The organism is Pseudomonas sp. JL23 (assembly GCF_056933585.1).
Genome location: NZ_CM167795.1, coordinates 281610 through 337775, shown reverse-complemented (window position 1 = coordinate 337775; position 56166 = coordinate 281610). Strand labels below are relative to the sequence as shown.

Sequence of the window (56166 nt, the reverse complement as noted above, 5' to 3'; positions counted from 1 at the left end):
AGCCGCATCATGGACGGCTCGTTCGCCAACCAGGTTCTGGCCCAGATCTTCCTGTTCGGCCAGAAGTACGCCGACCTGGCACCGGCTCAACAAGCCGAGCGCCTGACCGTTGAAGTTCTGCCGAAGAAGCTCGACGAAGAAGTGGCCCTGGAAATGGTGCGCGGCTTCGGCGGCGTGGTGACCAAGCTGACCAAGACCCAGGCCGATTACATCGGCGTGACCGTCGAAGGTCCGTTCAAGCCGCACGCATACCGCTACTGATGGTTTGACGCCGCTCCTGTGGGATCGAATTTATTCGCGAAAGCTTTGGTACAACCGGCACAAACTGTCGGATGTAATATCGCATTCGCGGATAAATCCGCTCCCACAAGGAATTGGTGTCAGTCGCTTGCGCTTCCAAGGATTTCATCATGTCCCAAGACCGTCGCTACAGCTTCGAGTTCTTCCCGACGAAGACCGATGCCGGCCATGAAAAACTGCTGACCGTCGCTCGTCAGCTGGCCAGCCTGAAACCCGATTTCTTCTCCTGCACCTATGGCGCCGGTGGTTCCACTCGCGATCGCACGATCAACACCGTGCTGCAGCTGGAAAAAGAAGTCAGCATTCCCTCCGCCCCGCATTTGTCATGCGTTGGCGACAGCAAGGCCGATCTGCGTGGCCTGCTCAAGCAATACAAGGATGCGGGCATCAAACGCATCGTCGCCCTGCGCGGTGACCTGCCTTCGGGCATGGGCATGAGCGGTGGCGAACTGCGCTATGCCAGTGACCTGGTGTCGTTCATCCGTGAAGAAAGCGGCGATCACTTCCATATCGAAGTGGCTGCTTATCCGGAGATGCACCCACAGGCTCGTAATTTCGAAGACGATATCGCCAACTTCGTGCGCAAGGCCAAGGCCGGTGCCGACAGCGCGATCACCCAGTACTTCTTCAACGCCGACAGCTACTTCTACTTCGTCGAGCGTGTGCGGAAAATGGGCGTCACCATCCCGATCGTGCCGGGCATCATGCCGATCACCAACTACAGCAAGCTGGCACGGTTCTCCGATGCCTGCGGCGCGGAAATCCCTCGCTGGATCCGCAAACAGCTGGAGTCCTACGGTGATGACGTGAAAAGCATTCAGGCTTTCGGTGAACAAGTGATCACACAAATGTGTGAACAACTGTTGCAGGGCGGAGCCCCTGGCCTGCACTTCTACACGTTGAATCAGGCTGAACCTAGCCTGACGATCTGGAACAATCTGCAACTGCCGCGCTAAACACTGATTTATTTGTTGCGGCATGTCTGGCACATTCAGGTCATGTTTATTCGGTGACCCTGGCGCAAGCACAGGGTCTCCATGCCTTGGATAACGGACTAAGCAGTTGACTCCACCCAATAAGATCCAACCTCGCCCGCAACTTATCTATCTGGTTTTCGGTGCCGAGACATACCATCAGGAAGCCGTATTCAGCATCGCCAGTGCTCTGGCCTGCCTGCGCGATACGCCTGATCAGGCTCTGGATATCCAGGTATTCAGCGACAATCCCGAGCCTTATCGCTTGCTGCCGGTACATGTGCGCCCGCTGGATGAGGCGACACGCAAGGCCTGGAGCCAACCCCATGGCTATCATTTCCGCACCAAGCACGTCGCCCTGCGCGCCGTTCTTGAAGAGTCGCAGCAAGCCCTGCTGATCGACACCGATACCTTTTTCCACTGCTCGCCGTTCAAGCTGTTCGAGCGGGTCAAGCCCGGCACGGTGTTGTGCAATGCATTCAACCAGCGCTATGGCGCCTATGCCGACTCTGAGCTGCATAAGTCACTGGCCCATATCCTCGCCGAACGCGGCCTGGCCGACGACGAGATGCCGTTGCTCAACTCCGGTGTGATCGGCCTGATGCACGAAGACCGCGAACTGCTGGACCGCTCCATTGCCCTGATGGATGAGTTTTACCCCCTGGCCCGCGGCGCTTACACCCTGGAAGAGTTCTGCCTGGGCGTGGCGGCTTACCGGAACATGGAAGTCGCCGAGTGCACCGACCTGGTTCACCATTACTGGAGCCGCAAGCAACTGTTCCGCGCCAAGATCCGCGCCTGGCTGCGCAAGCACAGCGACGCGCCGCTCACCGCAGAGGCGCTCGACGACACCCGCCGTGTGACCACCCGCCTGCCGCGCCCGCCCCGCTGGCAGCGCCTGTTCTACCGCAGCATGACCCTGAGCGTGCCGTTGCAGCAACGCCAGTTCATTCGTGAAATCCTCTATGGCTGCTACCAGCACAGCAACGAGTTCGACCGCGCCTGCTGCGAAGTCTGGTGGGACAAGGCCCGGGAGAATGCCGAGCAGCGTCTCAAGCAGCCACTGCAGCAGCAACAACTGGCGTCGTGGCTCGACCACTGGATGGTCAAGCAACTGCTGGGCTGCCGCCGCGAGGCGATTTATCAGCACCTTTCACAGCAAAAAAGCGGCGCCTGAAGCGCCGCCGCAATAACGCCACAAAACCGTTGAGCAGCAGGAACGCGGCGCAGAGCGATTGCTCTGTTATACTCCGGCCTTCCCGCCAGGCTTACGCCCGGACGCTCGGTCTTGCAACAGGCATCTCGACACGCCAAAAGCGCATCTTATTCTCCGCGCTGATGTCCCGAGATGACCTTGAGGCCCCGCAGGACCGGACGGGATCGCGACTTCGTCGCCATTCGCGCCGGGCAAGATCTCCCATTGGGCCAAGCCCTCACTTAGAACAGGATTACTCATGTCCTTTGCTTCCCTCGGTCTCTCCGAGGCTTTAGTCCGCGCCATCGAGGCAGCGGGCTATACCCAGCCTACCCCGGTGCAACAGCGGGCAATTCCCGCCGTGTTGCAAGGTCGCGACCTGATGGTTGCGGCTCAGACAGGTACTGGTAAAACCGGCGGCTTCGCCCTCCCGATCCTGGAGCGGCTGTTCCCCAATGGTCATCCGGACAAATCCCAGCGTCACGGCCCGCGCCAACCGCGCGTACTGGTCCTGACCCCGACTCGCGAGCTCGCCGCCCAGGTGCATGACAGCTTCAAGCTGTATGCCCGCGACCTGAAGTTCGTCAGCGCCTGCATTTTCGGCGGTGTCGGCATGAACCCGCAGGTCCAGGCCATGGCCCGTGGCGTCGACGTACTGGTTGCCTGCCCGGGTCGCTTGCTCGATCTGGCCGGCCAGGGCAGCGTCGATCTGTCCCACGTTGAGATTCTTGTTCTCGACGAAGCCGACCGCATGCTCGACATGGGCTTTGTCCATGACGTGAAGAAAGTCCTCGCACGCCTGCCAGCCAAGCGCCAGAACCTGCTGTTCTCGGCAACGTTCTCCAGCGACATCACCGCCCTGGCCGGCAAGCTGCTGCACAACCCCGAGCGCATCGAAGTCACGCCGCCGAACACCACGGTCGAGCGTATCGAGCAACGGGTGTTCCGCCTGCCTGCCAACCACAAGCGTTCGCTGCTGGCCCACCTGATCACTCAGGGTGCCTGGGAACAGGTGCTGGTCTTCACCCGCACCAAGCACGGCGCCAACCGCCTGGCCGAATACCTGGACAAACACGGCCTCAGCGCCGTGGCGATCCACGGTAACAAGAGCCAGAACGCTCGCACCAAAGCCTTGGCCGACTTCAAGGCCGGTGAAGTGCGGATCATGGTCGCCACCGATATTGCCGCCCGCGGCCTGGATATCGACCAGTTGCCCCATGTGGTCAACTTCGAACTGCCTAACGTCGACGAAGACTATGTGCACCGCATCGGCCGGACTGGCCGTGCCGGTCGTAACGGCGAGGCGATCTCTCTGGTCGCGCCGGACGAAGAAAAACTGCTGAAAAGCATCGAGCGCATGACCAAGCAAAAAATCGCCGATGGCGACCTGATGGGCTTCGATATCACGGCCGTTGAAGCCGAGAAACCCGAAGTGCGCGAGCGTCCGGATGTGCGCAACCCACGTGCCGCCCGTGCGCCACGTGGCGAAGGCACCGCCAGCAACAGCGGCGGCCGCAAGGACAAGGGTAAGGATAAAGGCAAGGAAAAGCCGGCAGCCGCGGCAGCAGGCGAGCGCCCGGCACGTCAGCCACGTGAGCAGAAGCCACGCGAAGGTACGCCACGCGGCGAACAACGCGCAGCAGCTCCACGCCCGGCCCCTGATCGTGCCCCAGATGAGTTCCTGGATGACGAAGTGGATAACTTCGGCAACCGCGCTGACTACGTCAGCCCGTACCAGAACAAGAATCAGAGCCGTGGTCGTCGCCCAGGTGCTCCGGCAGCTCCCGGCGCCGCTGCTAACGCCGGTGCAGGCGCACCACGCGGTGGCGCGGCCCCTGGTCGCGGTCCGCGTAGCAATACCGGTGGCGGTGCCAGTACGGGTGCAGGCGCACCGGCTGCCAAGCGCAACGGTCCACGCAATGGTTCGGGCGGCGGTGCAGGCCGTGATGGCCAGGCTCGTCGCGAAGACCAGCCACGCAACCGTCGCCCGGCCCGTACTGATGACCAGCCACGTCAGGAGCCCGCCGTACGCGGCGCCCGTGACGGCCAGCCGCAACCGAAGATCGTGCACAAGGAGTCGAAAAGCGACCGTTTCCCGTCGCCCGAACAGCTCGATCAGTTGCCAAGCCGCCCACGCGGTGAAAAGCCGGCACTGCTGACGCGTAATCGCGATAGCTGAACAACGGATACTGTGGGACCGGCTTTAGCCGGAAAGCGTATTCCCGGCTAAAGCCGGTCCCACAGAATGCACAGTTCCACGCATAAAAAAGCCGACCCTGGGGGTCGGCTTTTTTTATACGTGCGCCAGGCATGGCGCGTTGCGCGTAGCGCAACCAGTTTGGCTGTGGTGGCCATGCTGGTGACTGGGAGGTGAAAGTCCTCTACACACCCGGCAAGGGGAAGTGTTAGCCAGAGGCAAGGGTGTCGCGGGTGACTGCGAATCTGAAGGAAGCCCGAGGCAAAATGCTGGCCTGACGAACAGGAAGCGGATGAGGCGGCACAGCGGGGTAAGGGGGCGTATTTTCCCAAAGCCCGATACTTGCACGGAACGCTGTGACGTAGATCCGACAGGCATAAGCAGGAAGGTCGCGCGAATTACCCTGGGAGATCTGCGCGTTTGCCACTGTGCTACCGAGCGTCGAGAGGCGACGGGATGAGCGTGCAGAAGTCAGCCGAGGCCGTAGTAAGTGGCGAATAACCCCGTCACCAAGGGCCGAACAAGGTATGCCGCCAGTAGGCGTCAAAGTCTCGTTGAATACCGAAATGCAGAAATTTCTCCCAGAGAAGACTGTTACTCCGAGTCCCGGACAGTATCCGAGGATGACGGCTGACAGCGCACAGGTATCGGCGGCGTCTGTGACGTGGACGAACGCGGAGCCGGACACGCTGATGGAACGGGTGCTTGCACCCGCTAACCTTAGGCGTGCTTATCAACGCGTGGTCAGCAACAAGGGCTCGCCGGGTACCGATGGCATGACGGTCGAGCAATTGGCGGGCTACGTGAAACAGTATTGGCCGATCCTCAAGGCTCGGTTGCTGGTCGGCGAGTATCACCCGCAGGGTGTACGCGCCGTTGACATCCCCAAACCCAAAGGCGGAACACGACAACTGGGTATTCCCAGCGTCGTGGATCGCCTGATCCAGCAGGCACTGCTGCAACAGCTCACGCCGATCTTCGATCCTCTGTTCTCGGACTATAGCTACGGCTTTCGTCCGGGTAGAAGCGCTCATCAAGCCATCGAAAAGGCCCGTGACCACGTAGGAGCGGGCAACCGCTGGTGTGTGGAACTTGATCTTGAAAAGTTCTTTGATCGAGTAAACCACGACGTATTGATGGACAAGATAGAGCGTCACGTCGAAGACAAGCGCGTGCTTAGACTGATCCGTCGTTACCTCGAAGCCGGAGCGATGTCGAGCGGGATCGTCAGCCGACGACAGGAGGGGACGCCGCAAGGCGGCCCGCTCTCGCCGTTGCTGTCGAACATCCTGCTTAACGAACTCGACCGCGAGCTGGAACGACGGGGACATCGTTTCGTGAGGTATGCCGACGATACGAATATTTATGTGCGCACTCGTCGTGCGGGCGAGCGAGTGTTGGCCGGTGTTGAGCGCTTCCTGAATCAGCGCCTAAAACTGACGCTGAATCGGGAAAAGAGCCGTGTGGCACGTCCGTGGTTCTGTGATTACTTGGGCTATGGGATGAGCTGGCATCAGCAGCCGAGATTGAGAGTGGCAACGATGAGTTTGGCTCGCTTGCGCGACCGGCTCATGGAGCTGCTGCGCGGGGCACGGGGCCACAAGATGGCGAATGTCATCGGACGTATAAACCCTGTGCTGCGCGGGTGGTCAGGCTACTTCAAGCTCAGTCAGAGCAAACGGCCACTTGAGGAAATTGACGGCTGGGTGCGGCGCAAGCTCCGCTGCGTCCTTTGGCGTCAATGGAAGCGGCCCTCAACGAGGGCGCGTAACTTGATGCGCCTGGGGCTTAGCGAAGCTCGTGCCTGCAAATCAGCCTTCAATGGCCGAGGCCCATGGTGGAGCTCGGGAGCATCTCATATGAATCAGGCGTTGCCGAAGAGGCTATGGGATCAACTTGGGTTAGTCTCGGTACTGGATACGATAAACCGGTTTAGCCGCATAACTTGAACCGCCGTATACGGAACCGTACGTACGGTGGTGTGAGAGGACGGCGGCTGTAAAGCCGCCTCCTACTCGATTCAAACCAAGCGCAATTACTTGGCCTTGACGCCTTCGAACGAGATGTTCAGTTCCATGGTGTCGGACTGTGGACCCAGGTCCATCATCTTGCCGAAATCAGAACGCTTGATCGAAGTAGTACCGTTGAAGCCGGCACGGTAGCCGCCCCATGGATCCTTGCCTTCGCCGTTGAAAGTGGCCTTGACCACAACTGGCTTGGTCACACCGTGCAAAGTCAGGTCACCGGTTACGTCAGCGGTGACTTTGCCGTCAGCATTCTTGCCGGTAGGCGCGACTTTGGTGGAGACGAACTTGGCGTCCGGGTAGGTAGCGACGTCCAGGAAGTCTTTGCTGCTGATGTGCTTGTCACGTTCGGCATGGTTGGTGAAAACGCTGGCGGTTTTCACGTCGATGCTGATTTTGCTGTCTTCAGGCTTGGCAGCATCAAAGCTGAATGTACCGGTCCAGTCCTTGAAAGTACCGTGGATGAAGCTGTAGCCAAGGTGGCTGATAGTGAAATCGATGAAGGCGTGCTGGCCTTCTTTATCGATGGTGTAGTCAGCAGCCATGGCCTGGCCAGCGGTGAACAGTGCGGTACCCAGTGCCAGAGCGGCGAGAGACTTCTTCAACATGCTTTTCTTCCTATTAGGGTTGAACAACTAGCTGCGACCCAGCATGCGCTTGAGGGTCACATCACGATCGATAAAGTGGTGTTTCAGTGCTGCAAGACCATGAAGCCCCGCGAAGATCACGAGAACCCAAGCCAGATAAAGGTGTACGACACCCGCGTTGTCCGCCTGATCCGGCAGGCCGCTGATCAGCGCCGGCACATCGAACAGGCCAAACACCGAGATCCCCACACCGTCGGCGGTGGAAATGAGGTACCCGGCGAACATCACGGCAAACAAGCCGACATACAGAAACAAATGGCCAAACGCCGCGCCGATACGTGTCCACTTGCCATAACTGGCCAATGGCGGTGGCGGCGGGCTAAGCAGACGCCAGACCACGCGGATCAACATCACCGCGAACAGGGTCAGGCCGATGCTCTTGTGCAGATCAGGGCCGGCCTTGCGCCATGTGTCGTAATAACCCAGACCGACCATCCACAAACCCAACGCAAACAGACCAAATACTGCAATGGCCACGCCCCAGTGCAGCAGCATGCTGACCAGACCGTATCGAGAGGAGGAGTTCTTCAGTTGCATCGCCGATACCTTGTATAAGTTGGTCACAGACTAGCTTTTTATCTATCGAATGAAAGCGCAAATTCTTGCTCTGAACCATCGAACATTTCGATTATTACAAAACCGCCGTGCTTTCCGATGGCGCCGTCCTGACGCATGCAACCCCACCCTGGACGGACATAAGCGAATTTGCCCGCCGAGCATCCGGATTATCCGGCGCCAACAAAACAACGCCATGACCACCGGTTTCAGGATGCGGATGAACGGCTGTAAGTGACCTACACATATAGACGATTTTTCCTGCACAAAAAAAAGCGCGACCTGTAGGAGGTCGCGCTTTTCAGTGCTTCAGCTCAATGGCAGCCGATCAGTTCTTCGCGTCGGTTGCCGCTGGCGTCTTGGCCGGCTCGGCCTTTTTCGCCGGAGCCTTGTGGGCCGGGGTAGCTTCTTTCTTGGCAGCGTCTTTTTTCGCCGGTTCTTTCTTGGCGGGCTCTTTCTTCACTGCGGGTTTGTGCGCAGGCGCTTTCTTGGCAGGTTCCGTCGCCTTGGCAGGAGCAACCATCGGCGCCACGACTGGCGCTACTGGTGCTGACACAGGTTCCGGAGCCGGAGCGGGGGCAGGCACTGGCGCAGGAATAGGCTCCGGGGCCTTCTCGGCGGCCTTGCCACCGAACAGACGGGAGAAGAAGCCCGGCTCGTCGTCAGCCTTCTTGGTTTCCACAGGTTTGGCTGGAGCCGGAGCCTGTGGGCCGACCTTGATCACGTCCAGGGTCTTGCCAGCAGCCAGGTCCTGCAACTGATTGGCTGCACGCTGACCGCTGCGCAGGGCGCCTTCCAGGGTGCCAGGGTACAGAGGATCAGTGTGCTCACCGGCAAAGGCTACGCGCTGGATCGGCTTTTCCCACAGACGCCAGTATTTGCTGATCTGCCCTGGGCCAAAGGCCAGGTAGGAGCCGGTGATCGAAGGATCGGTGCTGTAGCGACGAATTTCGTAACCGGTAAACGCGCCACGGGCCTGCGGGAAGAAGTTATGGAAGCGAATCAGCACCTGATCCACCAACTGCTTGTCGCCAAAGGCCTGCATCAGGCGCGCATTGTCGCCGGACAGGTTGATGATGACGTTGGCGCCGCCCTTGAGGGCTGGCTCGATCCACAACATGCCCAGACCGGTGTTGCTGAAGGTTTCACCGGACATGCGCGCCTTGCTGTCCCAGACCGGAGTCTTGAACTTGAGCATGATCTGGTCGCGCCAGCCGTAGTTGGTGCTCTTCAGAGCGCCCTGATGCTGGGCATCGAGGGCCGGGGTCATCTGGATATTGCCCAGGGCGCGCAACGGCACCGCCAGTACCAGGTAATCGGCCTGATAACCAACCGCGCCGACCTTGACAGTGACGCCGTCCTTGTCCTGGGAAATCGCCGATACCGGCGAGTTGGTTTTGATGGTCTTGATCTGCTTGGCAAAGGCCTCGGCCAGGACACCGCTACCGCCGGGCAGGCGGGCAGAGCGCAGGTCGCGGTCATCGACACCGCGATAGACTCTCGACTGCTGAGCGAAATACAGCAGCGACAGGCGCGAAGGCTCGTCGTAACGGCTGCGGATTTCCTGATTGATCAACTGGCGGGCAGTGGCGGGCAGAGTCAGGCGATCCAGCCAGTTGGCGACGTTGATCTGATCCAGGGCGAACAGGGTGTTGTTAGACGCCGGGTTCTGCGGATCATCGATGGAGCGTGCCAGGTTATCCAGGGTTTCTTCGTAACGCTTGAGAGCCGCGGCGGTTTCCGGCTGCTTGACCGCAAGATCGGCGGCAGTGAAATAGCTGCCATCAATCAGATAGCCGGGCGTACGGACGAATTCCGGCGCAGGCACGCTCTGGACCTTGAAGCGATCCAGGTACTGATTGAGCACCGGTTGGACCTTGGCATTACCGATCCACTCGCTGCTCGCCAGGGCCGAGCGACCACCCAGGTTCGGCCGGGCTTCGAGCAGGGTGACCTGCCAGCCTTTGGCCTGAAGTTCATATGCCGTCGTCAGGCCGGCCATGCCGGCGCCTACCACTATGGCGGTGTGTTGTTTTTCAGCTGCCAGTGCAGACGCACTGACCAGCCCTACCATCAACAGCGCACAGGCGCGCAGCCAACCAGAAAGCATTCGGCAAACTCCGAGATAAACGTAAGAAACTTCGGACGACAGGGTCCAGGATCGGCGCGAAGGATACGTCAGCGACGCAAGCGCTACCAGCAATGTCCGCCCGGCGACGAATGTCACTCAATTGGTACAAGAGGTTGTCCCGCAGGCAGGCATTGCATAGGCTTGCGCGATTGTTCGCCCTCGCGTCATGCGAGTCGCCACCAGGAGATTACCGATGGGCCTGAATAACCAGTGGATGCAACGCGACCTCGCGGTCCTGTGGCACCCCTGCACCCAGATGAAAGACCACGAAAACCTGCCGCTGATCCCGATCAAGCGTGGCGAGGGGGTCTGGCTGGAAGACTTCGAAGGCAAGCGTTATCTGGACGCCGTCAGTTCCTGGTGGGTCAACGTGTTCGGCCACGCCAACCCGCGCATCAACCAACGCATCAAGGATCAGGTCGATCAGTTGGAGCATGTGATCCTCGCCGGCTTCAGCCATCAGCCGGTGATCGAGTTGTCCGAGCGCCTGGTCAAACTTACGCCGGAAGGCCTGACACGGTGTTTCTACGCCGATAATGGCTCGTCCTGCATCGAAGTCGCGTTGAAAATGAGCTTTCACTACTGGCTCAATCGCGGCAAGCCCGAGAAGAAACGCTTCGTCACCCTGAGCAACAGCTACCACGGCGAAACCATAGCGGCGATGTCGGTGGGCGATGTGCCGCTGTTCACCGAGACCTACAAGACCTTGCTGATGGACACCATCAAGGTGCCGAGCCCGGATTGCTACTTCCGCCCCGAGGGGGTGAGCTGGGAAGAACACTCGCGCACCCTGTTCGTCGCCATGGAACAGACCCTGGCGGAACATCACGCTAGCGTCGCCGCCGTGATAGTCGAACCACTGATCCAGGGCGCGGGCGGCATGCGCATGTATGACCCGATCTATCTCAAGCTGCTGCGCGAAGCCTGCGACCGCTATGGCGTGCACCTGATTCACGATGAGATCGCCGTGGGCTTCGGGCGCACCGGCACCATGTTCGCCTGCGAACAGGCCGGTATCCGCCCGGACTTCCTCTGCCTGTCCAAGGCCCTGACCGGCGGCTACCTGCCACTGGCGGCGTGCCTGACCACAGACGAAGTCTACGACGCCTTCTACGACGACTACCCGACCCTGCGCGCCTTCCTGCATTCCCACAGCTACACCGGCAACCCACTGGCGTGCGCGGCGGCTCTGGCGACCCTGGATATCTTCGAGCAAGACAACGTCATCGAGAACAACAAGGCCCTTGCCCAGCGTATGGCTACGGCTACGGCGCATCTGGTCGATCACCCCCATGTCGCCGAAGTGCGCCAGACCGGCATGGCCCTGGCCATCGAGATGGTCCAGGACAAGGCCAGTAAGACCGCCTACCCATGGCAGGAACGTCGCGGCCTGCAAGTCTTCCAGCACGCCCTGGAACGCGGCGCCCTGCTGCGCCCGCTGGGCAGCGTGGTGTACTTCCTGCCGCCTTACGTGATCACCCCGGAACAGATCGACTTCCTCGCCGAAGTGGCCAGCGAAGGCATCGACATCGCCACCCGCAGCGGCATCAGCGTGCCAGTGCGCAAGGATTTCCATCCCAATTTCCGGGATCCGGGTTAACTAACGCCGCCGACATCGCTGGTCTGTGGGACCGGCTTCAGCCGGGAAGACGCATTCCCGGCTAAAGCCGGTCCCACAGAATGCCCGATACAACCATTTCAGAGACGCACCATGAGACTGTCCCGCTTCTTTATCGACGCCCCACTGAGCCTTGGCGAGCACGAGCTGCCGGAGGCCCAGGCCCACTACATCGGCCGGGTGCTGCGCATGGCCGAAGGTGATGCCCTGCAACTGTTCGACGGCTCAGGCTTTGAGTTTCGCGGCAAGCTGCTGGAGGTGGGCAAAAAGCGCGTGCGGGTCCAGCTCGACGAGAGCTTTGCCGGGCAGATCGAGTCACCGTTGCGCATTCATCTGGGGCAGGGTCTGTCTCGTGGCGAGCGCATGGACTGGGCAATTCAAAAAGCCACAGAACTGGGCGTCAGCGAAATCACCCCGATTGTCAGCGAGCGCTGTGAAGTGCGACTCAAGGATGAACGTGCAGAAAAGCGTCAGGCCCACTGGCAGCAGATTGCGATCAGTGCCTGCGAGCAGTGCGGGCGCTCAGTGGTGCCGGTGATTCACCCGCCCGTGCCATTGGCCGAATGGCTCAAGCACACCAGCGCTGATCTCAAGCTGGTACTGCATCCGGTTGCCGAGCCACTGGTCAGCCACGAGAAACCGGCGACGCTGGCGTTCCTGATCGGCCCCGAAGGCGGCCTTAACGACGCAGAAGTGGATCAGGCTCAGGACGCTGGCTTCCACGCCGCGCGCCTCGGCCCGCGCGTGCTGCGCACGGAAACCGCGCCGGTGGTGGCGCTGAGCGTGGCGCAGCAGCTTTGGGGGGATTTCTAGTTTGTGGGACCGGCTTTAGCCGGGAAGGCGCATTCCCGGCTAAAGCCGGTCCCACAGCATTTTGGGGTACCTAAAGGACATAAAAACAAATCGCCACAAAGTGCAGCAGGCTCCCGGCAACTACAAACAAGTGCCAGATCCCGTGCCAGTGAGTGATGTGGTCGCGGGCAAAGAAGATAATCCCCACGGTGTACAGCACCCCGCCCGCCGCCAGCCAGGTGAATCCCGCCGTGCCCAGCGCAGCCAAAAGCGGCTTGATCGCCACCAATACGATCCAGCCCATCACCGCATAGATCACCAGGGACATGATCCGCGCCTCGGAACGTGGCTTGATCTCTTGCAGGATACCGATCAGCGCCAAACCCCAGACGATGCCGAACAGCGTCCAGCCCCACGGGCCGCGAAGGGTAACCAGACAAAACGGGGTGTAGCTGCCCGCAATTAATAGATAGATCGAAAAGTGATCAACCTTCTGCATGATCACCTTCGCGCGCCCGCGTACGCTGTGATACACGGTGGACGCGCTATACAGGGTGACCAGGGTCACGCCATAGATCGCCATGCTGACGACCTTCCAGACATCCCCATGCAGGCTTGCCATCACCAACAGCCAGACCGCCCCGATAGTGGCCAGCACCGCGCCTACCAGGTGAGTCCAGGCGTTGAACTTCTCGCCGTAATACATCCGCGCACAACCTCCATTTCAATCGACGAGCCTCAAGGCTCCGGGTTATGACCGCAAAAGTACAGCCATCACTAAGAGACTTGGGCACAATCGGCAGTATTCAAACAAGAAGACCCACCCATGCAGATCGACGACGAACTGACCCTGAAGAAGCTGGAGATCTTTCTCGCCTTCATGCGCACCGGCAACCTGGCCCGGGCGGCGGCGGAATTGCAGACCAGCCACGTCAGCGTGCATCGGGCCATCCACTCCCTGGAAAGCGCCCTGCGCTGCCCGCTGTTCAAGCACGAAGGCCGCAACCTGACTCCATTGGAAAGCGCCTATGTTCTGGAGGAACGCGCCCAGAAGCTGATCCAGGACGTGCTCGCCACCGTCGAACTGACCCGTCAGGCAGCAGGCTTCTCGGCGGCGCGTTTTCGCCTTGGCGCGCTTTATTCATTGACCGTGAAGACCGTGCCGCAGTTGATCATGGGCCTCAAGCTAAGGCGCAGCGAGCTGAATATCGATCTGATCCTCGGCTCCAATATCGACCTGTTCTACAAGCTCAAGAACATGGAGGCGGACGCAATCCTGGTGTCCCTGGACGAGAGCGTCAACGATCCGGACTGCGAGCACCTGCCGCTGTTCAGCGACGATATCTTCCTCGCGGTCCCTGCCGACTCGCCCTTCTCCCAGCGCAGCGAGATCGACCTCAGCGACCTGCGCGAAGCCACCTTCATCACGCTGACCCAAGGCTTCGCCACCCATCGCGACGGTATCCGCGTCTTTCAGCAGGCTGGCTTCGAACCCAAGGTGGCCATGCAGGTCAACGACATCTTCACCCTGCTGAGCATGGTCAGCTCCGGTGTCGGCTACGCCCTGCTGCCGGGGCGCATCGCCGCTGTCTATGAGAACCGCGTGCGCCTGATCCCGTTGCAGCAGCGCTATCACATGCAGCAACACATCGGCATCGTCTTCCTCAAAAGCCGCGAGCGCGATCCCAATCTGCTGGCGTTGGTGGCAGAGTGCCGGATGTATGCCAACCGGCTTTTATCAAACGCCCCTTAGCTCCCGAATTGGAATGGAATTTGTGGGACCGGCTTCAGCCGGGAAGACGATATTCAAGCCTCTGAATATGTATCGGATGTGCCGGCCTCTTCCCGGCTGAAGCCGGTCCCACAGGTTTCTAACCGCAATAAAAAACGCCCCCGGCCTTGCGACCGGGGGCGTTTTTCGTAGCAGCAAAGGCTTACTGAACGGTTGGCGTTTCGCCAGCGTCCTGCATGCGTTGCAGCTCTTGAGCGTACAGGGCGTCGAAGTTGACCGGAGCCAGCATCAGCGCCGGGAACGAACCACGAACCACCAGGTTGTCGATGGCTTCACGCGCGTAAGGGAACAGCAGGTTCGGGCAGAACGCGCCCAGAGTGTGGCTCAGGGAAGCAGCATCCAGGCCCTTGATCAGGAAGATACCGGCCTGTTGCACTTCAACGATGAAAGCGACTTCGTCACCGGTGTTGACGGTGACCGACAGGGTCAGCACGACTTCGTAGAAATCGTTTTCCAATTGTTTCTGGCGAGTGTTCAGGTCCAGGCTGACAGCCGGGGTCCACTCCTGACGGAAGATCGCCGGGCTTTTCGGCGCTTCGAACGACAGGTCGCGAACATAAATGCGTTGCAGCGAGAATTGCGGAGCTTCGTCTTCTGCAGCCGCGTTAGTCTGTTGATCAGTCATCTCAGATCCTTTCTATTCTTAAGGTCTTTCGGGGAACGGGTTATCAGGCTTCCAGCAGAGCGTCGAGCTTGCCGGCGCGCTCCAGGGCAAACAGGTCATCGCAGCCGCCCACATGGGTCGAACCGATCCAGATCTGCGGCACCGAAGTGCGCCCGGCTTTCTTGGTCATTTCTGCCCGCAGTTGCGGCTTGCCATCGACGACGATTTCGTCGAATTCAATGTCCTTGCTCTTGAGCAACTGCTTGGCACGCGAGCAGTACGGGCAATAATCACTGGAATAAACGATGACTTCAGCCATTTCACTTCACCAGTGGCAGGTTGTCTGCACGCCAGGACGACACGCCGCCGCCCAGCTTGGCCGCAGTGAAACCGGACTTGAGCAGCTCACGGGCGATACCGCCGGACTGCTGGCCCTGGGCATCGACTATGATCAGGGTCTTGGCCTTGTATTTTTCCAGCTCCGAGGTGCGCGACAGCACCTTGTCCTGCGGGAAATTCAGGGCGCCAACGATATGACCACTGGAAAAATCCTTGGAAGCACGGATGTCGATGACCACAGCCTGGTCGTTGTTGACCAGTGCGGTCAGCTCGCGCGTGGTCAGGCTACGACCACCCTTGCTCATTTCATAGGCAGCCAGCAGTGCAGCGAGAATGACGAAAGCGCCAGTGATCAGATAGTGATTCGTGGCGAAGGCAAGCAGATGATCAACCATCAGAAGGTTCCAGGGCGTTAAAATGTCGGCCAGTATACACAGCAGCCTAGGTCGGCCAAAGCCCGTACGGCAGTGACTCGCTCTGAACTTGTCACTAATATGGCGATCTTTTTTTCAACCTCCCTTTTCTGCCACGAGTGGGTTCCATGACTACCACGCCTAAACCTTTGGTCCTGATCATCCTCGACGGCTTCGGCCACAGCGACAGTCACCATGGCAACGCGATTTACGAAGCCAAGATGCCGGTCATGGATCGCCTCTACAAAACCATGCCCAACGGCCTGATTTCCGGCTCCGGGATGGATGTCGGCCTGCCGGACGGGCAGATGGGCAACTCAGAAGTCGGCCACATGAACCTGGGCGCCGGGCGCGTGGTGTATCAGGACTTCACCCGGGTGACCAAGGCTATTCGTGACGGCGAGTTCTTCGAGAACCCGGCCATCTGCACCGCTGTGGACAAGGCTGTCGGCGCGGGCAAGTCCGTACACGTACTGGGCCTGCTGTCCGATGGCGGCGTCCACAGTCATGAAGACCATCTGGTAGCCATGGTCGAGCTGGCCGCCAAGCGCGGTGCCGATAAGATCTACCTGCACGCCTTCCTCGATGGCCGCGACACGCCGCCACGCAGCGCCGAGAAATACCTGCAAACCATGGAAGACGCCTACAAACGTCTGGGCAAGGGCCGTACCGCCAGCATCATCGGCCGTTACTTCGCCATGGACCGCGACAACCGCTGGGATCGCGTGGCCTCTGCTTACAATCTGATCGTCGACGGCCAGTCCGAATTCCAGGCCGACAGCGCCCACGCCGGCCTTGAAGCCGCTTATGGCCGTGGCGAGAACGACGAATTCGTCAAAGCCACCAGCATCGGCGAGACGGTCAAGGTCGAAGACGGCGACGCCGTCGTGTTCATGAACTTCCGCGCCGACCGCGCTCGCGAACTGACCCGCGTCTTTGTCGAAGACGGTTTCAAGGACTTCGAACGCGCCCGCCAGCCAAAACTGGCCGGTTTCGTCATGCTCACTCAGTATGCCGCCAGCATCCCTGCACCCTCGGCCTTCGCCGCCGGCAGCCTGAAGAATGTGCTGGGCGAATACCTGGCAGAAAAGGGCAAGACCCAGCTGCGCATCGCCGAAACCGAGAAATACGCCCACGTCACCTTCTTCTTCTCCGGCGGCCGTGAAGAACCGTTCCCGGGCGAGGAGCGCATCCTGATCCCGTCGCCAAAAGTCGCCACCTACGACCTGCAACCGGAAATGAGCGCGCCGGAAGTCACCGACCGCATCGTCGACGCCATCGAAAACCAGCGTTTTGACGTGATTATCGTCAACTACGCCAACGGCGACATGGTTGGCCACAGCGGCATCATGGAAGCGGCGATCAAGGCCGTGGAATGCCTGGACGTCTGCGTCGGCCGTATCGCCGAAGCGCTGGAGAAGGTCGGCGGCGAAGCTCTGATCACTGCGGACCACGGCAACGTCGAGCAAATGACCGACGACCACACCGGCCAGGCCCACACCGCCCACACCTCTGAGCCGGTGCCGTTTGTCTACGTCGGCAAGCGCAAGCTCAAGGTCCGCGAAGGCGGCGTACTGGCCGATGTGGCCCCAACCATGCTGCAACTGATGGGCCTGGAAAAACCGGCAGAAATGACCGGCCATTCCATTCTCGTTGCCGAGTAAGCTGAACAATTGGTAACAATTCGGCGTTTCGTTGGTCGAAACGTCGAATTTTCCTACAACTGATGCTAAAGCAATGGTTGCCGGACGTTTTTTTTGCAACGCATGGCGGGCATACTAGTCCCCGTCTTTCTTCTCTCTCTCCTCGGTATCGCCCGCCCAATGCTCCGCGCCTTGATCGCTCTTGCCCTGATTTGCCTGCTCAATCCGGCCTTCGCCGACGATGAGCGTGCGCAGACCCAAAAACAGCTGGATACCGCTCGTCAGGAGATCGCTGACCTGCAGAAAGTCCTGGGCAAATTGCAGGAAGAAAAGGCTGGGGTGCAGAAAGACCTCAAAGGCACCGAAACCGAAATGGGCAAGTTGGAAAAGCAGGTCGAGGTCCTGCAAAAGGAACTAAAAAAGACTGAAAGCGAGCTGCAGCGGCTCGATCAGGAAAAGAAAAAGCTGCAGAGCGCTCGGGTTGAACAACAACGCCTGATCGCCATCCAGGCCCGTGCCGCCTATCAGAGTGGCCGCCAGGAATACCTCAAGCTGTTGCTCAACCAGCAGCACCCGGAAAAATTCGCTCGCACCCTGACCTACTACGATTACATGAGCCAGGCCCGCCTGACTCAATTGCACAATTTCAATGAAACCCTGCGCCAACTGAGCAACGTCAGCAAGGACATCGATCTGCAACAGGCCCAACTGCTCGTGCAGCAAGGCACCCTGGACAGCCGCCGCGAAGACCTGGCGAAGGTCCGCAAGGACCGTCAGGACGCCCTGGCCAAGCTCAATCAGGACTACAAGGTTCGTGACCAGAAACTCCAGGCCCGTCAGCAGGACCAGGCCGACCTGAGCAAAGTACTCAAGACAATCGAAGAAACCCTGGCCCGTCAGGCACGGGAAGCCGAGGAAGCGCGGCAGAAAGCGCTGATCGCCGAGCGAGAAGCCGAAGAGAAGCGCCAGCGTGAAGAAGCCGCTCGCGCCCTGGCCAAGAATAACCGGGACAACAGCCCGCCGGATGACGAAGCACCACCGCCACGCCGCCCTGTAAAGGCCCCTGGCGCGCTGGTTTCCAGCAGTGGCGTGTCTTATGGTGGACCTTTTGCTGATGCCAAGGGAAAACTTCCATGGCCAGTTGATGGTCGATTGGTAGCGCGCTTTGGTGAAAGCCGTGGTGATGACGCCCGCGCCACCTGGGACGGGGTCATGATCAGCGCGTCGGCCGGGACTCAGGTACACGCCGTGCATGGCGGTCGCGTGGTGTTTGCCGACTGGTTGCGCGGCGCCGGGCTTCTGGTCATTCTCGACCACGGTAATGGTTACTTAAGCCTGTATGGTCATAACCAGAGTCTGCTCAAGGACGCTGGGGACATTGTCAAAGCCGGGGAAGCGATTTCCACTGTCGGTACCAGTGGCGGTCAGGATACTCCGGCGTTGTATTTTGCTATTCGTCAGCAGGGTCGCCCTAGTGATCCGGCCCAATGGTGTCGTACTCAAGGATAAGTAGGCACCGCATTTAGGAGTTCGTTAGACATGCTGCATTTGTCCCGCCTCACCTCGCTGGCCCTGACCATCGCCGTCGTTATCGGTGCTCCGCTGGCCCATGCCGCCGAGAAAGCCACCGTAGCGCCTGCCGCAGCAGCGGCGAGCAGCAACGCCAACGCCAATGCCAAGGCGCCATTACCGCTGGACGAGCTGCGTACCTTTGCCGAGGTCATGGACCGGATCAAGTCCGCCTACGTCGAGCCGGTGGACGACAAGACCCTGCTGGAAAACGCCATCAAGGGCATGCTCAGCAACCTTGATCCGCACTCCGCTTACCTCGGCCCGGAAGACTTCCAGGAGCTGCAGGAAAGCACCAGCGGCGAGTTTGGCGGCCTGGGCATCGAAGTCGGCGTCGAAGACGGCTTTATCAAGGTCGTATCGCCCATCGATGACACTCCTGCCTCCAAGGCCGGCATCGAGGCTGGCGACCTGATCGTCAAGATCAACGGCGCGCCGACCCAGGGTCAGACCATGCAGGAAGCGGTCGACAAGATGCGCGGCAAGATCGGCGAAAAAATCACCCTGACGCTGGTTCGCGACGGCGGCACGCCATTCGACGTGACCCTGGCGCGGGCGACCATTCAGGTCAAGAGCGTGAAATCGCAGATGCTGGAGCCTGGCTACGGTTACATCCGTATCACCCAGTTTCAGGTCAAGACCGGTGAAGAAGTCGGCAAGGCCCTGGCCAAGCTGCGCAAGGACAACGGCAAGAAGATGAACGGCCTGGTCCTGGACCTGCGCAACAACCCTGGCGGCGTGCTGCAGGCCGCCGTGGAAGTGGCCGACCACTTCCTGACCAAGGGTCTGATCGTCTACACCAAGGGCCGTATCGCCAACTCCGAGCTGCGCTTCAATGCCGATGCGGCGGACGCCAGCGAAGGCGCACCACTGGTGGTACTGATCAACGGCGGCAGCGCCTCGGCCTCGGAAATCGTCGCCGGTGCCCTGCAGGACCAGAAACGCGGCGTGCTCATGGGCACCGACAGCTTCGGCAAGGGCTCGGTGCAGACCGTGCTGCCACTGAACAACGATCGCGCAATCAAGATCACCACGGCGCTGTACTTCACGCCTAACGGTCGCTCGATTCAAGCTCAGGGTATCAACCCGGATATCGTGGTTCGTCGGGCCAAGGTCACCAACGAAGCCGACGCCGAGAACTACAAGGAAGCCGATCTGCTCGGCCACCTGGGCAACGGCAACGGCGGCGCGGACAAACCGACCGTCAAGGGCTCGGCCGCCAAGGCGCGTCCGCAGGACGACGACTACCAGTTGAATCAGGCCCTGAGCCTGCTCAAGGGCTTGAGCGTCACCCGCGGAAACTAACGGATGGCTATGTGGTTGTCACGCTGCCTGCTGGCGCTGTTCCTCGGACTCACCGGTGTTGTCCATGGCGCATCGGCGGAGCCGGAGAGCGACAAGGATAACGCAGGGAAATCCGCCTATCTGACGCTGATCATCGACGATCTTGGGCAGAATCCGGAGCGCGACCGTCGCGCTCTGGCGCTGCCCGGGCCGGTGACGCTGGCCATCATGCCCGATACGCCCCATGCCACCGACTTCGCCCGGGAAGCCCACAAGGCCGGCAAGACGGTGATCCTGCACATGCCCATGGACCCGGCAACCGGTCCTTATGCCTGGCGCCCCGACCTGCCCATGGACGAACTGGCAAAGCGCTTGAACGACGCTTTGCTGAAAGTCCCCTATGCCGCCGGCCTGAATAACCACGAAGGCAGTCGCATGACCGCCCAGCCCGAAGCCATGGGCTGGCTGGTGGCCGAGCTGCAACGTCGCCATCTGTTCCTGATCGACAGCCGCACCAGCGCCAAAACTGTGGCCGCCGCCCAGGCGCAACTGATCGGCCTGGCCAGTGCATCCCGCGATGTATTCCTCGATGACGTGCGCACGCCGGAAGCTGTCGCCACGCAACTCAAGACCGCGATCCGCCTGGCCCTCAAGCAAGGCTCGGTGATCATGATCGGCCACCCCTACCCGGTGACCCTGGATTTGCTGGAACGCGAGCTGCCGGGACTAAAAGCCCAGGGCATCAACTGGATCGATGTACGGCGGATGATCAGCGTACGCGGCAACGGCGCCATGGCCGCCCATGGCAAAAACGGGGTTTATCACAAAACAGCGGCGGCTCACCCCGCCAAGCCATCGGAGCCCAAAGCGGCACCGGTGACACCTTCCGCACCGGCAACGCCAACAAAACCCGATGCACCTCCCGCACCTACAACGCCAGCAGAACCTGCAATACCTGACGCACCTTCCACACCAGCAGCTGCGGCACCTGATGCTCCGGCAGCTCCGGCAGCTCCGGCAGCTCCGGCAGCTCCGGCAGCTCCGGCAGCTCCGGCAGCTCCGGCAGCAGCAGAGCAGGAACCGCCCGCTGAGTTGTAGGCCCGCGCCATTTATTACCTGGGGAAAAATCTGCTTTTTTCTCTCCCTCTTGCCTCCAGAGTTACTCCTTGCTTAAAGAGACCAGGCGCGTCGTCCGACGCGCAATGACCCTCGAATAATCAAGGATGATTCATGAACAAGAGATTGCTTGCCGGGCTTCTAATAGGCATTGGGGGACTTTCCCTATCGGTCCAGGCCGGGGACTTTGGCGAAGGCCTGGGCAATCTTGCCCACTCCAAAGTGCTGGAAAACCACGACGGGCGCTACAACCATTGGAACGGTATTGGCCGGATCATGGCCAAGGGGGGCATGCATTGCACTGCCACCCTGCTCGACACCCGCAGCCAAGATAGCCCGGCCAATGCCCCGGCCTACGTGCTCACCAGCGGTCATTGCGTGGAAAAGAAAAACGGCTTGATCGTCACTGATCGCGTGGTCGAGGGCGAGGTATTGTTCAACTACTTCAGCGATACCCAGCCCCGCTCTTTTGCGCTGAAACGCATCAACTGGAGTAGCATGCAGGGTGTCGATCTCGCCATTATCGAATTGCAGGCTCCATTGAGCGAACTGATCGCTGCGGGCATCGAGCCGATGCAAATAGCCAGGGACATGCCCGCAGTCGGCAGCGATATCCTGCTGGTCGGCGCTCCGCTGAAGCACGGCACAGGCCATTTGCGCCTCGCCGCCTGCACACAGCAACAATCCTCTGATGTATTGGAGCAACCGTGGTTCTGGCGCAACTCGGTGAAAAACCAGTGCCGTGATGTAAGCGAGGGCAGTTCGGGCAGCCCGGTTCTGTTACGCGAAAGCAACGAAGTATTTGCCGTACTGGGCACTTCCACTCAAGGCAGCCGGGGCCAGCCAATGGAGCTGCCCGAGGGCTTACCGGTGCCATCGCCTGACAACAACTACGGCAGCGCAATGACCTTCATGCGCAATTGCTTCGCCAAAGGCGTGCTTGTCCAGGACTCGCAGGAGTGCGCGCTGTTTCCAACTTATTCGATCACGTTCAAATCACCCGTCAAGCGCTACGCCAAGATCGCGCAGGATATGCACGGCCAGGCTATCTATCCGACCTGGGATCTGCGTTTTAGCCTCGATACGCCCTTCTATCGCTACAAACAGGTTGAACGCGCTCATCAGTGTGAAAGCCCACATCACTACAGCGCCGCCCTGCCGACTGAAAACGCCCGGATCAACGACGTCATAGGCCTGCGTCCCGGCATGCATCTACTGTGCATCATCGGAGTTACCGCAGCAGACGAGCGGCCAAGCCTGGGCATGATGCGCAACGCCCTGACACTGGGCGTGGAGTTACTGCCCGCAGGGCTGACCGAAGCACCAAAGATACTGATGAAGCACGCTGGCAGTGGCTACAGCGTCAGCTACGAACAGGATCCTCGCCTGTTCAGTCACTACAGCATCAAGTACGGTCCACCCAAAAGTACTGACTGCTCCGATCCCGCCGATCATCGCAAAGTAATCGCCTCCAGGCCGGTACATTTCCCAGCCAATAAACTGCCGCTGAAGCTATGCACTCTGGCCTATGACCACAACGGACAACCGTCAGCGATGCGCGAGGATCTGCTGGAGCAGCGAACCAAAGCAGAAGAGCGTCACCCCGGTAAAACCCGCTTTTCCTATATAGGCCTGGGCGACGAGCCTGCGGACTGATCAGCGATAACGCGCAGCCGCCTTATCGACAAAGCCCTCGGCCCGCAACTGGTCGAGGGCCTGCTGCAAGCGGATGACCACGACATCGGGTGTGGCCTTGTTCAGCGCCAGATAGAGTTCGGCGGTATTGAAGCGCAGGACTGTCTTGAACCCCCTGACGCCCTCAAGCCGCGCCAGATAGGGTCCGGCAGGATCGCTGGTGGCCCAGAGGTCGATCTGACCGCTGAGCAGCTTCTTGACGTTGTCCTGGTCACGAAGCGCAAGGATGGGGCTCAGCCCCTGAGCCAGCAACCGCTCACCGATGGCGTCCCCCTTATAAGCACCAATTCGGTAGCTCTTGGCCTGCTCGAGGCTGGTCAGGGTGATGGGGCTGTCGGCACGGGCAAGCAGAGTCCACTCGTAGCGACCTACGGGACCAACCCATTTGAAGAGTTTTTCCCGCTCAGGCAGGCGGGCCGTGGAAAACACACCATAACCGGGCTGTTCCCGAGCCAGATTATAGATACGCTCCCAGGGAAAACGCAGGGTCATGCTGTACTTGAGGCCCGCGCGCTTGAAAGTCTCACGCACTACCTCAGCCGCCATGCCCTCGATGTTGGCTTCCTGGGCGAAGTTCTTGCCATCGACCGCCATATTGAATGGCGGCAGATTTTCCGTCAGCAGGACCATGGTATCGGCGGGCACTTCAGCGGCCCGGGACGGACCGGCCAGCACCCCGATGACACTAATCAGCGCAAGACAAAAACCTTTGAGCATTTCGCGGGCCCCGAGTCTGACAACGCAAAGAGGTTGCAGGGATTACTTTGCGTTGTCTAGCACGGCGAGCGGCGATCAGCGCACCACGATACCTTGCTTGGCCATGTAAGCCTTGGCTTCGGGCACGGTGTATTCGCCAAAGTGAAAAATACTCGCCGCCAGTACCGCACTGGCGCCGCCTTGCAGAACGCCGGCCGCCAAGTGTTCCAGGTTGCCGACCCCGCCGGAAGCGATCACCGGAATGCCAAGGGCATCGCTGATTGCGCGAGTCACGCCCAGATCGAAGCCGTTCTTCATGCCGTCCTGATCCATGCTGGTCAGCAGAATCTCACCAGCGCCGAGGTCTTCCATCTTCTTGGCCCACATCACCGCATCCAGACCGGTCGGCTTGCGCCCGCCGTGAGTGAAGATTTCCCAGCGCGGCGCTTCCCCCGGCAGAGAGACTTTCTTGGCGTCGATAGCGACAACGATGCACTGCGCACCGAAGTGCGCGGCGGCTTCGCCGACGAACTCAGGGTTGAACACGGCTGCCGTGTTGATCGACACCTTGTCGGCACCGGCATTGAGCAGGTTGCGGATGTCCTGGATGGTGCGCACGCCACCGCCGACGGTCAGCGGGATAAACACCTGGCTGGCCATGCGCTCGACGGTGTGCAGCGTGGTATCACGACCATCGACGCTGGCGGTAATGTCCAGGAAGGTGATCTCGTCAGCACCCTGCTCATCGTAACGGCGGGCAATTTCCACAGGATCACCGGCGTCACGGATGTTCTCGAACTTGACGCCCTTGACCACACGACCGTTATCGACGTCCAGGCAAGGGATGATGCGTTTGGCCAGGGCCATGGGTTATCTCCGTTCAAAAACCACAGAAGTCAGATTCTCTGTGTCTGTGGGAGCGAGGCTTGCCCGCGAATCGGTCGCTGCGGTGAGCCAGACCTACCCCGTTATCGTTCTTCGCGGGCAAGCCTCGCTCCCACAGACCTCTATGACCTCAGCGTTGTTCCAGGTCACACAGCGCCTGAGCTTCAGCGACATCCAGCGTACCTTCATAAATCGCGCGGCCGGTAATGGCGCCGATAATGCCGGGCGCGCGGGCGTCCAGCAGGGCCTTGATGTCGCCCAGGTTATGAATGCCACCCGAGGCGATCACCGGAATCTTCGTCGCGGCGGCCAATGCTGCGGTGAAAGGCACGTTGCAGCCCTGCATCATGCCGTCTTTGGCGATATCGGTGTAGACAATGGCCGACACGCCGTCCGCTTCGAAACGCTTGGCCAGGTCGATGACCTGCACCGAGCTGACTTCAGCCCAGCCGTCGGTGGCGACGAAGCCATCCTTGGCGTCGAGACCGACAATGACTTTGCCGGGGAAGGCGCGGCAGGCTTCGGCCACGAACTCAGGTTCCTTGACCGCCTTGGTGCCGATGATCACGTAGCTGACGCCAGCCTTGACGTAATGCTCGATGGTTTCCAGGGAGCGGATACCGCCGCCAATCTGGATCGGCAGGTTCGGGTAGCGCTTGGCGATGGCCGTGACCACATCACCATTGACCGGCTGGCCTTCGAAGGCGCCGTTGAGGTCGACCAGGTGCAGACGACGGCAGCCGCCCTCCACCCACTTGGCCGCCATGGCCACCGGGTCATCGGAGAATACCGTGGAGTCTTCCATGCGGCCCTGGCGCAGGCGCACGCAGGCACCGTCTTTAAGGTCGATAGCGGGGATAATCAGCATGCTTGATCCTTTGTTGTGAAAGCCGCGAGCTACGAGCGGCAAATATGCGCCCTACCAATTCTTGAGCTCAAAGCTCGTAGCTCGTAGCTCGTAGCTCGTAGCTCGTAGCTAAAAAGCTGCGTCTAATTCTTTTCCAGCGCCCAAAGATCCACTTCGATGCTCTCGAAGCGTTCCTTGAGTTGCGCCTGAACGTCGAAAATCGCCCGATTGTAGTAATGCGGGGCGATTTCACGGGTAAACAGCTCAAGAATCTCCGCCGCCTCGAACGAACCCAGGTCAAGATCGAAACGATCGGCCATCAGCCGCTGGATCTTGTGGTTCGCCTCACTTTCCTGCTCGGGCGTGAGGGTGAGGATCGGCGGTTTGTTCTTGCGGCTCATTACCAGCGCCCGTCCCAGGCGGCGAAGTTCTGCAACAGTTGCAGGCCATGGGTATGGCTCTTCTCCGGGTGGAACTGCACGGCAAAGCGTGAACCGTCGGCCATGGCAGCCGCAAAATCGACGCCATAGTGACCACTGCCGACCACCTGCCGCTGATTGGCGGCGGCGATATAGAAGCTGTGCACGAAATAGAAGCGCGCCAGGTCCGGGATGTTGTGCCACAGCGGGTGATCCACCGCCTGAGTCACTTCGTTCCAGCCCATGTGCGGCACTTTCAGGTGCTCGCCGTCTTCATGCAGGTCCTTGCCGAAAAACTTCACCTGGCCGGGAAACAGGCCGATGCAGTCGACGCCGCCGTTCTCCTCACTGTGATCGAGCAGGGCTTGCATGCCCACGCAGATCCCCAGGAACGGACGGTCCTGGCTGACTTCACGCACCAGCGAGTCGAAGCCCAGGCGACGAATTTCAGCCATGCAATCGCGAATCGCGCCAACACCGGGAAATACCACGCGGTCAGCTTCACGAATGACATTGGCGTCGCTGGTGATCTGCACCTTACCTGCGCCCACATGCTCCAGGGCCTTGGCGACCGAGTGCAGGTTGCCCATGCCGTAATCGATAACCGCGACTGTCTGCATCAGAGCACACCCTTGGTCGAAGGCATTTGCCCGGCCATGCGGTCATCGAGTTCGACAGCCATGCGCAGCGCACGACCGAAGGCCTTGAACACGGTCTCGATCTGGTGGTGCGTGTTGGTGCCGCGCAGGTTGTCGATGTGCAGAGTGACGTTAGCGTGATTGACGAAGCCCTGGAAGAACTCCTGGAACAGGTCCACATCGAAGCCGCCGACTGTGGCCCGGGTATACGGCACATGCATTTGCAGGCCCGGACGCCCGGAGAAATCGATGACCACACGCGACAGCGCTTCGTCGAGCGGAACATAGGCGTGGCCGTAGCGACGAATGCCTTTCTTGTCGCCGATGGCTTTGCTGAATGCCTGGCCCAGAGTGATACCGACATCCTCCACGGTATGGTGGTCGTCGATCTCCAGGTCGCCTTTGCATTCGATATCGAGGTCGATCAACCCGTGCCGGGCGATCTGATCGAGCATGTGCTCAAGGAAAGGGACACCGATATCGAATCGGGCCTTTCCAGTGCCATCCAGGTTGATCGAGGCTTTGATCTGGGTCTCCAGAGTGTCGCGCTCGACGGATGCCTTACGTTCGGCCATCACCAGCTCCGCAAAATCATTGGGCGAAAAGGGCGACATTATAGGCCCAGAACGGTGACGGGTGTAGGAGCGAATGCATTCGCGGGGAACTATCTGCACGGTTTCAGACAGGGCGCATCGCAGGCAAAAACACATGAGCGTTGTGGGACCGGCTTCAGCCGGGAAGACATTGGCAAGATCGATACATTTCTATCGTCTTCAACATTGCCTTCCCGGCTAAAGCCGGTCCCACAGAAAGCACGGATGGCGGGCGCCAATGCGCCCGCCAAAGGCCTTAGTGGAACAGCACCGCCGTCTTCTGCAGGGTAATCCACACACCCCACGCCAACGGAATACCCACGGCCAGCCACGCAGCGATGGTCAGCGGCTTGCTGCCCGGCGAGGCTTTCCATTCCAGTGAAGTGTTCTGGTCAGCACCCTTGTCATGGCCGATAGCCTGTTCGGCCGCCAGTTCGGCGTCGGTCATGAAGTACTTGTCGGCTACCGGACGGACCAGCATGTTGCAGATGAAGCCCAGCACCAACAGGCCAGCGAGGATGTACAAGGTGATGTCATAGGCATCGGCACGGGCCACGCCATGGCTCAACTGGTACTCACGCAGGTAGTTGACCAGTACCGGACCCAACACGCCCGCTGCAGCCCAGGCGGTCAGCAGACGACCGTGGATCGCACCGACCATCTGCGTACCGAACAGGTCCGCCAGGTAAGCCGGAACCGTAGCGAAACCGCCGCCGTACATCGACAGCACCACGCAAAACGCCGCCACGAACAGCGCGACATTGCCCAAATGACCGAGAGTTGGCACCGAGGCGTACAGCAAAAAGCCCAGGGCAAAGAACACAAAGTACGTGGCTTTGCGGCCGATGTAGTCGGAGAACGAAGCCCAGAAGAACCGCCCACCGATGTTGAACAGGCTCAACAGACCGGTGAAACCGGCAGCAATGGCCGCGATCTGGCCCAACTGCGCAGCGCTGAGCTGGCTGAAGGTCAGCGTGTTGCCCAGCAACTGGCCAGCAAAGACTTCCTGCAGCAAGGGCGAGGCCATGCCGAGAATGCCGATACCCGCCGAAACGTTCAGGCACAGCACCAGCCAGACCAGACGGAACTGCGGGGTTTTCCACGCCACGCTGACGTGTACGTGACGATGAGTGATCATCGTGTTGTTGGCCTTCTTCGCCGGAGCGGTCCAGCCTTCAGGCTTCCAGCCAGTCGGTGGAACGCGATACGCCAGAGCGCCGCCGATCATGAAGATGAAGTAAATCACCGCCATGGCCACGAAACTCTGCCATACGCCAACGCTGTCGGGCGTTGCGAAATGGCTCATCAGCGCTGTCGCCAGGGGTGCACCCACCATCGCACCGCCACCGAAGCCCATGATCGCCATGCCGGTCGCCATGCCGCGCTTGTCCGGGAACCACTTGATCAGGGTCGAGACCGGGGAGATATAGCCCAGGCCCAGACCGATCCCGCCAATAACCCCGGAACCGAGCCACATCAGCCATATCTGGTGGCTGTAGATGCCGAGCGCCGAAATCAACAGGCCACCGCACCAGCACAGGGCCGAAACGACACCGGCCTTGCGTGGACCGGCATGCTCAAGCCAGCCGCCCCAGATAGCTGCCGAGCAGCCCAGGAAGATGAAGAACAGGGTGTAAATCCAGCCCAGCATCGAGATCGGCCAGTCGCAGGTCGACGAGAATACCTGGGCAAAGAAGCCCATATCGGGCGCGCAGGCAGTCGGCGCGGATATACCGACAGCCTTGGACAGCGGCAACCAGAACACGGAAAAGCCATAGGCCATGCCGATGCACAGATGGATTGCCAGAGCAGCGGGTGGAACGAGCCAACGGTTGAAACCGGATTTGGCAATAATGCGTTCCTTTGACAGGAACGCAGGTTGAGCGACTGAACCGCTCAGGACTGAGCTAGAACTCATTATTATTTCCCCCAGGTGTGTATTACGCGCAAGACATTCGCTCTAATGCGGCCATAGCTTTGCTTGCACGGGGCAAGCTGCATATGGACTGCGAAATTCCGAAATAGTGGCAAAAGCCCACTACAGGAGGTGCGAATAGGCGGAGATTAACATTAGCCAGCATTCTGATCCGCTCTTTTAAACGCGATCTGTACCCGCTACATGCCTTGCCAAAGGAAAACTCATGCCTGTCTTAGTTGAACCGTTAGATGCCCTTAGTTATCAAGACCAGGAAGACCTGCAGAAAATCTATCGTGATGCCCCTGAAGGTTTTTTCGCCCCCTATGCCGATGCTGCAGAGCTGCTTGAAAAAACCGTCAGCGACGGCCAGTTGCTTGTGGCCCGCTTCAACGACCGTTTATTGGGAGCGGCTCGCCTGCAATGCCAGCCTGATCAGTGGCTGCTGTCTCATTTGTGTGTGCGCCTACCGACTCGCCGACGCGGCGTAGCGGAGCGTCTGGTGACCCTGACAGAAAAGTCAGCCAGGGATGCAGGCAGCCAACTACGCTTGCTGGTAACCGCCGAGTCTCCTGCAGTCCAGGCCCTGGCGGCCAAACTCCATGTACCGTTGCTGAAAGCTTGATTGCAACAATACGCAACGGCGTGTGGTCAGAGATCACCCGGAAACCCGCGTGAGGAGGCTATACTCGCGGGCTATTTTTGAACGTTCGAATACAAGGACTCGCCCATGAAAGCGTTCGGCAAAATCCTGGGACTGTTTATTCTCGGGCTGTTGCTGATCATCGTGGCTCTCGGCTTCGCGCTGACCCATCTGTTTGATCCCAACGACTACAAAGACGAGATTCGCAAGATTGCCCGCGACAAGGCGCACATCGAACTGACCCTCAATGGTGATATCGGCTGGAGCCTGTTCCCCTGGCTCGGCCTGGAGCTGCACGATGCCAGCGTCGCCACGCTGATCACGCCGACCAAGCCGTTCGCCAATCTGCAAATGCTCGGCTTGTCCGTGCGAGTCCTGCCGCTGCTGCGCCGTGAAATCCAGATGAGCGATGTGCGCGTCGAAGGCCTGGACCTGATGCTCAGCCGCGACGAAACCGGCCATGGCAACTGGGAAGACATCGGCCGCCGCGCCCCGTCTGACAGCACCGCCCAGAGTCAGGCGACGCCTGAGTCGGATAAAACCGACAAGACTGAAAAGCCGTCGCAGCCGATCAAACTGGATATCGACAGCCTCACCGTCAATAACGCTCGGGTCGAATACACCGATGCGCGCAAGAACCAGACCTTCAGCGCCGAAAGCATCCAATTGAGCGCCGGTGCAGTGCATGAAAACACCGATATACCGATCAAACTGACCGCCTTCCTTGGCACCAACCAGCCGGTGCTGCGCGCCAAGACCGAACTCACCGGCCAACTGCGCCTCAACCGCGCCCTCAAGCGCTACCAGCTGGGTGACATGCGCGTGACCGGCGAACTGTCCGGCGACCCGCTGCAAGGCAAGACCGTGACCTTCAACGCCCAAGGGCAATTGCTGACCGACCTGATGGCCAACGTCGCCGACTGGACCAGTCTCAAGCTGTCGGCCAATCAGTTGCGTGCCTTGGGTGAGTTGCATGTACGTGATCTGGACAAGACCCCGCAAGTCAGCGGCGCTCTTTCCGTCGCCCAGTTCGACCTGCGCAACTTCCTCGACAATATCGCCATGCCCGCTCCGGCCATGGCCGAGGGTAGCCTGAAGAAACTTGAACTGGTCACCCGCATCAGCGCCAATCCCACCAGCCTGACGCTGGAAGGCCTTAACTTCAAACTCGACGACAGCAGCTTCACCGGCCGCCTGGCCGTCGAAGACTTCGCCAAACAGGCGCTGCGCCTGCAACTCAAGGGCGACACCTTCGACGCCGACCGCTATCGCCCGGTCGAGTCCGAGGAGTCAAAAAGCGCCAGCGCCGCACGTAAGGCCGAAGTGGCCAGCGGTGAAGACGCCGCAGCCGGTGGCACTACCACCCTGCCGGAGCAACCGACCAAGCAGGCCTGGAGCACGGAAAAGCTGTTCCCCCTGGAGCGCATGCGCAAGCTGGACGTCAATGCCGAGCTGGGCTTCGACAAGTTGATCATCAAGAAGCTGCCGATTCAGAACGCGGCCCTGCAAACCCAGGCGCAGAACGGCGTCATTACCGTCAGCAGCCTGCGTGGCGATCTGTACAACGGCAACTTTGAAGTCAAAGGCAATCTCGACACCCGCCCTGACGTGCCAGTGGCCACCGTACAGACACGCGTCGCCAAAGTGCCGGTTGACCGAGTGCTCCAGGCCATGGGCCAGACCCCGCCGGTCAAGGGCTTGCTGACCCTGAACAATAACCTGACCGCCAAGGGCAATAGCGAAAAAACCCTGGTCGACAGCCTCAACGGCACTACCAGTTTTGCCATCAACGACGGCGTGCTGGTCAGCGCCAATATCGAACAGCAACTGTGCCAGGGCATCGCCGTGCTTAATCGCGAGACCCTGAGCGGCAACCCACGCGGTCACGACACGCCCTTCCAGCAACTAAACGGCAGCCTGACAGTGCGCAACGGCGTCGCCAGCAACCCCGACCTCAAGGTGCAGATCCCTGGCCTGACCGTCAACGGCAACGGCGATATCGACCTGCGTGTACTGGGCATGAACTACCGCCTGGGCGTCATCATCGAAGGTGACAAGAGCGACATGCCCGACCCGGCCTGCCAGGTCAACCCGCGCTATGTCGGCATCGAATGGCCGATCCAGTGCCGTGGCCCCCTGGAAATGGGCGCTAAGGCCTGCCGCCTGGACAAGGAAGGCATTGGCCGTATCGCCGCCAAGCTGGCCACCGACAAACTCGGTGAAAAACTCGAAGAGAAACTGGGCGACAAAGTCAGCCCGGAACTCAAGGATGCCCTCAAGGGCTTGTTCAAACGCTAGTGTCCTGTCTCACTTACTGAGCGAAATTAATGCAACCCGAGCAGTTCTCCACCGCGGTCCTTGACTGGTACGACCGCCATGGCCGCCACGACCTGCCCTGGCAACAGGGCATCACACCTTACCGGGTGTGGGTCTCGGAAATCATGCTGCAACAGACCCAGGTCAGCACCGTACTGGGTTACTTCGACCGCTTCATGAGCGCCCTGCCCACTGTGCAGGCCCTGGCCGAAGCCGCGGAAGACGAAGTGCTGCACCTGTGGACGGGCCTGGGCTACTACACCCGCGCCCGCAATCTGCAAAAGACCGCACAGATCGTCGTCGCCAAACATGGCGGCCAATTCCCCCGCGACGTTGAACAGCTCACCGAGCTGCCCGGCATCGGCCTGTCTACCGCCGGCGCCATCGCCAGCCTGAGCATGGGCCTGCGTGCGCCGATCCTCGACGGCAACGTCAAACGCGTGCTGGCGCGCTTTACTGCACAAGAGGGTTATCCGGGCGAGCCCAAGGTCGCCAAGCAGCTGTGGGCGGCCGCAGAGCGCTTTACGCCCCATGCGCGGGTCAATAACTACACTCAGGCGATGATGGACCTGGGCGCGACCCTGTGCACCCGCAGCAAGCCCAGCTGCCTGCTGTGCCCGCTGGAGCGCGGCTGCGAAGCGCACATGCTCGGCCTTGAGACTCGCTACCCGATTCCCAAGCCGCGCAAGACTATCCCGCAGAAGCGCACGCTGATGCCGATGCTGGCCAATCGTGACGGCGCCATCCTGCTTTACCGGCGTCCGTCCACGGGGCTATGGGGCGGCCTGTGGAGCCTGCCGGAACTGGATGACTTCAACGACCTGCAACACCTGGCCGTGCAACACTCGCTGGAACTGGGCAAGCATCGGGAACTGCCTGGGCTGGTCCACACCTTCAGCCACTTCCAGTTGAGCATCGAACCCTGGCTGGTCGAGGTCGAGGCGCCAAGCCACCACGTGGCCGAGGCCGACTGGCTCTGGTATAACCTCGCCACCCCGCCACGCCTGGGCCTCGCCGCCCCGGTGAAGAAGCTGCTCAAACGCGCAGCAGACGTATTGAATGCAGGAGAGTCGTCATGACCCGCACCGTGATGTGCCGCAAGTACCACGAAGAACTACCCGGCCTGGACCGCCCTCCATATCCGGGCGCCAAGGGCGAAGACATCTACAACCACGTCTCGCAGAAAGCCTGGGCCGACTGGCAGAAACACCAGACCCTGCTGATCAACGAACGTCGCCTGAACATGATGAACGCCGAAGACCGCAAATTCCTGCAAGCCGAGATGGGCAAGTACCTCTCGGGCGAAGAATACGCACAGGCCGAAGGCTACGTTGCCCCCGAAAAATAAAGCGTTTCCAGCAGAGTGGGTCGTAAGCAACGGTAATAATTCAAATTTTTTTAAAAACTTGCTTGACGACCCCCTGAAAAACACGTCTAATGCGCCCCGTTGCCCAGATAGCTCAGTCGGTAGAGCAGGGGATTGAAAATCCCCGTGTCGGCGGTTCGATTCCGTCTCTGGGCACCACTAATTAGATTCAGGTGGTGTCAAAATCACCTGAAACCCAAAAAACCCGCCTAGTGCGGGTTTTTTGTTGTCTGGAGTTTTTACCCTTCCCGGATTATTCGATTTCGGGCATGGCTGAGTGATACGGTTCTCGCCGAGCCGCTGCCTATGCTGATCAGCGGGCCAAGATCGGCGGATAAACGGAGACATTCGCGATGGGCGTCATTGATGTGCTGATCAGGCTGGCTTTGTGGTTGCTATTGATTGATGAAGCCGACAATCGCGATGGCATGCCTGTCGGGTACCGTCGAAGGTACGCGCTCATTCTTTATCGAGTGATTGTCGTCGGGTTACTCATTTATCTCATCGTACGGATCAGTGGTTATGGATCCTGACCCAAAAAATAAATAGTTACAGACATGCCTCTGATGAGAGACGACAGAATGACTGAGAAACGGGGGAGAGATAATTCAGGACAAAGCCCCCGCCCCGGCTCTCATTCAGAGGAACAACATGAACCAAGACATAGACCCTCTCGACAGGACTATCACCCTAAGAAAGTTCCTGACGCTTATTGAGCCGTACAATAACGCCGTAACAGGGCTGACCTCCTGCATGATCGACGTATCTGCGACGCTTAGAAACTCAGGCATCCCGGAACTGGAGACAGAGGGCGACGCCGCTTTCAAAAGGCTTGATTCAGTTATCGAGGATCTGGAGCTGGGCAGCGCACGAATTGACGAAATCACCAGCAAAGGACCTGTTGATGAGCAGCAATGACAACGTCTATCAGTTGAGAAACGACTACACGCGCAAGGTCCGCGACAAACAGGAAACAGGAAATAACAATGGCGGCAACGGAGGGGGATCCGACATGGACGCACGAGTAACGGCACTTGAAAAAGCCATTCCCGACATTGAGAAAAGATTCGTTGGCGTAGAGATGCGACTCCAGTCCATCGAGGTCAACATGACCCATATGGCGGCGAATATGGCGACAAAAGTGGACCTGGCAAACCTGGCCTCAAAAGACGACCTGAACGAATTTGTTCGTGCCAGCGGCAAGGACATGCAAGATCTGGCTATTTCGTTCCACAAGGACATGCAAGACCTGGCTGTCTCATTCCACAAGGACATCAACGACCAGACCTGGAAATTTATTGCCGTTGCCGGGGTATTGGCGGGCCTGGCGTTCACTGCGGCAAGATTCATACAGTGACGCCCGAACTCCGAGATTTCGGATACTCGAGCCTACAGAGCCTCTTCCAACTGCACCCGATCCCGCCCCAGATGCTTGGCCTTGTACAGCGAGCGGTCCGCGACCAGCAGCAGGGATTCGAGGTCTTCGGGTGGCAGGGCTACGGCGCCGCCGATGCTGACGGTGGATGAGACACTGCGACCTTCACCGATATCGATAGGGGTGGCTGCGTAGGTCTGACGGATCCGCTCGGCGATGCTGCGCGCCTCCTCGAGGGAACAGTTGGGCAAGACCATGGCGAATTCTTCGCCGCCGATGCGGCCGAAGACATCGCCTTCGCGCAGGCAACTGCTGGCGATATCTGCAAAGGCAACGAGCACCTGATCACCGCCGGCATGGCCCCAGGCGTCGTTGATCTTCTTGAAGTGGTCGATATCCAGCATCAGCACGGCGAAGGAGTCCTGCTCTGGCAGGCACTTGAGCCGCTCTACGGCCAGCTCATTGAACGCCCGGCGATTAAGCAGGCCGCTGAGCTGATCGTGGGAGGCCAGGTACTGAACGTTACGCAGCAGCTCGTTGCGCACCGAGGAGATGATCGCCACGATCAACGGGCTCAGCGCCAGCAGCAGCACACCGATGCGCATCGACTGCATGTCCGGTTGCAGGTTGAGGTCGATGCTGGACAGTGCCAGGTAACGCGCGGAGATGGCCAGCAGGGTCCAGCTGCTGAAGATCAGGGTCATCAGCGTCGTGGTGAACAGGCTGTAGCTCAGGGCGCACCAGAGCAGCGCCGCCACCGGGAACATCACCGCACCCGGCCCGCCGATCAGCACCCCCGCAATGCAGCACAGGATAAAGGCCGCCACCGGCGCGCATTGCTGCACGAACTGTTCAGGCCGGGACATGCCACGCAGATAGTTGAGGAGCGTGCGCCACTGCCGCCAGCTCGGCGCACTCAAGGCCACCGGCAAGATAATCACATAACTGACCAGTTCGGCCATGAACCAGAAGGTCCAGGCAGGGAACGGGCCCTCGTGAAAGAAGATCAGGTCGACAACCGCCCCGCCAACCCCGGACGCCGCCGCGCTGGCCACGCTAACCAGCATCAGATACAGCACAGAGCGCGGCACCCGCAGCCGCCGATGCTCGTTGGAGATGCGCATATACAGCAGGTAGCCGGTGGAAACACCCATCAGGTTGGCGCCGGTCAGCATCACGGTCTTGAATAGCGCGCCGCCGGTGATGGTGTCGGCGGCGACGTAGCCGATCACCGCGCCGATCCAGCCCAGGGGCGTTGCCAAGCGTGGATTACGCACCATCAGCCCGACGAGCAGGGCGTTGGCCGGCCACAGGGAGGCGAGATAATCGGTCGGGCGGGTGAAAATGCCTAGCAGCGCTGCAAGAAAGACAACGACGGCCACCCAACATCCCGCTTTTACGTCATCTCGCCAGGTAGCAGCCGGTGTAACGAACATTGTTGCCCTCAACTCAAGCGCTCAAGTGTGCAGTAGCGGCATAGCGCCATAAATGAAGGCTGCAACCTTAGGCTTTTCGCAGGAGAAATGCACCTGTTCGACTCATGTGGCGGATTTATTACAGCGATCTTTCAACCAGACTCTGGGTCGATTCAGCCAGGTGCACCATCGCGAAAGCCTTGTCGCGGTCTTCGCCGGTCAGGCTCTCGCCGAATTCGTTGCCGATGGCCTTCATATAGCGCAGCAGATCGCAGGCGTGGATCAGCGATTGCTCCTTGGTGAGGGATTCGTTGGCGATCAGGAAGGGGGTTGGGTTGGTCATACGATGTCAGTCTCATTCAAGTTTTATGAAGCCGCCAACACCCATCACTACCACGCAATGGGTGGCGGCCGTACGCAGGTTGGTAGATCCGGCGAATGAGCAAACCGGGCCGTCAGGAGACGCCGTGCGTACGACCACCATATACAGTCGTAACGCGCATCCAAAAAACCAGATCTACCAAACCTGATCGCTGATTTTGCAGCGACGGCAGGAGGCTAGAGCGCTGTATTTGGAGGCGCAAGGGGTCGCAATTAAATCGGAAATTTCACTCACGGGAAACGGAGGCGTCCTGCCATTGCGACTCTGTACTCCGACTCGTTGGAGCGAGGCTTGCCCGCGAAAGCGATTTTTCGACGTATATAACTGCGTTGAACCCACCGGCCTCTTCGCGGGCAAGCCTCGCTCCCACAGTCCCCCGGTGTCAGGATAGTTGTCGCCTCTGCGAATTCTTAAACGCATTCCGGGGGCGGCAAGAGTATGGTCATGTCTTTCTACTCACCCGAACGAAAAGCATCACTGCTGAGAATGATGCTCCCGCCCCTGAGTCTCTCTGTAAAAGAGGTCTCACGGCGTGAGGGGTGCAGCGATGTTTCTCTCTATCAATGGCGCAAACAAGCTGCGGCGCAAGGAACTCAATTGTCCGAAACCAAGCAACCGTCGGAGAATTGGTCAGCCGAATCCAAACTGACGGTGATCATCGAAACATCGCCCCTGTCTGAGCTGGAGCTGGGCGAGTACTGCCGTCGCAAGGGAATTTTTCCCGAGCAAATTGCGGCCTGGCGTAACGCGTTTATCACCAACAGCTCTAATCAGCCGACCGCTAAAAGAGCAGAGGTCGGACAAGCGCGCGAGGATAAAAATCGTATCCGTGTTCTGGAGCGTGAGTTGCGACGTAAAGACGCGGCGCTGGCTGAAACAGCAGCCTTGTTGGTACTGCGAAAAAAGCTCAATGCCTACTGGGGGAACGACGACGAGGACAGCTGACCTTGTTGCCAGAACGGTATTTACTCGTGAGTTGGCTCAATGAAGCCATTACCGCGGGCGCCCGAAGGGCGCCTGCTTGTCAGGAAGTCGGCATTTCCCTGAGAACTTTGCAGCGCTGGAGCTTGCCGCTGGAAGTCCTTGCCGATGGGCGCACCACGACGCTCAGGCCAACACCCCGTAATGCACTCAGCGAGCTGGAGCGCCAAGGTATCGTGACGCTGTGCAGCAGCAAGGCTTATGCGCATCTGCCACCGAGCCAGATCGTGCCGCAGCTGGCTGATGAGGGACGCTATCTGGCCTCGGAAGCTACTTTTTACCGGGTGTTGCACACAGCAGGTCAGCAACAGCATCGCTCGCGCGCCAAACGTCCACAGCACCGTGCAACCCCCACGACGTATGCAGCAACATCGGCCAATCAGGTGTGGTCATGGGACATCACCTACTTACCCTCGCCGGTTCGCGGGCAGTTTTACTACCTCTACCTGATTGAGGATATTTACAGCCGCAAAGCCGTGGGCTGGGAGGTCTACGAAGCAGAAAGCGGGGAAAAGGCAGCAGCGTTACTGCAACGAAGCGTGACCCAGGAGCAGTGCTGGCGCCAACCGTTGGTGCTGCACTCGGATAATGGAGCGCCCATGAAGTCGGTGACGCTTCTGTCCAAAATGCACGATTTGGGAATAACACCTTCGCGGGGACGGCCACGCGTCAGCAACGACAACCCCTATTCGGAGTCGCTGTTCAGGACGTTGAAATATTGTCCGCAATGGCCCGTGAATGGGTTTGGAGGCCTGGACGAGGCGCGTACCTGGGTCAGAGACTTCATGACTTGGTACAACACAGTGCATCGCCATAGCCGAATCCGCTTCGTCACACCGACCCAGCGGCATGACGGCAAGGACAAGGAAATACTTGCCCGCCGTCATGATGTTTACCGACTCGCCCGAGAGAAAAAGCCTGAACGATGGTCCGCTGAAACACGCAATTGGAGTCCGATCGGAACGGTCTATCTAAATCCTGAAAGGGAGCTCAGCGTGATCGTGAAAGTGGCATAGCAACACCGCCGACGCGACAACTACCTTGAAAAACGCCGCAGTCCGCGACGTATCACCCGTTTTGTTTTTAATGGGTGCGATTTGTGCAAACCTGCGCTTCAATAGCCATCTCTTGCGAACACGTTCGCGCCTACAACCGCCACAGGACCGACGTGCATGGCCTCGCCAGACAAACAGCAAAAACGCGCCAAACGAGCCAAAGTCAAAGCCAAGCAGAATCGCTCCGGCAACAAACCGGTACAGAACAACCTGCACCCGGTATTCGCCTCCCCCCTGGTCAGCCAGCCCTTCGACGACCTCGAACTGGATCTGAGCACCTTCGACTTCCAGGACATCCTCGAAAACGGCTTCGAACCGGCCCACTTCGACGAGCTGTTTGAAGCCATGAAGGCCGCCGCCACCATCAGCCAACTGGCACTGTGCCTGGTGTTCCTGCAATACCCGGTGCTGGAACTGGTGGTAGCTGAGGAAGAACCGGAAAACGCCACCGACTTCATGATGGGCCTGCTCATCACCTACCGTGGCCTGTTCCACGATGAAGACGAAGAAGCCGCCATCGCCTGGATCTCCAGCGCGGCATTCCAGGCGGATTACGACGAAGCATCGCGTCTGCTGCTCAAGCGCAACGAAAAGACTGTGCGCTGACCTGAATCAAGCAACTGAGAAAGATTGGCATTTACAACACGGCGGACAAAAGCGTAGCGTACACCTCTAAATAGTGTCCTATCGCCAGTTCGAGTGCCCGTCGTGTCCGCCATGAAGTCCCGCCCGCTGTTTCGCCATCAACCTTTCGGCGAAGCCAGACCTTATCCGCGCAACCGTGTGCTGCTGCACTGGATATCCGCCGTGGTGATCATCTGGGCCACCTTCAGCGGTTTCGGCGTAGCCCTGCTGCCTGAGCACGATGCCGTGCGCGCTTGGGTCGAAAACCTCAATCCGCAACTCACCACCGTATTCATTCCATTTTTCCTCTGGCGCCTGTGGCTTTACCTCAAGGCCGGGCCGGAAGAAGCGCAAAGCATTCGCCAGAAAATCGCCCGCCTGGCGCATCTCGCCCTGTACCTGCTGATTTTCGGCGTATTGCTGACCGGCGTATTGATGATGAGCCATCCTGTGACCCTGTTTTCGCTGCTGCCTTTGCCGCAACTGGTCTACTCGGTCGATGCCCTGGCGCAGCTGCATACGGTGCACCACATCCTCTGCGCAGCCCTGGGCGCGCTGGTGGCCGGGCATGTCCTGGCGGTCCTGCAGCATCAATTGGCCGGGCATTCGGTGCTGTACCGGATGAAGTGAAGCACGCCCCTGCTATCCGGCCCACGTCAGCTCGCGTATAAACGCTGCATGTCCCACATGGAGCAACATGCATGCACGCTTGTAGAACAATGCTGCTGGCGACGATCGCCGTCCTGGCACTGACCACCCAGGCATTTGCCGTGGAAAAAATGAAGATGGGCATCCAGGGTGCCAACCCGCCCTTCAACAGCAAGGACACCAGTGGCCAGGTGGCAGGTTTTGACCTGGAGATCGGCAACGCCCTGTGTGCGCGGATGAAGGTCGAGTGCGAGGTGGTAACCTCGGACTTCGACGGACTGATCCCGGCGCTGAACGAACATCAGACTGACTTCATCATCTCCTCGATGTCCATCACCGACGAGCGCAAGCAGCAGGTGGACTTCACAGCGCCCTACTACGTCAACAAGCTGCAATTCGTAGCACTCAAGTCTAAGGATTTTCCTACCGACAAGAGCACGCTGAAACAGACCTTGCTGGACAAGACCATTGGCGCGCCCATCGCAACCCAGGCCAGTGACTGGCTGCAAAGCAATCTCGGTGCAGCCATTACCATCAAGCTCTACGGCACTCCGGAAAAGGCTTACAGCGACCTGGCAAATGGCGGTGTCGATGCCTTGCTGGCCGACAAATACGCCAGCTACGAATGGCTGAAAAGCGAGGCCGGGCAGAACTTCGAATTCAAGGGCGAGCCCGTGGTCGAGCGTGATCAGGTCGGTATCGCCGTGCGCAAGGACGATCCATTGCGTGATCGCCTCAATACCGCACTCAAGTCAATTATCGAAGACGGCAGCTACAAGAAGATCAACGACAAGTATTTCCCGTTCAGTATTCTCTGATTACGGTTGAAACAAGGCTCCCTGTAGGAGCTGCCGAAAGCTGCGATAGGGTCTGGAATCTTTTCGCAGCCTTCGGCAGCTCCTACAGGGATTTATGGCGCCCAAAAAGAGCGGCTGCAGCTCATGCCCCTTGATCCCACCTGGCAGGACGAACCTATCCACAGCCGCTTCCGCGCGCTGGATAGCTTCCTGTTCGCGTATCAGGATTTGTGGCACCCACGCCCCTTCACCCATCTGCAACTGCCCTGGGAGAGCAAGTACCCGGAACTGGCCCAGTGGCTGCGTCAACGCTCGTTAAGCGAAGCAGAAGCGGCGCATAACCACCCGGAACAGCTCGATGCGCCTTTCCCGTTCAAGGCCCTGGCCGCCGAAGCCATGGCTCTGAGCCAGGTTGCGACGCTGCCTGCCACAGCGCTTGAACCGGTTGCTGCGCGCATGAGTGTCGATGTGCCGGGCCGCAAGTGGCAGCAGATCGAAGCCTTCGCCAGTCGTCTGAACTTTGGCAAGGCGCCCGAACATTGGCTTGACTGGTGTGCGGGCAAGGGGCATCTGGGGCGACGTCTGACTCACGGCAGCCAGGCACTGACCTGCCTGGAGTACGACCCGACCCTGATCGAGGCCGGACGCCTGCTCAGTGCACGACTGAATGTCGAGGCCGAGCATGTCTGCCAGGATGTCATGGCCGACGACACCTGGCGGCGGCTGGGCAACCACCACACGGCTGTTGCCCTGCATGCTTGCGGCGATCTGCATGTGCAGTTGATGCACCTGGCCAGCCAGGTCGGTTGCCCACAACTGGCTATCGCACCCTGCTGTTACAACCGCACGAGCGCTACGAGCTATCAGCCGTTATCCCGCGAGGGTCAGGCATCAGCCCTGCATCTGTCCCTGGATGATCTGGGCTTGCCGCTCAGCGAAACCGTCACTGCCGGCGCCCGTGTGCGTCGTCAGCGCGATACCTCCATGGCGCGACGCCTGGGCTTCGATCTGCTGCAACGGGAGGTCAGGGGCGTCGATCAGTACTTATCCACGCCGTCTCTGCCGACCGCCTGGCTCGACAAGCCGTTTGCCGACTATTGCCGCGAGCTGGCCGAACTCAAGGGCCTGCCCGCCCTGGGCAATCCAGACTGGGCGGCCCTCGAAGCCGCCGGCTGGCAACGCCTGGCGCATGTGCGCAACCTTGAGTTACTGCGCAATCTGTTCCGCCGTCCTCTGGAACTCTGGCTGGTGCTGGACCGTGCGCTGTTTCTGCAAGAACGCCACTACGAGGTCCAGATCGGCACCTTCTGCGACAGCCAACTGACGCCGCGCAACTTGTTGTTGCTGGCCGAGCGCCGTTGATCCAGATCAAGCCTTAAGCCTGTGGATAACTCTGTTGATGGAAGTCGGATTACCTGTGTCAAAAACATAGCTTGCTAGCTAAATTGACCAACGGCATTTTTTCGATCTGCGCTGAAAGCCCCGTAAATACAGGGCCTTACAGAATGCTGAGAAGCGCTCCACAAAAAACGCACTGAAGCGCCAGTTATTAATCGCAGTTGTGAATAAAGCTGTCTGGCCCGCTGCTAAAGCAGAAATATGGCGACGCATTTTTATCATGCATGTGCTAAAGACTGGCCATAGCCAATTTGCATTAGTCATGGCGGGTGTAGCATTGGCAATCTTGTCTGGACCGTCGGATAACCGGCCCCGCTTCTGGAGCCCGACCCCCATTTCGCTTAAAGAGGACACGCTCGATGAAAAATCTTGAAGCCGCTCAAGCAATCAGAAAAGCCGACCTGCGTACGCCCAACCAATTGGGCGAAGAGGCCCGCCGCGATCTGTCGGCAGAACTGAACGCCCTGTTGGCCGACACGTTTGCCCTGTACATGAAGACCAAGAACTTCCATTGGCACATGTCGGGCCCGAACTTTCGCGACTATCACCTGCTGCTCGATGAGCAGGCCGACCAGATCTTCGCCATCACCGACGCCGTAGCCGAGCGCGTGCGCAAACTGGGTGGCACTACCCTGCGCTCCACCGGCCATATCAAGAAGCTGCAACGCCTGCTGGACAACGACGCCGACTTCGTCACCCCGGCCGACATGCTGGCCGAGCTGCGCGAAGACAACATTCAACTGACCGCTTACATGCGCGGCACCCATGCCCTGTGCGACGAGCACAACGACGTGGCTACCGCCAGCCTGCTGGAAAACTGGATCGATGAGGCAGAGCGCCGTACCTGGTTCCTGTTTGAAACCGGTCGGACCTAAGCGTTTCTGAATAGCGCAGAATGCGCTTCTGTAGGAGCCGCCTTACTAGCTCCTACAGCTCAGCGGCGCCTTAAAAAGCCGGAACCACCGCGCCTTTGTACTTCTCGAGGATAAAGGCCTTGGTTTGCGGGCTATTCAGCGCCGCTACCAGTTTCTTCACCGCATCGCTGTCCTTGTTGTCCTGACGGGTCACGAGGATGTTGGCGTAAGGCGATTCAGCGCCCTCGATGATCAGCGCATCCTTCATCGGGTCGAGCTTGGCGGTCAGTGCGTAGTTGGTATTGATCAGCGCCAGGTCGACCTGGGTCAGCACACGCGGCAGGGTGGCGGCTTCCAGTTCACGGAATTTCAGGTTCTTCGGGTTCTGCGCAACATCGCTTGGCTTGGCCAGGATGCTGGTCGGATCCTTGAGAGTGATCAGCCCGGCCTTGGCCAGCAGCAGAAAGGCGCGGCCTTCGTTGGTGGCGTCGTTGGGCAGCGCAACCACGGCGCCGTCAGGCAAATCAGCGATGTTCTTGATCTTGTCGGAATAAGCGCCGAAAGGTTCGACATGCACCTTGGCTACCGCAACCAGATCGGTGCCCTTGCCTTTGTTGAACTCATCCAGATACGGCTGGTGCTGGAAGAAGTTGGCGTCCATGCGCTTCTGATCGACCTGCACGTTGGGCTGCACGTAGTCGTTGAAGACCTTGATCTTCAGGTCCACACCTTCCTTGGCGAGCGTCGGTTTGACGAACTCGAGGATCTCGGCGTGAGGCACCGCACTGGCGGCGACGGTCAGAGTTTCGTCGGCGTGGGCGGACAGGGCAACCAGGGCGGCCGCGATGGCCAGCAACTTCTTCATGAAACAAATCCTTTTTAGCGGTACGTAAAATGCGCGACTAGTTTGTCGCCGACGGTTTGCAGAATCTGCACCAGCACCAACAGCAATATGACCGTCACGAACATCACATCGTTCTGGAAGCGCTGGTAACCGTAGCGAATGGCCAGGTCGCCCAGGCCACCGGCCCCCACGGCACCGGCCATGGCGGTAAAAGACACCAAAGCGATAGCGGTCACGGTAATGGCCGCGAGAATGCCGGGGCGGGCCTCGGGCAGCAGCGCCTTGACGATGATCTGGCGGGTGGTGGCGCCCATGGCCTGGGTCGCTTCGATGATGCCGCGATCCACTTCACGCAGCGCGGTTTCCACCAGACGGGCGAAGAACGGCGTTGCCCCGGCGATCAGCGGCGGCAAGGTGCCGAGGATACCCAGGGAGGTGCCGGTGATGATTTCCGTCAGCGGCATCATGACGATCAGCAGGATGATGAACGGCAACGCCCGCAGAATGTTCACCACCAGACCGACCGCCGTGTACAGCGGCTTGTTTTCCAGCAACTGATGCGGCGAGGTGAGGAACATCAGCACGCCCAGGGGCAAGCCCAGCAGCACGGTGAAGCCAAGGGAAATGCCGAGCATGGTCAGGGTATCGCCGGTGGCGACCCAGATTTCATACCAGTCGACATTGGAAAACAGGGCGATCAGAGCTTCCATCAGCGCAACACCTCCATGTGAACGTCAGCCGCGGTGAAGCGGGCAAAAGCCGCCTCCATATCGCCGCCGGTAATGGCCAGGGTCAACTGCCCGTAGGGGGTGTCTTTGATGCGATCGATACGTCCGGCCAGGATGCTGTAGTCCACACCGGTCTCGCGAGCGACAGTACCCAACAACGGCGCGTAGGTCGCTTCGCCCTGGAAAGTCAGACGCACAATGCGACCCTGCACATGGGCAAAGTCATTGCGCTGCTCGTTCTCGTCGACCTGTTCGTCTTCCTGCACAAAGCGCTTGGTGGTCGGATGTTGCGGATGCAGGAACACATCGGCTACCGGGCCCTGCTCGACGATACGCCCGGCATCCATTACTGCGACCTGATCACAAACCCGGCGGATCACGTCCATTTCGTGGGTGATCAGCACAATAGTCAGCTTCAGCTCGCGATTGATCTCGGCCAATAGCTGCAGGACCGACGCAGTGGTCTGCGGGTCGAGGGCGCTGGTGGCTTCGTCGCACAGCAAAATCTTCGGTTTCGTCGCCAGGGCTCGGGCGATGCCGACACGCTGCTTCTGGCCGCCGGACAACTGCGACGGGTATTTCTTCGCGTGCTCAGACAGACCAACCCGCGCCAGCAACTCGGCGACCCGCTGATCGATCTCGGCACGCGGCATGTCGCCACTCAGGGTAAGCGGCATGGCGACGTTATCAGCGACCGTGCGCGAGGCCAGCAGGTTGAAGTGCTGGAAGATCATGCCGACCTGCTGACGGAAACGCCGCAGACCGTTGGCATCAAGGGCCGTGACGTCTTCGCCATCAACGACGATCTGGCCGCCGCTGGGGGTTTCCAGGCGGTTGATCAGACGCAACAAGGTGCTTTTGCCAGCACCGGAGTGGCCGATCAGGCCGAACACCTGGCCGTCTTCGACGCGCAGGCTGGTGGCGTGCAGCGCAGGGATTTCCTTGCCTGCAACCCGATAAGTTTTATGGACGTTATGAAACTCGATCACTGAGCGAACCTTGTGGGGCGCGGTAATAAATTCAGCGCGACGGGCTGGGCACGCACGGGCTGTTTCGCATCGGCTGGATAAACCGGGCGCGCATTTTAGCCTGTCCGCCGGGAGGTTCTTAGCATTTATTTCGCGACAAACCATGGTTTATGGCATAACGCGATCAGCGGCGCGGGCCCTCGCGCCGGGTGCGCGAAGGCAATGACACCGGCTTACATCTGGGCGGGCTTGATCACAACCTGGGCAGGCGCGTTGCGCTCGATCTGGCGTTGCAGATGCAGCTCGAAATTCGGGTTGAGCTTGACGATGCGCTTGGCCAGCAGTGTCGACAGCCACGGGTAGTCATCAACGCGAGGCACCTGCAGCGTCACTTCACAGTTGAAGGCGACGATATCGGCGGCAATCGCGTCCAGTTGCTTGCGCAGTTGTGGCATCTGGCCGATTTTCAGCTCAACTACGCTGGTTTCGGCGGTAGGATCGATCACTTTGGCGGTGCGCTTGGCTTCAGCGGCCTTCAGTTCAGCTTCGGCCTTGTCCAACTCGGCCTTGCGCGCATGGGCGATGGCGCCGTTGACGCCACTGGTCAAGGCCGGGGCCTTGGGCATCAGGGCACGGGCACGGCTCAGGGCGGTGGCGGCGGCGTTGACATCACCTTTTTGCAGCACGATCTGGCTACGGCTCAGATAGGCTTCGGCCAACTGGCGCTGATATTGCTCCAGTCGGCTGTCATCGGGGGCTTTGGCTTGCAACGCTGCCAGTTGGTCTTCGGCAGTCGCCAGCTCCTTACTGTTAATGCTCTGCTCAAGCTGAACATAAGGATCCGGCGCCTCGACCGAAGCCGGGGCCTGTGCTTGCGGCGTGCTCTGGCAGGCGCCCAACAGTATGGAAAATGCGGCAAGCAGCAGATAACGGGATGCGAACGGCTTCATTCCTGCGATTCTCTAATTGCGCAAAAAACGAGCAAGTCTACACAAAATGACCCTGCCCCGAGAATAACTGTTCAATCTGCAAGGGCTTGATAGAGCCGTCATTGCATATTGCCGCTATTTACCTGGGCAGTATGACTCGCATTCCGGCACAAGGTTCTATCGCTTGGGTAAAAGGAAACTGAGCAAGAACAACGCGGCCGCTGACACCACTATAGACGGGCCTGCGGGGGTGTCCTTGAACCAGGACATGGCCAGGCCGAGGCAAACAGCCAGTATTCCGAGCACGCTGGCGCCTAGGGCCATTTGCTCCGGCGAACGGGCGTGACGTTGTGCCGCAGCCGCCGGGATGATCAGCAGCGAGGTAATCAGCAGTACACCGACGATTTTCATGGCGACGGCGATGACGATGGCGATCAGCAACATCAAAGTCATGCGCAGCGTTGCCACCGGCAAGCCTTCGACCCTGGCCAGCTCTTCGTGCACGGTAATGGCCAACAACGGCCGCCACAGGGCGATGATCAACACCAGTACCGCCGCGCTGCCGCCGAGAATCCAGGCCAGATCGGTGGGGCCGATGGCCAGCAGGTCGCCAAACAGATAACCCATCAGGTCGATACGCACTTCGCGCATGAAGCTCAACACGACAAGGCCGAGGGACAGCGTACTCGGTGCCAGAATCCCCAGCAGGGTGTCCGACGCCAAGGGCTGGCGTTGTTGCAGCGTCACCAACAGGATCGCCAGCAGCAGGCAGCCGACGGTTACTGCCAGGGTCGGGCTGACATCCAGCAGAAAGCCCAACGCCACGCCCAGCAGCGCGGCATGGGACAGGGTATCGCCAAAATAGGCCATGCGTCGCCAGACCACGAACGACCCCAAGGGGCCGGCCACCACAGCCAAGGCCAGGCCTGCGAGCAAGGCATAGAGTAGAAAATCAGCCATGCTTGCAGCCGTCTCCGTGAACATGGGTATGAGCATGCGCCGCAACAGGCGCGACTTCTTCAACCACACTGCCGTGCAGGTCGTGGGCATGGTCGTGATGATGGTGGTAGATGGCCAGGCTCGGCGCGTGATTACCGAACAGCTCAACGAACGCCGGATCGTGACTGACCTGCTCCGGATGGCCGGAACAGCAGACGTGACGGTTGAGGCAGACCACCTGGTCGGTCGTGCTCATGACCAAATGCAAGTCATGGGAAACCATCAGCACGCCGCAACGGTGGCGGTCGCGCAGACGGGTGATCAGGCTATACAGCTCAGCCTGTCCGGCAACATCGACACCCTGTACCGGCTCATCAAGGACCAACAGTTCGGGCTCGCGCAACAGCGCCCGGGCCAGCAGCACGCGCTGCATTTCGCCGCCGGAAATGCCTTGCACCGGGCTGTCGATGACCTTCTCGGCCCCGACCTCGACCAGCGCGGCCAGAGCAGCAGCGCGATCGACACCCGGCACCAGGCGCAGAAAGCGCAGCACCGATAACGGCAGGGTTGGATCTACGTGCAATTTTTGCGGCATGTAACCGATGCGCAGTTTCGGTTTGCGCCAGACACTGCCGGAAGTGGGCTTGAGCAGGCCAAGCACCGCCCGCACCAGGGTGGTCTTGCCCGCGCCATTGGGGCCGATCAGGGTGACGATTTCGCCGGGGCGCACGCTCAGCTGGATATTGTCCAGCACGCTCTGTCCGGCCAGCGTCACCGCAACCTGTTCAAGGCGAATCAGCGCATCGCTCATCAGGCCGCCTTGCACCCGGCGCAGACCCCGATGACTTCCACGGTTTGTCCTTCGACCTGAAAGCCGACTTCGGCGGCAGCGCAAATCACCGCCTCACTGATGGCCGCATGTTGCAGCTCGATGGCGGCATGGCACTCCCGACAGATCAGGAACTGGCCCTGATGCGCGTGGGTCGGGTGGTTGCAGCCGGTAAAGGCGTTGAGCGAGGCAATGCGGTGCACCAGGCCGTTTTCCAGGAGGAAGTCCAGGGCGCGGTAGACCGTCGGCGGCGCGGCGCGACGGCCGTCTTCTTCGCTGAGCACGGCAAGGATGTCGTAGGCACCCAGCGGCTTGTGGCTTTGCCAGACCAGTTCCAGCACGCGGCGACGCAACGCGGTCAAGCGCAGGCCTTTGCGGGCGCACAGGGCATCCGCTTCGGCGAGTGCGGAATGCACGCAGTGGGAGTGATCGTGTGGGCGACTGGCCAGGGGAGTTTTAGGCATGAGCAGCGACGCGTTTTGTGAGAGACGTTATTATGTTACCCGTTCCGGTCCTCCATGAGTGCTCTACGTGCGCCGTCTTCTTAGCCTTTTTGTCGTTTTCTCGGCCAGTTTGTTGGCCGCAGCCCCTTCCCAGGCCGATGTTCGGGTACTGACCAGCATCAAACCCTTGCAGTTGATCGCTACCGCCGTGCAGGAGGGTGTAGCGATACCCGAGGTGCTGCTGCCCCCCGGCGCATCGCCACATAACTACGCCCTGCGGCCATCCGACGTACGGCGCGTGCATGACGTCGACCTGTTCTATTGGATCGGTCCGGACATGGAGAGCTTCCTGCCTCGCGTGCTGACCGGCCGGACCCTGCCGAACGTCGCCGTGGAATCATTGCCGGGTATGCACTTGCGCCATTTCGCGGCTGATGGCGAGTCCCACGACCATGACGAAGACCCGGACGAGCACGATCATGATCACCGCCCCGGTAGCCTCGACGCGCATCTGTGGCTGTCCACGGTCAATGCTCGGGTCATCGCGCAGAAGATGGCCGACGACCTCAGCGCTATCGACGCCGCCCATGCTGAGCGCTATCAGAGCAACGCCAAGGCCTTTATCGGCCGCCTGGATGCATTGGACAGCAAGCTCAAGGCGCGGGTGGCCAAGGTCGCTGACAAGCCGTTTTTTGTGTTCCACGAAGCTTTCGATTACTTCGAAGAAGCCTATGGCCTCAAGCACGCCGGGGTATTCACCGTCGCCGCCGAAGTCCAGCCCGGCGCCCAGCACGTCGCGGCCATGCGCGCGCGCCTGACCGCTGCAGGCAAGACCTGCGTGTTCAGCGAGCCACCGCTACGCCCACGTCTGGCCGAAACCTTGACCAGCGGCTTGCCGGTCAAGCTGGCGGAACTGGATGGATTGGGCGGCTATACACCGGCTACAGCCAATGGCTATGAGCAGGTGCTGCAGAAGTTGGGGGATGATTTGGCGGGATGCCTGGAAAGTTTGTAACAGCACGCACAATCACCGAATTGAAATGAAACCCTGTGGGACCGGCTTCAGCCGGGAAGGCGTCTTCCCGGCTGAAGCCGGTCCCACAGAACGTCAGTGCGCTTCAGAGCGCAAACGGCAACGCAATCACCAAGCCCTGGCGGTGTTCCAGGCGCTTCTGCAATTCCATCGGGTCGTGAATCAGCACGTCCTGACCGGCAAAACTCTCGGCAGCGATCAAACGTGACAGCCAGAAACGCACGCAAGCGACCCGCAGCATGGTCGGCCACAGTTCGGCTTCGGCGGCGGTGAACGGTCGCAGCGCGGCATAGGCCCCGAGCATGGCCCGGGCGCGGGCGGCATCGAGCTGGCCTTCGGTGTCGGAGCACCAGTCATTCAAGGCAATCGCCACGTCGTAGAGCATCGGCCCGGAGCAGGCGTTGTAGAAGTCGATCAGCCCGGTGAGGTGGGTACCCTCGAACATGGCGTTGTCGCGAAACAGGTCGGCGTGCAGATTGGCCTTGGGCAGGGCGAGGATTCGCTCCTTGCGCGGCTCGATTTCCTCCAGGGCACTGCGCAGCAGGGCGGCCTGATCCGGCTGCAGGTGCGAGAGAAAGTTGCCGCCTTCACGCAGCATCCAGTCCAGGCCGCGATCGGTCTTGCGCTCTAAAGGCTTGTCGCGGGTCGCCAGGTGCAGGTGCCCCAACAGCTCGCCTACCTGCACGCAATGCTGAGCGTTGGCGTCCTTGATGTGCTTGCCCGGCAGGCGCGGCTGCAGCAGCGCCGGTTTGCCGGCCAATTCGCGCAGAGCGGCGCCGTCGGTGGTGCGCAGAGCGTAGGGCACCGGCAGAGCGGCGCCGTGCAGCACATCCAGCAGCTCGATGAAGAACGGCATTTCCTGCACCGGGCCGCGCTCGACCAGGGTCAGCACATACTCGCCCTGCTCCAGGCTGATGAAGTAATTGGTGTTTTCACTACCGGCGGCAATGCCTTGAAAGTCACGCAGACGGCCAAGGCCGTAAGGGGCCAGGAAAGTTTCCAGCTCGGGGCGAGTCAGGGGAGTGAACACGGACATATCAGCACTGCCAATCAAAAAAGTGAATGTGGGGCGTTACCAGCTGAAAATTTCCCACTGGGGGATCAGCATTTCCCGCGAGTCCGGGCGGGTGAAACCGGCACTGGAACCGTCAGGCGGCACCAGAAAATAAGGCTTGCCGCGCTCCGGCGTGACCTTGACCGCATACACGGCGCCGTTCTTGCGGTACTCGGTGATGCGGGTATCCGGGTCGTAATGCGCCGTGACACCTGGTTCCGCTGCCAGCGGGTCTTTTTGTGCGCCGGTCCCTGCGCAGCCCACCAACGAGGAGGACAACAACAGGATTGCCAGCAACAGGCGATTTTCTTTGCGCATGATAACCTTGTCGCTTTGTCGTCAATGGTCCGCGCATTCTAGCGCCGCACCCGCCGAAAAGGTTGATTCTGCCCATGAGCCAAGCTCCCCTCGTCCTGGTGGACGGTTCGTCCTACCTGTACCGCGCCTTCAACGCGCTGCCGCCCCTCACCACCTCCAAGGGCTTGCCGACCGGCGCGGTCAAGGGCGTGCTGAACATGCTCAAGAGCCTGCGCAAGCAATATCCCGACAGCCCTTTCGCAGTCGTCTTCGACGCCAAGGGCAAGACCTTCCGTGACGACATGTACCCCGAGTACAAGGCCAACCGCCCGAGCATGCCGGAGGAGCTGCGCGTGCAGGTCGACCTGCTGCATGCCTGCATCAAGGGCATTGGCTACCCGCTGCTGTGCGTTGAAGGCGTGGAAGCCGACGACGTGATCGGCACCCTGGCCCGCAGCAGCGCGGCAGCCTCGCGGCCAGTGATCATCTCCACAGGCGACAAGGACATGGCGCAGTTGGTCGACGATCACATTACCGTGGTCGACACCATGACCGGTAGCGTGCGTGACATCGCTGGCGTAAAGGAGAAATTTGGCGTCGGTCCTGAGCACATTATCGATTTGCTCGCCTTGATGGGCGATTCGTCGGACAACATCCCCGGTGTACCGGGCGTTGGCGAAAAAACCGCCGTCGGCCTGCTGATCGGCATCGGCGGCGGCCTGAAAAACATCTACGAAAATCTCGATGCGGTCGCCGGCCTGCCGATTCGCGGCGCGAAAACCCTGGCCCCCAAGCTGGAGCTGCATCGCGACGCCGCGTTCATGTCCTACGCCCTGGCGACGATCAAGACTGACGTGCCTTTAGCGGTGGAAATCGACGCGCTGCATTGCGCAACACCGGATCACGCCGCCCTGCTGGCGCTGTATACCGAGCTGGAGTTCAAGAGCTGGATTGCCGAGATCGAGCGTGATGCCAAGCGCGCGGGCCTGGAGGTTGCTCCGGTGCCGGTGGTCGCCAATGCCGAATCGAGCTACGAGACCGTCCTCGATCAGGCCCGCTTCGATGCGTGGCTGGAAAAGCTGCGCGGCGCCAGCCTGATTGCCTTCGATACCGAAACCACCGGCCTCGACGCCCAACAGGCGCAACTGGTGGGCCTGTCCTTCGCGGTCAAGGCCGGGGAAGCCGCCTACATCCCGCTGACCCACTCCTACATGGGCGTGCCTGAGCAACTGAATCGCGACGATGTCCTGCGCGCACTCAAGCCGCTGCTGGAGGACCCAAGTAAGGCCAAGGTCGGGCAAAACGCCAAGTTCGACATGAATATCCTCGCCAACTGCGCCATCGGTGGCGACGTGGAGTGCGGCATTGCCGTCCAGGGCGTGGCCTTCGACACCATGCTTGAATCCTATGTGCTGAACTCCGTGGCGACCCAGCACGACATGGACAGCCTGGCGATGAGGTATCTGGGGCACCAGACCACAAGCTTCACCGACATTGCCGGTAAAGGTAAGAAACAACTGACCTTCGACCAGATCGCCCTGGAACAGGCCGGGCCCTACGCCGCCGAAGATGCCGACATCACCCTGCGCCTGCATCAGGCGCTGTTTGACAAACTGCAAAAAGAACCCGGCCTGCTCAGCGTACTGACCGACATTGAGATGCCGTTGGTACCGGTATTGGCGAAAATCGAGCGCGAAGGCGCCATGATTGATCCCAAATTGCTCGGCCTGCAGAGCGTCGAACTGGGTAACAAGATGGTTGAGCTGGAGCGCGAAGCCTTCGCCATCGCCGGTGAAGAGTTCAACCTGGGTTCGCCGACGCAACTGGGCAAAATTCTCTACGAAAAACTCAATCTGCCGATTCTGGGCAAGACGCCGGGGGGCAAACCCTCCACCGCGGAAGAAGTACTGGTCAAGCTGGCCGAGGCGGATCACGAGCTGCCCAAGGTGCTGCTGCAGTACCGCACCATCAGCAAACTGAAAAGCACCTACACCGACACCCTGCCGGGGCAGATCAACCCTCGTACGGGCCGCGTGCATACGTCCTACAACCAGGCAGGCGCGGCCACCGGTCGCTTCTCGTCCAGCGAACCAAACCTGCAGAACATCCCGGTGCGTACTGCCGAAGGTCGCCGGATTCGCCAGGCATTCATCGCCAAGCCGGGCTACAAGCTGCTCGCGGCCGACTATTCGCAGATCGAACTGCGGATCATGGCCCACCTGGCCAAGGACGAAGGGCTGCTCAGCGCCTTCCGTGAAGGTCTGGACGTTCACCGGGCCACGGCTGCAGAGGTTTTTGCGGTCGAACTGGATCAGGTGACCAACGACCAGCGCCGCAGCGCCAAGGCGATCAACTTCGGCCTGATCTACGGCATGGGTGCACAGGGCCTGGCACGACAGATCGGCGTCGATGGCAAGCAGGCCAAGGCCTATATCGAGCGTTATTTCGCCCGCTACCCAGGCGTTCGCGAGTACATGGACCGGACCCGGGAAAAAGCGTCGGAGCAGGGCTACGTCGAAACCCTGTTCGGTCGTCGCCTGTATCTGCCGGAAATCAACTCCGACAAGCCAATGCAGCGCGCCGGCGCCGAACGTACGGCGATCAACGCGCCGATGCAGGGCACAGCAGCGGACATCATCAAGAAAGCCATGGTGGCGGTGAATGACTGGCTGGAAATCTCAGGCCTGGACGCCCGCGTGATCCTGCAGGTACACGATGAGCTGGTGCTGGAAGTGCGCGAGGACCTGGTCGAGCAGGTCAGCGAACAGATCCGCCCGCACATGAGCGGCGCGGCGCAATTGGATGTGCCGTTGCTGGTTGAAGTGGGCGTGGGCGATAACTGGGATGAGGCGCATTGATCGACCTCATCGCACCGTAAGCACGGGACAGGTGGGACCGGCTTTAGCCGGGAAGGCGTAGGCACGCTCGATACACTTCTACCGCGCGCCACACTGTCTTCCCGGCTAAAGCCGGTCCCACATTCTGCTCACCCGCGTTTGCCGAGCAAAAAAGAGATTTCAGGCGTTGCGGAACTTTGCAGGCAAACCCCCGGTCTGATCCTGCGATTGGCCGAAAAGCCTTTCAATGCTCCTAGTTGTGTTAAGTGTTGGCAGATATCTGGAACCCACCCTAAGGTTTCGGACTTAAACCCCGAACTTCCCCTCCCCATATGAAGTCCGGGGTTTTTTTTGCCCGCGATTTACTCGGCGGGCGCCTTGTCTTCCAGCTCCATCCAGCCTGCCAGCACCACATAAGCCTCTTCCAGGCCCATGCGCTTGGGTGCCGAGAACAGCTGGATAGTGACGGCGTCGCCCCAACCCTTGCGAATATCGGACTGCACCTTGAGCAGGGTATTTTTTGCCGCGCCATAGGTCAGCTTGTCGGCCTTGGTCAGCAGAATGTGCATCGGCATCTGACTGGCGATTGCCCAATCCAGCATCAGCAGGTCGAAGTCGGTCATCGGATGGCGGATGTCCATCATCAGAATCAAGCCCTTCAGGCTCTCGCGGCTACCCAGGTACGCCTCAAGGTGGCGCTGCCAGTGCAACTTGAGCGGAATCGGCACCTTAGCGTAGCCATAACCCGGCAGGTCGACCAGGCGGCGCTCATCATCGAGCTGAAAGAAGTTGAGCAGTTGGGTGCGGCCCGGAGTTTTGGAAGTTCGCGCAAGACTGGCGTGGGTCAGCGTGTTCAGTGCACTAGACTTACCAGCGTTGGAACGACCGGCAAACGCCACTTCGAAGCCTTCGTCGTCAGGACACTGATCGACTTTGGCGGCGCTGAGCATGAAGGTTGCCTGTTGGCACAGACCGAGGATTGGATTCTTGAGTTGCATGTGATTTCCGGTGAGGCCAGCGCCAGCAGGGGTGCGGCAAGAGGTGTCATTTCCGTTTAAGCGACGCAAGTATATAATGCCGCAGATTTTGTGTGTGTTTTGTCCCGCTCGCGGGGTAAAACCGCTCTAGCGAGAACCAATATTGCGCATTAGAACGCAATCCGCTTTCAACCTGATAAGGGTTTCGCTAGCCGTGAAGACTTTGGCGCCGTTCGCGACAGGGGATTCAAAGCGATGCCAATGCGTGGACAGTGCAGGGACAGCAGTAGTTAAGGGCTTGTGAACCATCACAAAAAAGTGAGCAAACCCGATCCCTCTACTAACTTTTCACCTTAAAGCCGATTTGGATTACCTGATGAACAAAATACTCGTGAGTCTGCTCCTGAGCCTGGGCATTTGCGGTGCGACCCAGGCTGCCGATCTGGTCGGCAACGCTGCAGCCGGACAAACCAAGGCCGCCGTGTGCGGAGCCTGTCACGGTCCGGATGGTAACAGCATGGCTCCCAACTTTCCGAAGCTGGCCGGCCAGGGCGATCGTTACCTGCTCAAGCAACTGCATGACATCAAGGACGGCAAGCGTACGGTACTGGAAATGACCGGCCTGCTGACCAACCTCAGCGATCAGGACATGGCCGATATCGCCGCTTACTTCTCGAGCCAGAAAGGCTCGGTAGGTGCCGCCGATCCGAATCTGGTCGCCAAGGGTGAAGCGCTGTTCCGCGGCGGCAAGCTGGACCAGGGCATGCCATCGTGCATCGGCTGTCACTCGCCTGACGGCGCAGGCAACTCTCCCGCCGGCTTCCCGCATCTGGGCGGTCAACATGCAGCCTATATCGCCAAGCAGCTCACTGCATTCCGCGAAGGCGAGCGCACCAACGATGGCGAAACTGTCATGCGTTCCATCGCCGCGAAGCTGAGCAACAAGGATATCGAAGCCCTGTCGCAGTACATTCAGGGCCTGCATTGATAATTAAGGGATCGTTAAGAAATCGGCTCAAATAAATAGAAATCTTTTCACATGATTTGAGTGGCTACACGGTGTTAAAAAGGGCGGCCTCGGCGGCCCTTTTTTGTGCCTGCCAGCGTTACACTAGCGAACTGATGTCTCCACGATCTGTCTATTACGGTCATTGGAAGACGACTCAAACTGTCTCAGGAGTTAAGCATGCGTAATCTGATTCTCAGCGCCGCACTGGTTGTTGCCAGCGCATTCGGTATGTCCGCCCAGGCGGCTGAGCCAGCCAATGCCGGCCAACCCTACGTGGAGCTAAAGAGCGCTGTGCCTGTCTCCGAGCCAGGCAAGATCGAAGTCGTGGAAATGTTCTGGTACGGCTGCCCGCACTGCTACGCTTTCGAGCCGACCATCAATCCATGGATCGAAAAGCTGCCGGCTGACGTTCACTTCGTCCGCATTCCAGCCATGTTCGGCGGCCCATGGGATGCCCACGGCCAACTGTTCATCACCCTGAACACCATGGGTGTAGAGAAAAAGGTTCACGCAGCGGTATTCGACGCGATTCAGAAAGGCGGCA

At 59.8% G+C, this 56166-nt stretch carries 55 protein-coding genes, 1 tRNA gene and 1 pseudogene (2 of these 57 running past the window's edge); 31 read left to right on the top strand and 26 right to left on the bottom strand.

Annotated features, from left to right (window positions below; genetic code table 11):
* From ahcY to ltrA, 5 genes are all read left to right on the top strand, one after another.
* On the top strand, positions 1-261 hold the final stretch of the coding sequence (gene ahcY, locus AC1Z24_RS01610) for an adenosylhomocysteinase (RefSeq protein WP_483744314.1). It extends 1149 nt beyond the left edge of the window; the window shows 261 of its 1410 coding nt (coding positions 1150-1410); the start codon falls outside the window, past its left edge; it ends in the stop codon at positions 259-261.
* Positions 262-410: 149 nt separating this feature from the next.
* Positions 411-1256: a methylenetetrahydrofolate reductase [NAD(P)H] gene (gene metF, locus AC1Z24_RS01605; protein WP_483744313.1), complete on the top strand. Its 846-nt coding sequence runs from the start codon at positions 411-413 to the stop codon at positions 1254-1256.
* Positions 1257-1362: 106 nt separating this feature from the next.
* Positions 1363-2451 carry a hypothetical protein gene (locus tag AC1Z24_RS01600; protein WP_483744312.1) on the top strand — a complete coding sequence of 363 codons (1089 nt, stop codon included), beginning with the start codon at positions 1363-1365 and terminating at the stop codon, positions 2449-2451.
* A 277-nt stretch (positions 2452-2728) separates the two neighbouring features.
* Positions 2729-4648: an RNA helicase RhlE2 gene (gene rhlE2, locus AC1Z24_RS01595; RefSeq protein WP_483744311.1), complete on the top strand. Its 1920-nt coding sequence runs from the start codon at positions 2729-2731 to the stop codon at positions 4646-4648.
* Positions 4649-5193: 545 nt separating this feature from the next.
* Positions 5194-6615, top strand: a complete 1422-nt coding sequence (gene ltrA / locus AC1Z24_RS01590) for a group II intron reverse transcriptase/maturase (RefSeq protein ID WP_483743767.1) — start codon at positions 5194-5196, stop codon at positions 6613-6615.
* Positions 6616-6701: 86 nt separating this feature from the next.
* Here ltrA and AC1Z24_RS01585 read toward each other — a convergent pair whose 3' ends face one another.
* From AC1Z24_RS01585 to AC1Z24_RS01575, 3 genes are all read right to left on the bottom strand, one after another.
* Positions 6702-7298: a YceI family protein gene (locus AC1Z24_RS01585; protein ID WP_259101571.1), complete on the bottom strand. Its 597-nt coding sequence runs from the start codon at positions 7296-7298 to the stop codon at positions 6702-6704.
* 27 nt (positions 7299-7325) lie between these two features.
* Positions 7326-7874 carry a cytochrome b gene (locus tag AC1Z24_RS01580; protein WP_259101569.1) on the bottom strand — a complete coding sequence of 183 codons (549 nt, stop codon included), beginning with the start codon at positions 7872-7874 and terminating at the stop codon, positions 7326-7328.
* Between the two features lie 346 nt (positions 7875-8220).
* Complete coding sequence (locus AC1Z24_RS01575; RefSeq protein ID WP_483744310.1) at positions 8221-10002, bottom strand: FAD-dependent oxidoreductase; 1782 nt, start codon at positions 10000-10002, stop codon at positions 8221-8223.
* A 214-nt stretch (positions 10003-10216) separates the two neighbouring features.
* Between AC1Z24_RS01575 and AC1Z24_RS01570 the strand changes: the two genes are divergently transcribed.
* Together AC1Z24_RS01570 and AC1Z24_RS01565 are read left to right on the top strand one after the other, a co-directional pair.
* Positions 10217-11623 carry an adenosylmethionine--8-amino-7-oxononanoate transaminase gene (locus AC1Z24_RS01570; protein WP_483744309.1) on the top strand — a complete coding sequence of 469 codons (1407 nt, stop codon included), beginning with the start codon at positions 10217-10219 and terminating at the stop codon, positions 11621-11623.
* Positions 11624-11734: 111 nt separating this feature from the next.
* Positions 11735-12454, top strand: coding sequence for a 16S rRNA (uracil(1498)-N(3))-methyltransferase (locus AC1Z24_RS01565; RefSeq protein ID WP_483744308.1), 720 nt, complete (start codon positions 11735-11737; stop codon positions 12452-12454).
* A 70-nt stretch (positions 12455-12524) separates the two neighbouring features.
* On the opposite strand, the gene trhA is transcribed toward AC1Z24_RS01565, so the two are convergent.
* The gene (gene trhA, locus AC1Z24_RS01560) at positions 12525-13139 is read right to left on the bottom strand and encodes a PAQR family membrane homeostasis protein TrhA (protein WP_483744307.1); all 615 of its coding nucleotides are present in this window, start codon (positions 13137-13139) and stop codon (positions 12525-12527) included.
* A 120-nt stretch (positions 13140-13259) separates the two neighbouring features.
* Between trhA and AC1Z24_RS01555 the strand changes: the two genes are divergently transcribed.
* Entirely contained in the window at positions 13260-14186 is a 927-nt protein-coding gene (locus AC1Z24_RS01555) for a LysR family transcriptional regulator (protein WP_483744306.1), read from the top strand.
* Between the two features lie 181 nt (positions 14187-14367).
* Here the strand turns inward: AC1Z24_RS01555 and secB are convergent, their stop codons facing one another.
* Genes secB through AC1Z24_RS01540 form a run of 3 tightly spaced genes read right to left on the bottom strand, consistent with a single transcriptional unit; the run spans position 14368 to position 15563 of the window.
* On the bottom strand, positions 14368-14850 hold the full coding sequence (gene secB / locus AC1Z24_RS01550; protein ID WP_259101560.1) for a protein-export chaperone SecB: 483 nt from the start codon (positions 14848-14850) through the stop codon (positions 14368-14370).
* Between the two features lie 43 nt (positions 14851-14893).
* Positions 14894-15148, bottom strand: a complete 255-nt coding sequence (grxC, locus tag AC1Z24_RS01545; RefSeq protein WP_259101558.1) for a glutaredoxin 3 — start codon at positions 15146-15148, stop codon at positions 14894-14896.
* A gap of 1 nt (position 15149) precedes the next feature.
* Positions 15150-15563 carry a rhodanese-like domain-containing protein gene (locus AC1Z24_RS01540; protein ID WP_259101557.1) on the bottom strand — a complete coding sequence of 138 codons (414 nt, stop codon included), beginning with the start codon at positions 15561-15563 and terminating at the stop codon, positions 15150-15152.
* Between the two features lie 146 nt (positions 15564-15709).
* Between AC1Z24_RS01540 and gpmI the strand changes: the two genes are divergently transcribed.
* The 5 genes and pseudogenes from gpmI (at position 15710) to AC1Z24_RS01515 (ending at position 22849) form a co-directional block, all read left to right on the top strand.
* The gene (gene gpmI, locus AC1Z24_RS01535; protein ID WP_483744305.1) at positions 15710-17245 is read left to right on the top strand and encodes a 2,3-bisphosphoglycerate-independent phosphoglycerate mutase; all 1536 of its coding nucleotides are present in this window, start codon (positions 15710-15712) and stop codon (positions 17243-17245) included.
* A gap of 159 nt (positions 17246-17404) precedes the next feature.
* Positions 17405-18733, top strand: a complete 1329-nt coding sequence (locus AC1Z24_RS01530; protein WP_259101554.1) for a murein hydrolase activator EnvC family protein — start codon at positions 17405-17407, stop codon at positions 18731-18733.
* Between the two features lie 30 nt (positions 18734-18763).
* A complete protein-coding gene (locus tag AC1Z24_RS01525) occupies positions 18764-20098 on the top strand; it encodes a S41 family peptidase (protein ID WP_483744304.1) in 1335 nt (444 codons plus the stop codon).
* Between the two features lie 9 nt (positions 20099-20107).
* Positions 20108-20899, top strand: a pseudogene (locus AC1Z24_RS01520) (divergent polysaccharide deacetylase family protein); the annotation flags it as partial.
* A 408-nt stretch (positions 20900-21307) separates the two neighbouring features.
* Positions 21308-22849 carry a trypsin-like serine peptidase gene (locus tag AC1Z24_RS01515; RefSeq protein WP_483744303.1) on the top strand — a complete coding sequence of 514 codons (1542 nt, stop codon included), beginning with the start codon at positions 21308-21310 and terminating at the stop codon, positions 22847-22849.
* Here the strand turns inward: AC1Z24_RS01515 and AC1Z24_RS01510 are convergent, their stop codons facing one another.
* The 7 genes from AC1Z24_RS01510 to AC1Z24_RS01480 all read right to left on the bottom strand — a co-directional run bounded on the left by AC1Z24_RS01510 (position 22850) and on the right by AC1Z24_RS01480 (position 28884).
* Entirely contained in the window at positions 22850-23605 is a 756-nt protein-coding gene (locus AC1Z24_RS01510) for a substrate-binding periplasmic protein (protein WP_483744302.1), read from the bottom strand. It abuts the gene before it with no gap.
* A gap of 75 nt (positions 23606-23680) precedes the next feature.
* Complete coding sequence (hisF, locus tag AC1Z24_RS01505) at positions 23681-24451, bottom strand: imidazole glycerol phosphate synthase subunit HisF (protein ID WP_259101548.1); 771 nt, start codon at positions 24449-24451, stop codon at positions 23681-23683.
* A gap of 148 nt (positions 24452-24599) precedes the next feature.
* On the bottom strand, positions 24600-25337 hold the full coding sequence (gene hisA / locus AC1Z24_RS01500; RefSeq protein ID WP_483744301.1) for a 1-(5-phosphoribosyl)-5-[(5-phosphoribosylamino)methylideneamino]imidazole-4-carboxamide isomerase: 738 nt from the start codon (positions 25335-25337) through the stop codon (positions 24600-24602).
* A gap of 122 nt (positions 25338-25459) precedes the next feature.
* On the bottom strand, positions 25460-25717 hold the full coding sequence (locus AC1Z24_RS01495) for a DUF2164 domain-containing protein (RefSeq protein WP_259101545.1): 258 nt from the start codon (positions 25715-25717) through the stop codon (positions 25460-25462).
* A complete protein-coding gene (gene hisH, locus AC1Z24_RS01490; RefSeq protein WP_483744300.1) occupies positions 25717-26355 on the bottom strand; it encodes an imidazole glycerol phosphate synthase subunit HisH in 639 nt (212 codons plus the stop codon). Before hisH ends, AC1Z24_RS01495 begins: the two co-directional genes overlap by 1 nt.
* Entirely contained in the window at positions 26355-26948 is a 594-nt protein-coding gene (hisB, locus tag AC1Z24_RS01485) for an imidazoleglycerol-phosphate dehydratase HisB (RefSeq protein WP_259101542.1), read from the bottom strand. The genes hisH and hisB overlap by 1 nt, the downstream gene beginning before the upstream one ends.
* Before the next feature lie 274 nt (positions 26949-27222).
* Positions 27223-28884: an OFA family MFS transporter gene (locus tag AC1Z24_RS01480; protein WP_483744299.1), complete on the bottom strand. Its 1662-nt coding sequence runs from the start codon at positions 28882-28884 to the stop codon at positions 27223-27225.
* A 223-nt stretch (positions 28885-29107) separates the two neighbouring features.
* On the opposite strand from AC1Z24_RS01480, the gene AC1Z24_RS01475 reads away from it, so the two are divergent.
* The 8 genes from AC1Z24_RS01475 to AC1Z24_RS01440 all read left to right on the top strand — a co-directional run bounded on the left by AC1Z24_RS01475 (position 29108) and on the right by AC1Z24_RS01440 (position 34563).
* Positions 29108-29506, top strand: a complete 399-nt coding sequence (locus AC1Z24_RS01475) for an acetyl-CoA sensor PanZ family protein (RefSeq protein WP_483744298.1) — start codon at positions 29108-29110, stop codon at positions 29504-29506.
* A gap of 105 nt (positions 29507-29611) precedes the next feature.
* Positions 29612-31822: an AsmA family protein gene (locus AC1Z24_RS01470; protein WP_483744297.1), complete on the top strand. Its 2211-nt coding sequence runs from the start codon at positions 29612-29614 to the stop codon at positions 31820-31822.
* Between the two features lie 29 nt (positions 31823-31851).
* The gene (mutY, locus tag AC1Z24_RS01465; protein ID WP_483744296.1) at positions 31852-32919 is read left to right on the top strand and encodes an A/G-specific adenine glycosylase; all 1068 of its coding nucleotides are present in this window, start codon (positions 31852-31854) and stop codon (positions 32917-32919) included.
* Positions 32916-33188, top strand: coding sequence for an oxidative damage protection protein (locus AC1Z24_RS01460; RefSeq protein WP_483744295.1), 273 nt, complete (start codon positions 32916-32918; stop codon positions 33186-33188). Before mutY ends, AC1Z24_RS01460 begins: the two co-directional genes overlap by 4 nt.
* A 101-nt stretch (positions 33189-33289) precedes the next feature.
* Positions 33290-33365 (top strand) — tRNA-Phe (locus AC1Z24_RS01455).
* Positions 33366-33559: 194 nt separating this feature from the next.
* The gene (locus AC1Z24_RS01450) at positions 33560-33739 is read left to right on the top strand and encodes a hypothetical protein (RefSeq protein WP_483744294.1); all 180 of its coding nucleotides are present in this window, start codon (positions 33560-33562) and stop codon (positions 33737-33739) included.
* Between the two features lie 118 nt (positions 33740-33857).
* On the top strand, positions 33858-34124 hold the full coding sequence (locus AC1Z24_RS01445; protein ID WP_483744293.1) for a hypothetical protein: 267 nt from the start codon (positions 33858-33860) through the stop codon (positions 34122-34124).
* The gene (locus tag AC1Z24_RS01440) at positions 34111-34563 is read left to right on the top strand and encodes a hypothetical protein (protein WP_483744292.1); all 453 of its coding nucleotides are present in this window, start codon (positions 34111-34113) and stop codon (positions 34561-34563) included. Before AC1Z24_RS01445 ends, AC1Z24_RS01440 begins: the two co-directional genes overlap by 14 nt.
* 32 nt (positions 34564-34595) lie before the next feature.
* Here AC1Z24_RS01440 and AC1Z24_RS01435 read toward each other — a convergent pair whose 3' ends face one another.
* Complete coding sequence (locus tag AC1Z24_RS01435; protein ID WP_483744291.1) at positions 34596-35963, bottom strand: GGDEF domain-containing protein; 1368 nt, start codon at positions 35961-35963, stop codon at positions 34596-34598.
* A 172-nt stretch (positions 35964-36135) separates the two neighbouring features.
* Positions 36136-36339: a DUF6124 family protein gene (locus tag AC1Z24_RS01430; RefSeq protein ID WP_259101528.1), complete on the bottom strand. Its 204-nt coding sequence runs from the start codon at positions 36337-36339 to the stop codon at positions 36136-36138.
* A gap of 483 nt (positions 36340-36822) precedes the next feature.
* Here AC1Z24_RS01430 and AC1Z24_RS01425 point away from each other — a divergent pair.
* From AC1Z24_RS01425 to AC1Z24_RS01400, 6 genes are all read left to right on the top strand, one after another.
* A protein-coding gene (locus AC1Z24_RS01425) for an IS3 family transposase (RefSeq protein WP_483742864.1) occupies positions 36823-38375 on the top strand; the annotation gives its coding sequence in 2 pieces (ribosomal slippage) (positions 36823-37285 and positions 37285-38375; 1554 coding nt in all).
* Positions 38376-38531: 156 nt separating this feature from the next.
* Positions 38532-39020 carry a hypothetical protein gene (locus AC1Z24_RS01420; RefSeq protein ID WP_259101526.1) on the top strand — a complete coding sequence of 163 codons (489 nt, stop codon included), beginning with the start codon at positions 38532-38534 and terminating at the stop codon, positions 39018-39020.
* Between the two features lie 111 nt (positions 39021-39131).
* Positions 39132-39668 (top strand): cytochrome b, encoded by a 537-nt coding sequence (locus AC1Z24_RS01415; RefSeq protein ID WP_483744290.1) that lies wholly within the window; start codon positions 39132-39134, stop codon positions 39666-39668.
* Between the two features lie 71 nt (positions 39669-39739).
* Entirely contained in the window at positions 39740-40504 is a 765-nt protein-coding gene (locus AC1Z24_RS01410; protein ID WP_483744289.1) for a transporter substrate-binding domain-containing protein, read from the top strand.
* 123 nt (positions 40505-40627) lie between these two features.
* Entirely contained in the window at positions 40628-41845 is a 1218-nt protein-coding gene (locus AC1Z24_RS01405; RefSeq protein ID WP_483744288.1) for a methyltransferase, read from the top strand.
* A gap of 395 nt (positions 41846-42240) precedes the next feature.
* Positions 42241-42756, top strand: coding sequence for a Dps family protein (locus tag AC1Z24_RS01400; RefSeq protein WP_483744287.1), 516 nt, complete (start codon positions 42241-42243; stop codon positions 42754-42756).
* A gap of 70 nt (positions 42757-42826) precedes the next feature.
* Here AC1Z24_RS01400 and AC1Z24_RS01395 read toward each other — a convergent pair whose 3' ends face one another.
* The 7 genes from AC1Z24_RS01395 to AC1Z24_RS01365 form a co-directional block, all read right to left on the bottom strand.
* On the bottom strand, positions 42827-43600 hold the full coding sequence (locus AC1Z24_RS01395; protein ID WP_483744286.1) for a MetQ/NlpA family ABC transporter substrate-binding protein: 774 nt from the start codon (positions 43598-43600) through the stop codon (positions 42827-42829).
* Between the two features lie 14 nt (positions 43601-43614).
* Complete coding sequence (locus AC1Z24_RS01390; protein ID WP_483744285.1) at positions 43615-44289, bottom strand: methionine ABC transporter permease; 675 nt, start codon at positions 44287-44289, stop codon at positions 43615-43617.
* On the bottom strand, positions 44289-45296 hold the full coding sequence (locus AC1Z24_RS01385; RefSeq protein ID WP_259101515.1) for a methionine ABC transporter ATP-binding protein: 1008 nt from the start codon (positions 45294-45296) through the stop codon (positions 44289-44291). Before AC1Z24_RS01385 ends, AC1Z24_RS01390 begins: the two co-directional genes overlap by 1 nt.
* Before the next feature lie 212 nt (positions 45297-45508).
* Positions 45509-46225: a PA5502 family lipoprotein gene (locus AC1Z24_RS01380; protein WP_483744284.1), complete on the bottom strand. Its 717-nt coding sequence runs from the start codon at positions 46223-46225 to the stop codon at positions 45509-45511.
* Positions 46226-46381: 156 nt separating this feature from the next.
* Positions 46382-47164, bottom strand: coding sequence for a zinc ABC transporter permease subunit ZnuB (gene znuB, locus AC1Z24_RS01375; protein ID WP_259101512.1), 783 nt, complete (start codon positions 47162-47164; stop codon positions 46382-46384).
* Entirely contained in the window at positions 47157-47954 is a 798-nt protein-coding gene (znuC, locus tag AC1Z24_RS01370; protein ID WP_483744283.1) for a zinc ABC transporter ATP-binding protein ZnuC, read from the bottom strand. The genes znuB and znuC overlap by 8 nt, the downstream gene beginning before the upstream one ends.
* Positions 47954-48436, bottom strand: coding sequence for a Fur family transcriptional regulator (locus AC1Z24_RS01365; RefSeq protein ID WP_483744282.1), 483 nt, complete (start codon positions 48434-48436; stop codon positions 47954-47956). Before AC1Z24_RS01365 ends, znuC begins: the two co-directional genes overlap by 1 nt.
* 67 nt (positions 48437-48503) lie before the next feature.
* On the opposite strand from AC1Z24_RS01365, the gene AC1Z24_RS01360 reads away from it, so the two are divergent.
* A complete protein-coding gene (locus tag AC1Z24_RS01360) occupies positions 48504-49430 on the top strand; it encodes a zinc ABC transporter substrate-binding protein (RefSeq protein ID WP_483744281.1) in 927 nt (308 codons plus the stop codon).
* A 103-nt stretch (positions 49431-49533) separates the two neighbouring features.
* Here the strand turns inward: AC1Z24_RS01360 and AC1Z24_RS01355 are convergent, their stop codons facing one another.
* Together AC1Z24_RS01355 and AC1Z24_RS01350 are read right to left on the bottom strand one after the other, a co-directional pair.
* On the bottom strand, positions 49534-50484 hold the full coding sequence (locus tag AC1Z24_RS01355) for a homoserine kinase (protein ID WP_483744280.1): 951 nt from the start codon (positions 50482-50484) through the stop codon (positions 49534-49536).
* A 36-nt stretch (positions 50485-50520) separates the two neighbouring features.
* A complete protein-coding gene (locus AC1Z24_RS01350; protein ID WP_259101501.1) occupies positions 50521-50820 on the bottom strand; it encodes a DUF2782 domain-containing protein in 300 nt (99 codons plus the stop codon).
* A gap of 74 nt (positions 50821-50894) precedes the next feature.
* Between AC1Z24_RS01350 and polA the strand changes: the two genes are divergently transcribed.
* Positions 50895-53657: a DNA polymerase I gene (gene polA, locus AC1Z24_RS01345; RefSeq protein WP_483744279.1), complete on the top strand. Its 2763-nt coding sequence runs from the start codon at positions 50895-50897 to the stop codon at positions 53655-53657.
* A 341-nt stretch (positions 53658-53998) separates the two neighbouring features.
* Here the strand turns inward: polA and yihA are convergent, their stop codons facing one another.
* A complete protein-coding gene (gene yihA, locus AC1Z24_RS01340) occupies positions 53999-54634 on the bottom strand; it encodes a ribosome biogenesis GTP-binding protein YihA/YsxC (RefSeq protein WP_259101497.1) in 636 nt (211 codons plus the stop codon).
* A 355-nt stretch (positions 54635-54989) separates the two neighbouring features.
* On the opposite strand from yihA, the gene AC1Z24_RS01335 reads away from it, so the two are divergent.
* Both AC1Z24_RS01335 and AC1Z24_RS01330 read left to right on the top strand, forming a co-directional pair.
* Positions 54990-55601: a c-type cytochrome gene (locus AC1Z24_RS01335; protein ID WP_483744278.1), complete on the top strand. Its 612-nt coding sequence runs from the start codon at positions 54990-54992 to the stop codon at positions 55599-55601.
* Positions 55602-55799: 198 nt separating this feature from the next.
* Positions 55800-56166: the 5' portion of a thiol:disulfide interchange protein DsbA/DsbL gene (locus tag AC1Z24_RS01330; RefSeq protein WP_483744277.1), read on the top strand. Its footprint extends 275 nt past the window's final position; the window shows 367 of its 642 coding nt (coding positions 1-367); it begins with the start codon at positions 55800-55802; its stop codon lies off the right edge, out of view.

What these genes read in the sequence shown, in the direction of transcription:
- metF (WP_483744313.1), top strand. Translation starts at nt 411, where the DNA reads ATGTCCCAAGACCGTCGCTACAGCTTCGAGTTCTTCCCGACGAAGACC.
- rhlE2 (WP_483744311.1), top strand. Translation starts at nt 2,729, where the DNA reads ATGTCCTTTGCTTCCCTCGGTCTCTCCGAGGCTTTAGTCCGCGCCATC.
- ltrA (WP_483743767.1), top strand. Translation starts at nt 5,194, where the DNA reads ATGCCGCCAGTAGGCGTCAAAGTCTCGTTGAATACCGAAATGCAGAAA.
- AC1Z24_RS01585 (WP_259101571.1), bottom strand. Translation starts at nt 7,298, where the DNA reads ATGTTGAAGAAGTCTCTCGCCGCTCTGGCACTGGGTACCGCACTGTTC.
- AC1Z24_RS01580 (WP_259101569.1), bottom strand. Translation starts at nt 7,874, where the DNA reads ATGCAACTGAAGAACTCCTCCTCTCGATACGGTCTGGTCAGCATGCTG.
- AC1Z24_RS01575 (WP_483744310.1), bottom strand. Translation starts at nt 10,002, where the DNA reads ATGCTTTCTGGTTGGCTGCGCGCCTGTGCGCTGTTGATGGTAGGGCTG.
- AC1Z24_RS01570 (WP_483744309.1), top strand. Translation starts at nt 10,217, where the DNA reads ATGGGCCTGAATAACCAGTGGATGCAACGCGACCTCGCGGTCCTGTGG.
- AC1Z24_RS01565 (WP_483744308.1), top strand. Translation starts at nt 11,735, where the DNA reads ATGAGACTGTCCCGCTTCTTTATCGACGCCCCACTGAGCCTTGGCGAG.
- trhA (WP_483744307.1), bottom strand. Translation starts at nt 13,139, where the DNA reads ATGTATTACGGCGAGAAGTTCAACGCCTGGACTCACCTGGTAGGCGCG.
- AC1Z24_RS01555 (WP_483744306.1), top strand. Translation starts at nt 13,260, where the DNA reads ATGCAGATCGACGACGAACTGACCCTGAAGAAGCTGGAGATCTTTCTC.
- secB (WP_259101560.1), bottom strand. Translation starts at nt 14,850, where the DNA reads ATGACTGATCAACAGACTAACGCGGCTGCAGAAGACGAAGCTCCGCAA.
- grxC (WP_259101558.1), bottom strand. Translation starts at nt 15,148, where the DNA reads ATGGCTGAAGTCATCGTTTATTCCAGTGATTATTGCCCGTACTGCTCG.
- AC1Z24_RS01540 (WP_259101557.1), bottom strand. Translation starts at nt 15,563, where the DNA reads ATGGTTGATCATCTGCTTGCCTTCGCCACGAATCACTATCTGATCACT.
- gpmI (WP_483744305.1), top strand. Translation starts at nt 15,710, where the DNA reads ATGACTACCACGCCTAAACCTTTGGTCCTGATCATCCTCGACGGCTTC.
- AC1Z24_RS01530 (WP_259101554.1), top strand. Translation starts at nt 17,405, where the DNA reads ATGCTCCGCGCCTTGATCGCTCTTGCCCTGATTTGCCTGCTCAATCCG.
- AC1Z24_RS01525 (WP_483744304.1), top strand. Translation starts at nt 18,764, where the DNA reads ATGCTGCATTTGTCCCGCCTCACCTCGCTGGCCCTGACCATCGCCGTC.
- AC1Z24_RS01515 (WP_483744303.1), top strand. Translation starts at nt 21,308, where the DNA reads ATGAACAAGAGATTGCTTGCCGGGCTTCTAATAGGCATTGGGGGACTT.
- AC1Z24_RS01510 (WP_483744302.1), bottom strand. Translation starts at nt 23,605, where the DNA reads ATGCTCAAAGGTTTTTGTCTTGCGCTGATTAGTGTCATCGGGGTGCTG.
- hisF (WP_259101548.1), bottom strand. Translation starts at nt 24,451, where the DNA reads ATGGCCCTGGCCAAACGCATCATCCCTTGCCTGGACGTCGATAACGGT.
- hisA (WP_483744301.1), bottom strand. Translation starts at nt 25,337, where the DNA reads ATGCTGATTATCCCCGCTATCGACCTTAAAGACGGTGCCTGCGTGCGC.
- AC1Z24_RS01495 (WP_259101545.1), bottom strand. Translation starts at nt 25,717, where the DNA reads ATGAGCCGCAAGAACAAACCGCCGATCCTCACCCTCACGCCCGAGCAG.
- hisH (WP_483744300.1), bottom strand. Translation starts at nt 26,355, where the DNA reads ATGCAGACAGTCGCGGTTATCGATTACGGCATGGGCAACCTGCACTCG.
- hisB (WP_259101542.1), bottom strand. Translation starts at nt 26,948, where the DNA reads ATGGCCGAACGTAAGGCATCCGTCGAGCGCGACACTCTGGAGACCCAG.
- AC1Z24_RS01480 (WP_483744299.1), bottom strand. Translation starts at nt 28,884, where the DNA reads ATGAGTTCTAGCTCAGTCCTGAGCGGTTCAGTCGCTCAACCTGCGTTC.
- AC1Z24_RS01475 (WP_483744298.1), top strand. Translation starts at nt 29,108, where the DNA reads ATGCCTGTCTTAGTTGAACCGTTAGATGCCCTTAGTTATCAAGACCAG.
- AC1Z24_RS01470 (WP_483744297.1), top strand. Translation starts at nt 29,612, where the DNA reads ATGAAAGCGTTCGGCAAAATCCTGGGACTGTTTATTCTCGGGCTGTTG.
- mutY (WP_483744296.1), top strand. Translation starts at nt 31,852, where the DNA reads ATGCAACCCGAGCAGTTCTCCACCGCGGTCCTTGACTGGTACGACCGC.
- AC1Z24_RS01460 (WP_483744295.1), top strand. Translation starts at nt 32,916, where the DNA reads ATGACCCGCACCGTGATGTGCCGCAAGTACCACGAAGAACTACCCGGC.
- AC1Z24_RS01450 (WP_483744294.1), top strand. Translation starts at nt 33,560, where the DNA reads ATGGGCGTCATTGATGTGCTGATCAGGCTGGCTTTGTGGTTGCTATTG.
- AC1Z24_RS01445 (WP_483744293.1), top strand. Translation starts at nt 33,858, where the DNA reads ATGAACCAAGACATAGACCCTCTCGACAGGACTATCACCCTAAGAAAG.
- AC1Z24_RS01440 (WP_483744292.1), top strand. Translation starts at nt 34,111, where the DNA reads ATGAGCAGCAATGACAACGTCTATCAGTTGAGAAACGACTACACGCGC.
- AC1Z24_RS01430 (WP_259101528.1), bottom strand. Translation starts at nt 36,339, where the DNA reads ATGACCAACCCAACCCCCTTCCTGATCGCCAACGAATCCCTCACCAAG.
- AC1Z24_RS01420 (WP_259101526.1), top strand. Translation starts at nt 38,532, where the DNA reads ATGGCCTCGCCAGACAAACAGCAAAAACGCGCCAAACGAGCCAAAGTC.
- AC1Z24_RS01415 (WP_483744290.1), top strand. Translation starts at nt 39,132, where the DNA reads ATGAAGTCCCGCCCGCTGTTTCGCCATCAACCTTTCGGCGAAGCCAGA.
- AC1Z24_RS01410 (WP_483744289.1), top strand. Translation starts at nt 39,740, where the DNA reads ATGCACGCTTGTAGAACAATGCTGCTGGCGACGATCGCCGTCCTGGCA.
- AC1Z24_RS01405 (WP_483744288.1), top strand. Translation starts at nt 40,628, where the DNA reads ATGCCCCTTGATCCCACCTGGCAGGACGAACCTATCCACAGCCGCTTC.
- AC1Z24_RS01400 (WP_483744287.1), top strand. Translation starts at nt 42,241, where the DNA reads ATGAAAAATCTTGAAGCCGCTCAAGCAATCAGAAAAGCCGACCTGCGT.
- AC1Z24_RS01395 (WP_483744286.1), bottom strand. Translation starts at nt 43,600, where the DNA reads ATGAAGAAGTTGCTGGCCATCGCGGCCGCCCTGGTTGCCCTGTCCGCC.
- AC1Z24_RS01390 (WP_483744285.1), bottom strand. Translation starts at nt 44,289, where the DNA reads ATGGAAGCTCTGATCGCCCTGTTTTCCAATGTCGACTGGTATGAAATC.
- AC1Z24_RS01380 (WP_483744284.1), bottom strand. Translation starts at nt 46,225, where the DNA reads ATGAAGCCGTTCGCATCCCGTTATCTGCTGCTTGCCGCATTTTCCATA.
- znuB (WP_259101512.1), bottom strand. Translation starts at nt 47,164, where the DNA reads ATGGCTGATTTTCTACTCTATGCCTTGCTCGCAGGCCTGGCCTTGGCT.
- znuC (WP_483744283.1), bottom strand. Translation starts at nt 47,954, where the DNA reads ATGAGCGATGCGCTGATTCGCCTTGAACAGGTTGCGGTGACGCTGGCC.
- AC1Z24_RS01365 (WP_483744282.1), bottom strand. Translation starts at nt 48,436, where the DNA reads ATGCCTAAAACTCCCCTGGCCAGTCGCCCACACGATCACTCCCACTGC.
- AC1Z24_RS01355 (WP_483744280.1), bottom strand. Translation starts at nt 50,484, where the DNA reads ATGTCCGTGTTCACTCCCCTGACTCGCCCCGAGCTGGAAACTTTCCTG.
- AC1Z24_RS01350 (WP_259101501.1), bottom strand. Translation starts at nt 50,820, where the DNA reads ATGCGCAAAGAAAATCGCCTGTTGCTGGCAATCCTGTTGTTGTCCTCC.
- polA (WP_483744279.1), top strand. Translation starts at nt 50,895, where the DNA reads ATGAGCCAAGCTCCCCTCGTCCTGGTGGACGGTTCGTCCTACCTGTAC.
- yihA (WP_259101497.1), bottom strand. Translation starts at nt 54,634, where the DNA reads ATGCAACTCAAGAATCCAATCCTCGGTCTGTGCCAACAGGCAACCTTC.
- AC1Z24_RS01335 (WP_483744278.1), top strand. Translation starts at nt 54,990, where the DNA reads ATGAACAAAATACTCGTGAGTCTGCTCCTGAGCCTGGGCATTTGCGGT.